The organism is Brachybacterium paraconglomeratum (genome assembly GCF_003994255.1).
GTDB classification, from domain to species: Bacteria; Actinomycetota; Actinomycetes; order Actinomycetales; family Dermabacteraceae; genus Brachybacterium; species Brachybacterium conglomeratum.
On record NZ_ML133857.1, the window covers coordinates 115,344 to 171,098 of the forward strand.

53 protein-coding genes and 1 tRNA gene (2 of these 54 running past the window's edge) are annotated in these 55,755 nt (G+C 73.7%); 27 read left to right on the top strand and 27 right to left on the bottom strand.

All coding sequences use genetic code 11. The features are described from left to right. On the top strand, positions 1-143 hold the 3' portion of the coding sequence (locus tag DS079_RS11870; protein ID WP_010550786.1) for an SDR family NAD(P)-dependent oxidoreductase. 634 nt of this gene lie to the left of the window's left edge; the window shows 143 of its 777 coding nt (coding positions 635-777); its start codon lies beyond the left edge, outside the window; it ends in the stop codon at positions 141-143. An 18-nt stretch (positions 144-161) separates the two neighbouring features. Here DS079_RS11870 and DS079_RS11875 read toward each other — a convergent pair whose 3' ends face one another. Together DS079_RS11875 and DS079_RS11880 are read right to left on the bottom strand one after the other, a co-directional pair. Beyond that, complete coding sequence (locus tag DS079_RS11875; protein ID WP_126987991.1) at positions 162-2,273, bottom strand: S9 family peptidase; 2,112 nt, start codon at positions 2,271-2,273, stop codon at positions 162-164. A 16-nt stretch (positions 2,274-2,289) separates the two neighbouring features. Continuing rightward, entirely contained in the window at positions 2,290-4,413 is a 2,124-nt protein-coding gene (locus DS079_RS11880; RefSeq protein WP_126987993.1) for a prolyl oligopeptidase family serine peptidase, read from the bottom strand. A 429-nt stretch (positions 4,414-4,842) separates the two neighbouring features. Between DS079_RS11880 and DS079_RS11885 the strand changes: the two genes are divergently transcribed. The 3 genes from DS079_RS11885 to DS079_RS11895 all read left to right on the top strand — a co-directional run bounded on the left by DS079_RS11885 (position 4,843) and on the right by DS079_RS11895 (position 6,863). Further along, positions 4,843-5,772: a helix-turn-helix domain-containing protein gene (locus DS079_RS11885; RefSeq protein ID WP_126987995.1), complete on the top strand. Its 930-nt coding sequence runs from the start codon at positions 4,843-4,845 to the stop codon at positions 5,770-5,772. Between the two features lie 58 nt (positions 5,773-5,830). Then, positions 5,831-6,718, top strand: a complete 888-nt coding sequence (locus DS079_RS11890) for a universal stress protein (RefSeq protein WP_126987997.1) — start codon at positions 5,831-5,833, stop codon at positions 6,716-6,718. A gap of 59 nt (positions 6,719-6,777) precedes the next feature. Beyond that, a tRNA-Ser gene (locus DS079_RS11895) sits at positions 6,778-6,863 on the top strand. Positions 6,864-6,948: 85 nt separating this feature from the next. On the opposite strand, the gene DS079_RS11900 is transcribed toward DS079_RS11895, so the two are convergent. After that, the gene (locus DS079_RS11900; RefSeq protein ID WP_029360494.1) at positions 6,949-7,230 is read right to left on the bottom strand and encodes an HPr family phosphocarrier protein; all 282 of its coding nucleotides are present in this window, start codon (positions 7,228-7,230) and stop codon (positions 6,949-6,951) included. A gap of 228 nt (positions 7,231-7,458) precedes the next feature. Next, positions 7,459-8,346 (bottom strand): hypothetical protein, encoded by an 888-nt coding sequence (locus DS079_RS11905; protein ID WP_126987999.1) that lies wholly within the window; start codon positions 8,344-8,346, stop codon positions 7,459-7,461. Between the two features lie 76 nt (positions 8,347-8,422). On the opposite strand from DS079_RS11905, the gene DS079_RS11910 reads away from it, so the two are divergent. Continuing rightward, positions 8,423-9,115, top strand: coding sequence for a TetR/AcrR family transcriptional regulator (locus DS079_RS11910; RefSeq protein WP_126988001.1), 693 nt, complete (start codon positions 8,423-8,425; stop codon positions 9,113-9,115). A gap of 19 nt (positions 9,116-9,134) precedes the next feature. On the opposite strand, the gene DS079_RS11915 is transcribed toward DS079_RS11910, so the two are convergent. Next, positions 9,135-10,493 carry a M20/M25/M40 family metallo-hydrolase gene (locus tag DS079_RS11915; protein WP_126988003.1) on the bottom strand — a complete coding sequence of 453 codons (1,359 nt, stop codon included), beginning with the start codon at positions 10,491-10,493 and terminating at the stop codon, positions 9,135-9,137. Positions 10,494-10,550: 57 nt separating this feature from the next. Beyond that, positions 10,551-11,042 carry a DNA starvation/stationary phase protection protein Dps gene (dps, locus tag DS079_RS11920; RefSeq protein WP_010550777.1) on the bottom strand — a complete coding sequence of 164 codons (492 nt, stop codon included), beginning with the start codon at positions 11,040-11,042 and terminating at the stop codon, positions 10,551-10,553. A 161-nt stretch (positions 11,043-11,203) separates the two neighbouring features. Between dps and DS079_RS11925 the strand changes: the two genes are divergently transcribed. Further along, a complete protein-coding gene (locus DS079_RS11925) occupies positions 11,204-12,157 on the top strand; it encodes a hypothetical protein (protein ID WP_126988005.1) in 954 nt (317 codons plus the stop codon). A gap of 132 nt (positions 12,158-12,289) precedes the next feature. Here the strand turns inward: DS079_RS11925 and DS079_RS11930 are convergent, their stop codons facing one another. Both DS079_RS11930 and DS079_RS11935 read right to left on the bottom strand, forming a co-directional pair. Next, on the bottom strand, positions 12,290-12,763 hold the full coding sequence (locus DS079_RS11930) for a SufE family protein (protein ID WP_010550775.1): 474 nt from the start codon (positions 12,761-12,763) through the stop codon (positions 12,290-12,292). Continuing rightward, a complete protein-coding gene (locus DS079_RS11935; protein WP_126988007.1) occupies positions 12,760-13,674 on the bottom strand; it encodes a sulfurtransferase in 915 nt (304 codons plus the stop codon). Before DS079_RS11935 ends, DS079_RS11930 begins: the two co-directional genes overlap by 4 nt. 172 nt (positions 13,675-13,846) lie before the next feature. On the opposite strand from DS079_RS11935, the gene DS079_RS11940 reads away from it, so the two are divergent. From DS079_RS11940 to DS079_RS11950, 3 genes are all read left to right on the top strand, one after another. Next, entirely contained in the window at positions 13,847-14,269 is a 423-nt protein-coding gene (locus tag DS079_RS11940) for a VOC family protein (protein WP_126988113.1), read from the top strand. 704 nt (positions 14,270-14,973) lie between these two features. Continuing rightward, on the top strand, positions 14,974-16,788 hold the full coding sequence (locus DS079_RS11945; RefSeq protein ID WP_241237635.1) for an HNH endonuclease signature motif containing protein: 1,815 nt from the start codon (positions 14,974-14,976) through the stop codon (positions 16,786-16,788). Between the two features lie 159 nt (positions 16,789-16,947). Beyond that, a complete protein-coding gene (locus tag DS079_RS11950) occupies positions 16,948-18,300 on the top strand; it encodes an alkaline phosphatase family protein (protein ID WP_126988009.1) in 1,353 nt (450 codons plus the stop codon). Here the strand turns inward: DS079_RS11950 and DS079_RS11955 are convergent. The 3 genes from DS079_RS11955 to rlmC are packed head-to-tail and all read right to left on the bottom strand — an operon-like array spanning position 18,288 to position 21,120. Next, entirely contained in the window at positions 18,288-19,277 is a 990-nt protein-coding gene (locus DS079_RS11955; protein ID WP_126988011.1) for an asparaginase, read from the bottom strand. The genes DS079_RS11950 and DS079_RS11955 overlap by 13 nt on opposite strands. Then, positions 19,274-19,927, bottom strand: a complete 654-nt coding sequence (locus DS079_RS11960; RefSeq protein ID WP_126988013.1) for an SRPBCC domain-containing protein — start codon at positions 19,925-19,927, stop codon at positions 19,274-19,276. The genes DS079_RS11955 and DS079_RS11960 overlap by 4 nt, the downstream gene beginning before the upstream one ends. Continuing rightward, entirely contained in the window at positions 19,924-21,120 is a 1,197-nt protein-coding gene (gene rlmC / locus DS079_RS11965; protein ID WP_126988015.1) for a 23S rRNA (uracil(747)-C(5))-methyltransferase RlmC, read from the bottom strand. The genes DS079_RS11960 and rlmC overlap by 4 nt, the downstream gene beginning before the upstream one ends. A 211-nt stretch (positions 21,121-21,331) precedes the next feature. Here rlmC and DS079_RS11970 point away from each other — a divergent pair, with 211 nt between their 5' ends. Beyond that, a complete protein-coding gene (locus DS079_RS11970) occupies positions 21,332-22,330 on the top strand; it encodes a hypothetical protein (RefSeq protein WP_126988017.1) in 999 nt (332 codons plus the stop codon). A gap of 18 nt (positions 22,331-22,348) precedes the next feature. On the opposite strand, the gene DS079_RS11975 is transcribed toward DS079_RS11970, so the two are convergent. After that, positions 22,349-22,816, bottom strand: coding sequence for a DUF3817 domain-containing protein (locus DS079_RS11975; RefSeq protein WP_126988019.1), 468 nt, complete (start codon positions 22,814-22,816; stop codon positions 22,349-22,351). A gap of 103 nt (positions 22,817-22,919) precedes the next feature. On the opposite strand from DS079_RS11975, the gene DS079_RS11980 reads away from it, so the two are divergent. Next, positions 22,920-23,573, top strand: coding sequence for a GOLPH3/VPS74 family protein (locus DS079_RS11980; protein ID WP_126988021.1), 654 nt, complete (start codon positions 22,920-22,922; stop codon positions 23,571-23,573). On the opposite strand, the gene hrpB is transcribed toward DS079_RS11980, so the two are convergent. Beyond that, a complete protein-coding gene (hrpB, locus tag DS079_RS11985) occupies positions 23,560-26,058 on the bottom strand; it encodes an ATP-dependent helicase HrpB (RefSeq protein WP_126988023.1) in 2,499 nt (832 codons plus the stop codon). The genes DS079_RS11980 and hrpB overlap by 14 nt on opposite strands. A gap of 32 nt (positions 26,059-26,090) precedes the next feature. Beyond that, positions 26,091-26,651 (bottom strand): hypothetical protein, encoded by a 561-nt coding sequence (locus tag DS079_RS11990; protein ID WP_241237636.1) that lies wholly within the window; start codon positions 26,649-26,651, stop codon positions 26,091-26,093. Between the two features lie 108 nt (positions 26,652-26,759). Here DS079_RS11990 and DS079_RS11995 point away from each other — a divergent pair, with 108 nt between their 5' ends. After that, positions 26,760-27,524, top strand: coding sequence for a hypothetical protein (locus DS079_RS11995; protein WP_126988025.1), 765 nt, complete (start codon positions 26,760-26,762; stop codon positions 27,522-27,524). A gap of 203 nt (positions 27,525-27,727) precedes the next feature. Here DS079_RS11995 and DS079_RS12000 read toward each other — a convergent pair whose 3' ends face one another. After that, positions 27,728-28,468: a MerR family transcriptional regulator gene (locus DS079_RS12000; protein ID WP_126988027.1), complete on the bottom strand. Its 741-nt coding sequence runs from the start codon at positions 28,466-28,468 to the stop codon at positions 27,728-27,730. An 83-nt stretch (positions 28,469-28,551) separates the two neighbouring features. On the opposite strand from DS079_RS12000, the gene DS079_RS12005 reads away from it, so the two are divergent. Continuing rightward, a complete protein-coding gene (locus DS079_RS12005) occupies positions 28,552-29,052 on the top strand; it encodes a DUF2306 domain-containing protein (protein WP_241237637.1) in 501 nt (166 codons plus the stop codon). On the opposite strand, the gene DS079_RS12010 is transcribed toward DS079_RS12005, so the two are convergent. Next, positions 28,995-29,705, bottom strand: coding sequence for a DUF4352 domain-containing protein (locus DS079_RS12010; RefSeq protein WP_126988029.1), 711 nt, complete (start codon positions 29,703-29,705; stop codon positions 28,995-28,997). The two genes, DS079_RS12005 and DS079_RS12010, sit on opposite strands and share 58 nt — an antisense overlap. Before the next feature lie 235 nt (positions 29,706-29,940). On the opposite strand from DS079_RS12010, the gene DS079_RS12015 reads away from it, so the two are divergent. Beyond that, positions 29,941-31,740 (top strand): BCCT family transporter, encoded by a 1,800-nt coding sequence (locus DS079_RS12015; protein WP_126988121.1) that lies wholly within the window; start codon positions 29,941-29,943, stop codon positions 31,738-31,740. A gap of 21 nt (positions 31,741-31,761) precedes the next feature. On the opposite strand, the gene DS079_RS12020 is transcribed toward DS079_RS12015, so the two are convergent. After that, a complete protein-coding gene (locus DS079_RS12020; protein ID WP_010550757.1) occupies positions 31,762-32,751 on the bottom strand; it encodes a bile acid:sodium symporter family protein in 990 nt (329 codons plus the stop codon). Positions 32,752-32,817: 66 nt separating this feature from the next. Beyond that, positions 32,818-34,314, bottom strand: coding sequence for a glutamate-cysteine ligase family protein (locus DS079_RS12025; protein WP_126988031.1), 1,497 nt, complete (start codon positions 34,312-34,314; stop codon positions 32,818-32,820). 169 nt (positions 34,315-34,483) lie between these two features. Between DS079_RS12025 and DS079_RS12030 the strand changes: the two genes are divergently transcribed. The 6 genes from DS079_RS12030 (at position 34,484) to DS079_RS12055 (ending at position 40,605) form a co-directional block, all read left to right on the top strand. Further along, positions 34,484-35,707 carry an NAD(P)/FAD-dependent oxidoreductase gene (locus tag DS079_RS12030; RefSeq protein WP_126988033.1) on the top strand — a complete coding sequence of 408 codons (1,224 nt, stop codon included), beginning with the start codon at positions 34,484-34,486 and terminating at the stop codon, positions 35,705-35,707. A gap of 12 nt (positions 35,708-35,719) precedes the next feature. Beyond that, positions 35,720-36,496: a hypothetical protein gene (locus DS079_RS12035; protein ID WP_241237638.1), complete on the top strand. Its 777-nt coding sequence runs from the start codon at positions 35,720-35,722 to the stop codon at positions 36,494-36,496. 156 nt (positions 36,497-36,652) lie between these two features. Further along, on the top strand, positions 36,653-37,873 hold the full coding sequence (locus tag DS079_RS12040) for a DNA/RNA non-specific endonuclease (protein WP_126988035.1): 1,221 nt from the start codon (positions 36,653-36,655) through the stop codon (positions 37,871-37,873). 29 nt (positions 37,874-37,902) lie between these two features. Then, complete coding sequence (locus DS079_RS12045; protein ID WP_126988037.1) at positions 37,903-38,412, top strand: hypothetical protein; 510 nt, start codon at positions 37,903-37,905, stop codon at positions 38,410-38,412. A 147-nt stretch (positions 38,413-38,559) separates the two neighbouring features. Next, positions 38,560-39,633, top strand: a complete 1,074-nt coding sequence (locus DS079_RS12050; protein ID WP_126988039.1) for a hypothetical protein — start codon at positions 38,560-38,562, stop codon at positions 39,631-39,633. Positions 39,634-39,705: 72 nt separating this feature from the next. After that, positions 39,706-40,605 carry an aminodeoxychorismate lyase gene (locus DS079_RS12055; protein WP_126988041.1) on the top strand — a complete coding sequence of 300 codons (900 nt, stop codon included), beginning with the start codon at positions 39,706-39,708 and terminating at the stop codon, positions 40,603-40,605. Here the strand turns inward: DS079_RS12055 and DS079_RS12060 are convergent, their stop codons facing one another. Continuing rightward, entirely contained in the window at positions 40,606-41,571 is a 966-nt protein-coding gene (locus DS079_RS12060; RefSeq protein ID WP_126988043.1) for a sugar-binding transcriptional regulator, read from the bottom strand. A 111-nt stretch (positions 41,572-41,682) separates the two neighbouring features. Here DS079_RS12060 and DS079_RS12065 point away from each other — a divergent pair, with 111 nt between their 5' ends. The 6 genes from DS079_RS12065 to DS079_RS12090 all read left to right on the top strand — a co-directional run bounded on the left by DS079_RS12065 (position 41,683) and on the right by DS079_RS12090 (position 46,154). Next, a complete protein-coding gene (locus DS079_RS12065) occupies positions 41,683-42,186 on the top strand; it encodes a PTS sugar transporter subunit IIA (RefSeq protein ID WP_126988045.1) in 504 nt (167 codons plus the stop codon). After that, positions 42,183-42,650: an NUDIX domain-containing protein gene (locus DS079_RS12070; RefSeq protein WP_126988047.1), complete on the top strand. Its 468-nt coding sequence runs from the start codon at positions 42,183-42,185 to the stop codon at positions 42,648-42,650. The genes DS079_RS12065 and DS079_RS12070 overlap by 4 nt, the downstream gene beginning before the upstream one ends. A gap of 69 nt (positions 42,651-42,719) precedes the next feature. Then, the gene (locus DS079_RS12075; RefSeq protein ID WP_126988049.1) at positions 42,720-43,568 is read left to right on the top strand and encodes an aldo/keto reductase; all 849 of its coding nucleotides are present in this window, start codon (positions 42,720-42,722) and stop codon (positions 43,566-43,568) included. Between the two features lie 354 nt (positions 43,569-43,922). Further along, positions 43,923-44,504, top strand: coding sequence for an RNA polymerase sigma factor (locus DS079_RS12080; RefSeq protein ID WP_126988051.1), 582 nt, complete (start codon positions 43,923-43,925; stop codon positions 44,502-44,504). Further along, a complete protein-coding gene (locus tag DS079_RS12085; protein WP_126988053.1) occupies positions 44,501-45,337 on the top strand; it encodes a hypothetical protein in 837 nt (278 codons plus the stop codon). The genes DS079_RS12080 and DS079_RS12085 overlap by 4 nt, the downstream gene beginning before the upstream one ends. A gap of 25 nt (positions 45,338-45,362) precedes the next feature. After that, positions 45,363-46,154, top strand: coding sequence for a serine hydrolase (locus DS079_RS12090; protein ID WP_126988055.1), 792 nt, complete (start codon positions 45,363-45,365; stop codon positions 46,152-46,154). Positions 46,155-46,164: 10 nt separating this feature from the next. On the opposite strand, the gene DS079_RS12095 is transcribed toward DS079_RS12090, so the two are convergent. The 8 genes from DS079_RS12095 to DS079_RS12130 form a co-directional block, all read right to left on the bottom strand. Beyond that, positions 46,165-46,629: an SRPBCC family protein gene (locus tag DS079_RS12095; RefSeq protein ID WP_126988057.1), complete on the bottom strand. Its 465-nt coding sequence runs from the start codon at positions 46,627-46,629 to the stop codon at positions 46,165-46,167. A 70-nt stretch (positions 46,630-46,699) separates the two neighbouring features. Beyond that, positions 46,700-47,788 (bottom strand): C40 family peptidase, encoded by a 1,089-nt coding sequence (locus tag DS079_RS12100; protein ID WP_126988059.1) that lies wholly within the window; start codon positions 47,786-47,788, stop codon positions 46,700-46,702. Between the two features lie 82 nt (positions 47,789-47,870). Continuing rightward, positions 47,871-48,998 (bottom strand): dipeptide epimerase, encoded by a 1,128-nt coding sequence (locus tag DS079_RS12105; RefSeq protein WP_126988061.1) that lies wholly within the window; start codon positions 48,996-48,998, stop codon positions 47,871-47,873. An 11-nt stretch (positions 48,999-49,009) separates the two neighbouring features. Beyond that, positions 49,010-50,161 carry a DUF819 family protein gene (locus DS079_RS12110; RefSeq protein ID WP_126988063.1) on the bottom strand — a complete coding sequence of 384 codons (1,152 nt, stop codon included), beginning with the start codon at positions 50,159-50,161 and terminating at the stop codon, positions 49,010-49,012. Between the two features lie 166 nt (positions 50,162-50,327). Next, a complete protein-coding gene (locus DS079_RS12115) occupies positions 50,328-50,654 on the bottom strand; it encodes a DUF3870 domain-containing protein (RefSeq protein ID WP_010550739.1) in 327 nt (108 codons plus the stop codon). 108 nt (positions 50,655-50,762) lie between these two features. Beyond that, a complete protein-coding gene (locus DS079_RS12120; protein ID WP_126988065.1) occupies positions 50,763-51,746 on the bottom strand; it encodes a hypothetical protein in 984 nt (327 codons plus the stop codon). A 185-nt stretch (positions 51,747-51,931) separates the two neighbouring features. Next, the gene (locus DS079_RS12125) at positions 51,932-53,410 is read right to left on the bottom strand and encodes an NAD-dependent succinate-semialdehyde dehydrogenase (protein ID WP_206516167.1); all 1,479 of its coding nucleotides are present in this window, start codon (positions 53,408-53,410) and stop codon (positions 51,932-51,934) included. 85 nt (positions 53,411-53,495) lie between these two features. After that, positions 53,496-55,331, bottom strand: a complete 1,836-nt coding sequence (locus DS079_RS12130; RefSeq protein WP_126988067.1) for a glycoside hydrolase family 15 protein — start codon at positions 55,329-55,331, stop codon at positions 53,496-53,498. Between the two features lie 92 nt (positions 55,332-55,423). Between DS079_RS12130 and DS079_RS12135 the strand changes: the two genes are divergently transcribed. Continuing rightward, on the top strand, positions 55,424-55,755 hold the start of the coding sequence (locus DS079_RS12135) for a dihydrolipoyl dehydrogenase family protein (protein ID WP_206516168.1). It continues 1,060 nt past the right edge of the window; the window shows 332 of its 1,392 coding nt (coding positions 1-332); it begins with the start codon at positions 55,424-55,426; its stop codon lies beyond the right edge, outside the window.

Sequence of the window (55,755 nt, forward strand, 5' to 3'; positions counted from 1 at the left end):
CGCCGATGCTCGCGCGGATCCCGCAGTCCCGCTTCGCCCAGCCGCGCGAGGTCTCCGACGTCGCGGTCTGGCTCGCCTCGGACGCCGCCTCGATGATCAACGGCGCTGAGATCCCGGTCGACGGCGGGTACCTGGTCAGCTGAGCGCCCGACCGCGGCCCGTCAGAGCAGCTCGATCGCCCCCAGCTGGTCCAGCAGCCAGGCCAGCTCGTCGGCCCGCTGCTCCCACTTGCGGTACCGGCCTGAGCGGCCGCCGTGCCCGGCGACCATCTCGCAGCGGAACACGATCGGGCGCTCGGCCTGGTCGGAGGTGACCGTCTCGCGCAGGCGCGCGACCCACTTGGCGGGCTCGACGAAGAACACGCGCGTGTCGTTCAGCGAGGTCGAGGCGAAGATCGCCGGGTACTCCACCGCCTGCACGTTCTCGTAGGGCGTGTACTCCTTCATGTACTCGTACACGGACGGGTCGTGCAGCGGGTCGCCCCACTCCTCCCACTCACCGACGGTCAGCGGCAGCGAGGGATCCAGGATCGTGGTCAGCGCGTCCACGAAGGGCACCCCGGCGATGATCGCCCGGAACCGCTCCGGGGCGAGGTTCGCGACCGCGCCCATCAGCAGCCCGCCCGCGCTGCGGCCCTCGGCCCCGAGCCGGGCCGGGTCCACGAGGCCGCTCGCGCCGAGATGCTCCGCCGCGGCGTCGAAGTCGCTGAAGGAGTTCTTCTTCTCCTGCAGCTTGCCGTGGTCGTACCAGTCGCGGCCCATCTCGCCGCCGCCGCGCACGTGCGCGATCGCGATGACCACCCCGCGGTCCAGGAGCGAGAGCCGTGTCGGCACGAAGGACGGGTCGATCGAGACCTCGTAGGAGCCGTAGCCGTACAGGTAGCCCGGCGCGGTCCCATCGGCCGCGACCTCCTTCCGCGCGACGACGGAGAGCGGGATCGCGGTCCCGTCGGCCGCCGTCGCCCACTCCCGACGCTCCACGTACAGCGAGGGGTCGTAGCGCGGCACCGGGGTGACGCGCAGGATCTCGGTCGCACCGGTGGCGACCTCCCGCTCGGCGACGGTGGGCGGGGTGAGCAGGCTGGTGAGCTCGTAGCGCACCGCCTGCTGGTCCCAGTTCGGGTTCGCGTCGAGCTCGACGGTGTCCAGCTCCCCGCCGTGGGTGAGGTCCTCGGCCTGATCGAGCCGCAGCGACCCGTCGGCCGCCCGCGGGATGATCCGCACCGAGGCGAGCCCGCCGGCGCGCAGCTCGAGCGCGACGAAGCCCGCGAACGACTCCACCGCCAGCAGCCGCTCGCCCTCGCCGGCGACCAGCAGCTCCTCCCACTGGTCCGGGGCCTCGAGCGGCGCCTGCGCGAGCGCGAAGCCGGTGTGCCCGTCGTTGTGCACCACCAGCAGGCGGTCCCCGGCGTGCTCGACCGCGTAGTCCACGCCGTCACGCCGCCCGCCCGCGGGCACCGGCGCGGACTCGGGCGCGGCGAGGTCCAGCAGCCACGCCTCCGCCGTCGTGGTGGAGGCGGACTGGATGACGAGGGTCGTCTCGTCGCGGGAGCGCTCGAAGCCGATCATGAACCGCTCGTCGCCCTCCTCGAGCACGAGCACGTCCTCGGCCGGATCGGCGCCGATCCGATGGCGCCAGACCTGGTGCTGCCGCCAGGCGTCGTCGACCCGCGCGTAGAACAGCCACTGCTGATCGGTGGAGAACGCGATGCCGTAGCCGGTGCCGGCCACGGACTCGTCGAGCACCTCGCCGGCGGAGAGGTCCAGGACCCGCAGCGTGAACCGCTCGTCCCCGGCGGTGTCCACCGCATAGGCGAGCAGGTTGTGGTCGGGGGAGAGAGTCAGCCCGCCGAGGGAGTAGAACTCGTGCCCCGCGGCCTCGGCCTGGGCGTCCAGCAGCACCTGCTCGCTCTCGAGCATCACCCCGGGCTCGACCTGCGGCATCGAGCCTGCGTCGGCGACGCGCGTGAACTTCGGGTAGTCGTCTCCGGCGGTGGTGCGGGTGATGTACCACCAGTCCCCGCGACGCACCGGCACCGACAGGTCCGTCTCCTGCGTGTGGCCGACGAACTCCTCCACCAGGCGCGCCCGGAGCGCGCCGAGGTGCGCGGTGCGGGCGTCGGCATAGGCGTTCTCCGCCTCGAGGTGCGCGATGACCTCGGGATCGGTCTTGTCGCGCATCCACTCGTACGGATCCACCACGACATCGCCGTGGTGGATCCGCTCGGTGGGACGGTGCTCGGGGGAGGGGGCGTCCGGGTGCTGGCTCGTCATCCCTCGAGACTAGTCATCATGCGAGGTCCGCGACGCCCAGCTGCTCCAGGAGCCAGGCGCCTCCTTCGACGCGGAGGTCATCGCCGTCCTCCAGGGAGTCCGCGACGCGCAGCAGGATCGGACGCTCGGCCGGATCGGAGGTGACCCGCTCCCGCAGCCGCGCCACCCAGATCGCCGCGCCGGACGGCGGGTAGTCCGTGCCCTCGAGCGCGGTGAGCGCGAAGACGGCCGGGTACTCGGTCTCGCGGATGTTCTCCGCCGGGCTGCAGGCGCGGAGCGTCCGGTAGGCGGTCTCGTCCTCGGCCGGGTCCCCGAACTCGGTCCACTCCTCGAGGGTGAGCATCACCTCCGCGGCCAGCATCGTCTCCAGCGGGTCCACCAGCGGCGTCTCCGCGAGCACGGCCCGGAACAGCTCCGGCGCCCGGTTCACGGCCGCGCCGACGACCAGCGCGCCCGCCCCGGAGCCGACGGCGCCGATCCGGTCCGGCGCGGCCCAGCCGCTGGCGACCAGGTGATCCGCGCAGGCGACGAAATCGTCCACCGAGTGCGTCCGGCGCTGCCGACGGCCGTCGCGGTGCCACTGCGGCCCGAGCTCGCCGCCGCCGCGCACGTGCGCGACGGCCACGACGACGCCGCGGTCCGCGAGCGCGAGCACCTCGGGCTGCAGCAGCGGGTCGAGGGACTGGCCGAACACGCCGTGGCCGTGCAGCAGCACCGGGGCGGTGCCGTCGGCGACCACGTCGGCCCGGGCGATCAGCGAGATCGGGACGCGGGTGCGGTCGGGCGAGGTCGCCCACAGCCGCTTCTCGACGTACCGCGAGGCGTCGAGGCCGGGGACCTCGACGCGCTGCAGCACGTGCTGAGCGCCGCCGTCGAGCTCCACCCCGATCATGGTCGGCGGGGTGAGGAAGCTGTCCACCCGGCAGCGGACGGTGCGCTGATCCCAGTCGGGGGTGTGCTCCAGCCGCACCGCGTCCAGCGGGCCGTCGGTGACGATCTGTCGCACGGCGCCGACGTCGAGAGAGCCGTCGGCCCGGCGCGGGATCACCCGCACCGCCGGCAGGGCGCCGACGCGCAGCTGCAGCGCGACGAAGCCGGCGAAGGCCTCCACGGACTCGAAGCTCTCGCCCTCCTGCGCGTGCAGCAGGGGGGTCGCGCCCTCGGGCAGCGTCCCCGGCCCGAGCGGCGCCTCGGCGAGCACGCAGCGATGGGTGACGGGGTCCGCGTGCAGCAGCAGCAGCCGGTCGCCGGCATGCTCCACGACCGTGGAGCTGCCGGCCAGGCGGTCGGTGACCTGGACGGGCGTCGCCGTCGGTGCGGCGAGGTCCAGCGTCCACACCTCGGCGGCGACCGGCGAGGTCGAGCGGATCATCAGGGCGGACCCGTCCCGGGAGCGGCTCAGGGTGAGCTCGGACCAGTGGTCGGGCTCCTCGAGCAGCACCGGGTCCGTGGAGGGGTCGCTGCCCAGCACGTGGCGGCGCACCTCGGCGCGGCGCCCGAGATCGTCCAGACGGGTGTGGAGCAGCGCGGTCGAGTCCGCCGAGAACACGGCATCCGGCCCCGCGCCGTGCACGGAGTCGTCCACGACCACGCCGGTCTCGGTGTCGGTGACCACGAGGCGGCAGCCGGCCGCGGCGGCCTCGGCCCGGGCGAGCAGGCGGTGGTCGGGGGAGAGGGCGATGCCCAGCACCCTCCGGCAGTCCTCCACGAGCACGCTTTCGCCGGGCAGCAGCTGCCCGGGGACGGGGACGGGGACGCCGGCCGGGCCGCGCACGGCCTCGCAGTCGCGGACGCGGGAGAAGGTGACGCCGTCCAGCGGGTGGGTGCGGTCGATGTACCACCAGCCGTCCAGCAGCACCGGCACCGACAGCTCCTGCGGGACCTCGTCCGCGAGGGTCTCCGCGAGGCGGGCACGCAGCGGCGCGAGCGCGGAGGTGGCGCGGTCGGTGTGCGCGTTCTCGGCGGCGAGGTGCTGGCGCACCTCGGCGGTGCGGATGCTGCGCAGCCAGCGGAAGGGCAGCTCGGCGGCGTCGCCGAAGAGGATGCGCTGGACGGGGCGGGGTTCGGGGCGGGGGGCGAGGAGGGTCTCCGCGGCGTGCAGCGGGGGGTGCGGGGCGGCGGGGACGAGGTGATCGGTCATCGGAGCGGTGTTCCTCTCGGGGTGGCCGGTGGGGGAGGATCCCGGTTCCGTGGCGTCTCGGCCGGACGGGCCACGGCGGGGCACTGCGGGTGATCAGCTCTCCGGAGTCGGGACCCGATCGAGGAGGTCGGCGGAGACGGCGCCGCCGTGATCGGGACGCCCGCGCGCACGGACTCGACCGCGGCGAGGGGGAACGTGGTGGAGAGCGGAGAGCGCCCGGTGCGCCGGCGTGCCGTTCATGGTGGGGACCCTCCCCTTTCTCGGAGCTGGTGCGACGGCCGCAGGGCCGTGCTGAAACGTCGTTCTGTGACATGCGCCATGGACGCTACCCTCAGTGTTTTACAGGTATGTGAAAAGTCCTGAAAACGAGTGCGCGCACCCTCGGCGGGGGATGATCGACGGAGTGCGGCTGGAGGAGGGCCAGACGAGATGGCGACGGATGACCACGGGAGGTTCGCTCCCGAGCTGCGCGCGGCGATCAAGCGCAGCGGGCTGACCCTCACCGTGATCTCCCAGCGTCTGCGCGCGCGCAACCGTCCCGTGAGCGTCGCGACGCTCAGCAACTGGCAGTCGGGCCGGAGCCTGCCCGGCGGTGACCAGTCCCTCGGTGTCGTCGCCGCCCTGGAGGAGCTGCTCGGGCGGCCCCCGGACTCGCTCGCGGAACTCGTCGGCGGGCCGCGACTGCAGGGGCGTGCGGTGCAGGAGATGAGCTTCGTCGGGCGTCCGTCCAGCCGTGAGGTCTTCCAGGAGGCGCTCGAGGAGCTCGGCTTCGCGAGCGCGCAGCAGTACGCGCACGAGCGCGTCATCCAACAGCTCGCGATCATCGACTCGACCCAGTCGGTGCAGCGCTTCGAGCACCGCATGACCGTGCGTGCGCTGGAGTCGGGGACCTGCCGGCTCCCGGCGGTGCACGTGCTGGGGCAGAACGAGCCCAACATCGCTCCCCGCTACATCGCGACCGAGGGCTGCACCATCAGGAGGCGCGTGGCCTGGCCCCGCCGCCGCGCCTACGGGGTCGAGTTCCTGCTCGACGGGCGCCTCGACGCGGGCCAGGTCGCCACCTTCGCCTACCGGGTCGAGATGCACGCCAGCGCCACCGACGTCACGGGCAGCATGTACTCCGTCCCCCGACCCGCGAACGACGTGCTGCTCGAGGTCGAGTTCCGCGGCCCGCGCCGCCCCCTGGACTGCGAGCGCTACCGGCGCACGGACGCCGGTGAGACGGTCTCCTCCCTGCGGCTCGACCACCGCGACCGCCTCCAGATCAGCGAGGCGCGCTTCGGGCCCGGCACCTTCGGCCTGCGCTGGTCCTGGGGCGCCGATGACGGCTTCGACGACGACTTCGACGACCTGTACTGATCGGGTGACCACGGCGTATCCTGAGGCGACAGCACGGTCGCACGGGGAGGTGCGGGACATGGAGCCGTCCGCTCGGAGCATCCTGGTGGGATATGACGACACCAGCGCCGCGATGGCCGCCGTGCGCTGGGCCGCCGAGCTCGCCCATGACACCGGCGCCGGGATCCGCCTCCTGCACGCCTGGACCTGGCCGCTGCTCGGACAGGGCCTGGCCGGCATCCCCGTGCTCGACCCCGCCGGTCCCCGCAACCAGGCCAGCCGCCTGCTGGACGACGCGGTCGAGCGTATCGCCGCCCGCCATCCCGACGTCCCGGTCACCGCCGAGCTCGTCGCCGGCATGCCGCGCGAGGTGCTCGAGGAGGCCTCCGCCGGTGCCGACCTGCTCGTCGTCGGTACCCGGGGGCTCGGCGCGGTGCTCGGGACGCTGCTGGGCTCCGTGAGCCGCGGGCTGCTCCACGACGCCGGCTGCCCCGTCGCGATCATCCGCTCGGACCAGCACCGAGCGGGCCCGGTGCTGGTCGCCTACGACGGCTCCGACACCGCCGGGGAGGCGGTCGACGTCGCCGCCGACCTCGCCGCGGCCTGGGGGTCGACGCTGCGCGTGGTGCACGTGCGCACCGTCCCCCACGCTCCCTACGGCAGCGGCGGGGAGGCCTGGGAGGCGGGGAAGGGCACCCGTGTCCTGCTCGACGAGGGCGTGGCCCGGGCGCGCGCCCGTCAGGCGAGGGTCGAGGTGCAGTCGCGTATGCTCGACGCCCGCACCGCTGCGGAGGGGCTGCTGGACGCGGCGGCCGGTGCGCGGATGCTGGTCCTCGGCCACCGCGGGCTGAGTCGGGGCCGCTTCGGCTCGACCGCCCATGCGACGGTGCTGCACGCCACCGGCAACGTCACCGTGGTCCGCCACGCCTCCGAGGGCTGGGCGGCGGCGAACGAGGACGTGACGTGACTCGCGTCCGACGCTCACCGGTTTGAACGCAGGGTGTCCATGCGGTTATTCTGCTCGACGGTAGCGTGTCCGAGCGGCCGAAGGTGCATCACTCGAAATGATGTGTGGTTCATAGCCACCGCGGGTTCAAATCCCGCCGCTACCGCCCCTGACCTGGAGTTTCCTCCCGGTCGACGAAGGCCCCCGCCGATCCGGCGGGGGCCTTCGTGCATGCGGCGGGCGGGGGGCGATCAGCTCTCCTGGAACTCCTCGTCGAGGTTCGTCTCGAGCAGCGCCGCGAGGGCGTCCAGCGACTCCTCGGCGCCCTCGCCCTCGGCGCGCAGCGTGACCTCGTCGTCGAAGGCGACGTCGAGGGTGAGGAGCATGAGGATGCTCGAGGCCTTCACAGGGCCGGCGTCCGCGGTCTCGATGGTGACGGCGGCAGGCTGCTCGGACGCGGCCTGCGAGAAGAGTGCCGCCGGGCGGGCATGGAGGCCGCTCGCGCTCGCGACCTTCACGGTTCGTGCTGACATCTGGCAGGCCTTTCTCGACATGGTCGCCCCAGGGTAGCGCCGCGGAGTGCCCTCGCGGGCGTTCATCCGGTGTTGCCGCGCCGTTCACCGAGGTTTCCGACAGGTGGAGATCCCCCTTACATCCGTCCGAGAAGTGCGTTCGGGGGCGTCGGCGGGCGCTACGGTGGTGCGGGCCGTCAGGGGTGACGGAGCGGCGACGCGCTCGGGGGAGCCGCGTCCCGGGCCGTCTCAGCGGAACGGCCCCACGACCCCGGGGGAGTCATAGCCCGACATCCCCGGGGGCAGGGCCTCTGCACCGGAGGGTCCGAGCGCCGCCCGGCCCGCCTCCGTCAGCGCGAACCAGCCGATCATGTCCGGGCCGGGCGTGCGTCCGCCGATCGCCTGCCAGGTGGTTCCCACGTGCTCCACCACCTCTGCGACCGGCATCGTCCACGGCCGGAAGCGGCCCTCCACCACGAAGCCCGCGGCCAGCTCGCCGCGCACCAGCATCCTCGCCAGCAGCACCGGTCCGCGCCGTGCGAACTCCTCGTCCTCGAGCGCGCCGGAGGCGGAGATCTCCTCGACCACGTCCCCGGGATGCAGGACCCGCCGCCGGGCCAGGCCCAGCAGGCGGCGCTCGATGCCCGAGGGGGAGGAGGCCGCATGTGCGGCGAGCGCCGCCTCGGTCGCGTGGACGGGTGCCCCGGCCGGCTCCGCGCGGATCCCGCCCTCCTCGTCCGCGACGACGAGCGCGCCCCGCGGGCCCTCGAGCCGCCACGGCGCCGCGGTGCGGAGCGCTGTGGGGCCTTGCGTGCTCCGGAGGGCCAGGCGCACCGCGCCGTCCTCCTGCAGCTGCGCGTCGAGGACCTGCGCGCCGACGACGCGCGGATCCCGCAGGCCGACGGCCGGGTCGGTCCCGGGGGCGACGCCGCGTTCGAGGTCGTGCGCTCCCTCGAGCAGCTGGGCCCGGGAGGAGAGCACGCTGCCGCGGGCGGTCACGGTCCAGGTGCCGCGGGCGGCGACCCGGGTGTGCACGATCGTCTGCCCGATCAGGTCCGCGAGAGGGGCGGGGAGCCCGTGGGCCCGTCGGCCGTCGGGGCCGGGAGATCCGGCCAGGCCGGACAGGAAGGCGCGCATGCACCCATCCTGCCGCACGCTCCGGCCGCCGCGCGGCTCGCCGGTCGGTGCCCGGGTGCTGGACTACGATGACGCAATGACCTCATCGACGCCGTCCGGCGAACGCGCCCCGGATCCCCGTCCCGCCCGCACCCGCGCCGCGATCTTCGCCGCCGCCCGCGAGCTGAGCGCGGGCGACGGCGAGGTCACCGTCAACGCCCTGGCCAAGCGCGCCGGCGTCAGCCGCGCGGCGTTCTACAGCCACTTCACCGGGCTCGACGACCTGATGGGCGCGATGCTCCAGGAGATGTTCGATGCCGCCTGGGAGCGGGGACGCACCAACGGCGCCGCCGGCTACACGATCGTGCAGCACGTGCAGCACGGCTACGCGATGATGGCCGCCTACATCGAGCGGCACCATGCCTTCCTCCGTGGCGCGCTGGACTGGAAGTCCAGCCACCGTACCTACATGATCCTCACCGGGACGATGGCCGCGCTGCACGTCGAGGCGCTCAAGCGCATGCCCGACAGGCTCCCGCCCCGTCCCGGCATCGAGGCCCTCGCCCGCAGCCTCACCGGCGGGGAGCTCGTCCACGCCGACCACTGGCTCGTCGCCACCGAGGAGGCGGCGAGGGCCGGGGAGGAGCTGGACGCGACCGAGCTGCTCGAGGTCATGCTCGCCACCGCGCCGTCCTGGTACGTCGGCCTCGGGCCCGACGAGCCGATCCCGGCCGCGGAGCTGCTGGCCTCGGCCCGCACCTACGGCGAGGACGCGGCCGACCAGTACTGAGCGCCACCCAGGGGCGGGCTCAGCAGGTCGCGACGAGACGCAGCAGCACCCGCGCGCCGAAGCGCACCGCGTCCACCGGCACCCGCTCGTCCACGCCGTGGAACAGCGGGGCGAAGTCGAGGTCCGCGGGCAGCTGCAGCGGCGCGAAGCCGTAGCCGGCGATGCCGAGCAGGCTGAGCGGCTTGTTGTCGGTGCCGGCGCTGAGGCAGTAGGGCAGCACCTTCGAGCCCGGGTCCTCCGCCTGCACCGCCGCGGTCATCGCGTCCACCAGCGGGGACTCGCGCGGGGAGTCGACGGAGACGCCGATGTGGTCCACGACCACCTCGACGTGCTCACCGGCCAGCTCGTCCAGCAGGGCCAGCAGCTCCTCCTGGTGCCCGGGCAGGAAGCGGCAGTCGAAGCCGGCCTCCGCGGTCTGGGGGATGACGTTGACCTTGTACCCGCTCTCGAGCATCGTCAGGTTCGCCGAGTCGCGCAGGGTCCCGGCGACGAAGTGGCGGGCCCCGCCGGTCAGGGGCAGGAAGCGGTCGATGTCCTGCTCGTCCCAGCCCTGCCCGGTGATCTCGGTGATCCCGTCGAACAGCGCGCGGACGCTGGCGATGTACTCGATCGGGAACTCGTGCTCGTCGATCGCGGTGATCGCGTGGGCCAGGCGCACGATGGCGTTCTCGTCGTTGGGGACCGAGCCGTGCCCGGCGCGGCCGGTGGCGCGCAGCCGCCCCCAGGCCAGGCCCTTCTCGGCGGTCTGGACGAGATAGGCGCGCACGTCCTCGCCGGTGGACTCCTCGGGCAGGGTGATCGAGTAGCCGCCCACCTCGCTGATCGCCTCGGTCATGCCGTCGAACAGCTCGGGGTGGTTCTCCACCAGCCACTGGGCGCCCCAGACGCTCGCATTCTCCTCATCGGCGAAGAAGGCGAACATGAGGTCGCGCGGCGGGGCCTGCCCGCTGCGGGCCAGGTGACGGGCGACGGCCAGGATCATCCCGACCATGTCCTTCATGTCCACGGCGCCGCGGCCGTAGATCATCCCGTCGATGATCTCGGCGCCGAAGGGGTCCACCGACCAGTCCTCGGCGCGAGCCGGGACCACGTCGAGGTGGCCGTGGAGGATCAGGCCGCCGCGCTCGCGGTCCTCGCCCGGCACGGTCACCAGCACGCTGGGACGGCCGGGGTGCGACTCGACCACCTGCGGCTCGAGGCCCACCTCGCACAGCCGCTCGACGACGTACTCCGCCGCCTCGGTCTCGCCCTTCCCCCAGGTCTCGGGGTCGTTCCCGCCGAAGTTCGTGGTGTCGATCCGGATGAGCTCGCGGGTGAAGCGCACGGCCTCGTCCTGCAGCAGGGCGAGCTCGTCGGCGGTGGGGGCGGCGATCGGCATGCCGGGTCCTCCTCGGGGTCGGGTCCGTTCACCGTACCCGGCCCCGACGGGAGAGGTTCAGGACTGTGAACGCTCGAGATGCGCGCGCACGAACCACTGGAACTTCTCCAGCTCGGCGGACTGCCCGATCAGGATGTCCTCGGTGATCGGGTCGAGCTCGCCGGCGAGGGTGATCGCCTTGCGGTGGGAGGCGATGACGCCGTCGTAGACCTGGTCGATCGCGGCGAGGTGCTCCTGGGTGCCGGCCCTGCCGAGCTCGTAGTCGCTCCAGCCGCGCTCGGCGACGAGGCGACCCGGGGTGCCGACGGGGGAGGCGCCCAGCTGTGCGATCCGCTCGGCGACCTCGTCGGCGTAGCCGCGCACGAGCTCCACCTGCGGGTCGAGCATCTCGTGCACCGCGATGAACTGCGGGCCCACCACGTTCCAGTGGGCATGCTTGAGGGTGAGGTGCAGGTCGTTCAGGGCGTGGAGGCGGTCCTGCAGTGCTTCCACGAGTCGGCGGGAGTCGTCGGTGCCGAGGCCGGGGACGGTGTAGCTGAGGTCGGTCATGAGTGCTCCTTGTCGTGGTCGGGTCCCGGCGGCCGGGCGGCGGTGCCGGGGACGTACGGATCCTTCCCCTCCATCCTGTCATCGACCCCCTGCCGCCGACAGGGACCTCCCTCCTGCCCCGTACGATGGTCCCGTCAACGTCCCGTGCGGAAGGAGCGCCCATGAGACCCGTCGACGAGCTGCGCGACCGGCTCCACGCCGCGCGCCGACGCGCTGAGATCGCGGGTGCCCGCGCCGACGTCCTCGCCCAGGCGCGCGCCGTGGTCCCCGAGCTGCCGCGCGACGCCGATGCGGGCCACCTCGAGCGGGCCGCCCGACGCCTGGTGCGGCGCGCCGCGCAGGACGAGTTCGCCCGCGAGGGGATCACGCGGATCCCCGTCCCCGAGGCGACCGGACGGGCCGAGCTGCGCCGCGCCGACCTCGCCTCCGACGCGGCCTTCCACGCGGTCGTCGAGGACGTGCTCAGCGCCGTCGAGATCGTGCCGAGCCCGCTGGAGAGTGACGACGCGGTCGCGCTGCGCGACGCCCGTGCCTCGTCCGACGCCTACGGCCTCTCGCCCGAGGTCGCCTCCGATCTCGCGTCCTACCTGCTGGGCCGCGCCTTCCTGCTGCGCGACGAGGAGCGCGACCTCGACGCCTATCTCGACCGGCACGAGAGGCAGATCCGCGAGGACATGCGCAGCGCGCTGGTGCGCCTGGTGCGGGTGCCGCTCGAGCTGCGCAGCGCCCGTGAGCGCCACAACCGGATCGCGAGCGGCCTCGCCCCCGAACGCGCGGGCACCGCGCACGGAGCCGGGACGGGTGCCGGGACGGCCGGTGGGGCGGGGAGCGGCGCGAGCGGTGTCGGCGCCGCTGCCCGCGAGGCCCTCTCGCAGCGCGCCCGCTCGGCGATGGACCACGCCCGCGCCGAGGCCGGTCGTGCCGCCCTCGGCGCCCTGCGCAGCGGTGCCGGCCGCGCCTTCGAGCGCTACGGCCGAGGGGACGACGGCGGGGACGTGCGGGGCGGGGAGGCGCGGAGCGCCGCGGACCGGGCCCGGGACCAGCGGTCGGGCGGGCAGCAGACCGGCGGGCACCGCGCTGCCGAGCAGACCGTGCACGACCCGCGATCGGACTGATCGGGCGTCGGTCGGGCCCATCGGCCGGACCCATCGGTCGAGCCCGTCGGCAAGCCGGCGCGCCGTCCCCCTCGACGCACTGCGGCGCCGCCCCCTCGGGGACGGCGCCGCAGTGCAGTGGGAGGGACCGGCTCAGACCCCGGCCTTCTCGGAGAGCTGGCGCTTGATCCGCGCGAGCATCCCCGACATGCCGTTCAGTCGCAGCGGGCTGACCACCTCGGCCAGGCCCAGCTCCCCGGTGACCGTGTCCGGGGTGTCCAGCACCTCGCCCACGGAGCGACCGTCGAGGGCCTCGGCGAGGATCGCGGCGAAGCCGCGCGTCGTCGGCGCCTCCGGCGGGGCGGAGAAGAACAGGTGCGCGGTCGCTTCACGACCCTGCCCCTCCACCTCCGTGGCCAGGAAGATCGGGGACTGGCACTCGGGCACCGGCTCGAGCAGCTCCGGGTGCTCGGAGTAGCGCTCGGGCAGCTCGGGCAGGCCCTGCGAGAACTCCAGCAGCAGCTGCAGGCGATCCTTCCCGCCGAGCGCGTGGAAGTCGTCGGCGATCTCCGCGAAGCCCTCGGGCAGCGCGGAGGTCGCGGCGTCGGCGCTGTGCGTCGGGCTCATCGGGCGGGGACCCCGCCGGGCTCGGTGCCCTGGGCGATCGGCAGGCGCACGCCGTTGCCCCACTCGGTCCAGGAGCCGTCGTAGTTGCGCACCGAGTCGAAGCCGAGCAGGTGGGTGAGCACGAACCAGGTGTGCGCGGAGCGCTCGCCGATGCGGCAGTACACGACCGTCGGCGTCCCGGTCTCGAAGCCGAGCTCGCCCTGGTAGATCGCCTCGAGCTCCGCGCGGGACTTGAAGCGGCCGTCCTCCGCGGCGGCGCGGGCCCACGGCACCGAGCGCGCGGTGGGGATGTGGCCGCCGCGCACGGTGCCCTCCTGCGGGTAGTCGGGCATGTGGGTGCGCTCACCGGAGTACTCCTGCGGGGAGCGCACGTCGATCAGCGGCCCGCCGAGGAAGTCCAGCACATCCTCACGGTAGGCGCGGATCGGGGCGTCCTCGCGCTCGATGACGGGGTAGCCGCTGGTCGGCGCGGGGCGGCCCTCGGTCGAGGTCGTCATCTCGCGACCCTCGGCCTCCCAGGCGGCGCGGCCGCCGTCGAGCAGGCGCACGTCCTCGTGGCCGAACAGGCTGAACACCCACAGTGCGTAGGCGGCCCACCAGTTCGACTTGTCGCCGTAGATCACCACGGTGGTCTCGCGGGTGATGCCGGAGGCGTCCATGAGCTTCGCGAAGCTCTCGCCGTCGACGTAGTCGCGGGTGACCGGGTCGTTGAGGTCGAGGTGCCAGTCGATCTTCACCGCGCCGGGGATGTGCCCCGTCTCGTACAGCAGCACGTCCTCGTCGGACTCGACGACCACGAGGCCCTCGGTCTCGCCCGCGGCGAGCCGGTCCGCGAGCCACTGCGTGGTCACGAGCCGCTCGGGGTGGGCGTAGTCCTGCAGAGAAGGAGCCGGATCGGCGGGAATGGTCATCAGTTCACCTTTCGACGGTCGATATCGCACGACGTATGCCCCCAGTCTGTCACCGTCGTGCGCGCAGTGGCGATCCGGCGATGACGCTGTGCGCGGACACGCGGGAGGAGACCGCGCGGACACGCGCGATGTGCTTCCCCTGCGGGGCCCGTGCTCCTACGGTGGCCCCATGATGGAAGACCTGGACACAGAGCCCGTCATCCCCAGCCTCGACCTCACCGTCCTCGACTGCCCCGACGCCCTCCAGCTGGCCACCTTCTACGCGAAGCTGCTCGGCTGGCGGGTCGAGGAGGGCAGCGACTCCGACTGGGCGGAGCTGATCCCGCCCCGCGGCCGCCGCAGCGAGGACGACCCCGAAGGCGAGGCCTCCCTCGCCTTCCAGAAGGTGGCGGACTTCCGCCGCCCCACCTGGCCCGACGGCGACCACCCCCAGCAGTTCCACCTCGATCTCTCCGTCACCGACATCGACCGCGCCGAGCCCCGGGCACTCGCCCTCGGCGCGACCGTCCACGAGCACCAGCCCTCCGCCTCCGGCAGCTTCCGCGTCTACCTCGATCCTGCGGGACACCCCTTCTGCCTGTGCCTGACGGCCTGAGGGCTGGGTCCGTGTGACGTCCGCCTGACGAGCCGGCGCCGCCGGGCCCCGTCCCTGCGCCCCTCCGTGTGTGCACGGAGGGGCGCTCTGCGTCGTGGAGAGGCTCGGCGCGGTGAGGCGGCGGGGATGTGCGGCCGACGACGATCCCCTGATGCCGGGAGCGGTCGACGCCGTGCTGCGCCGGCATGGGCGAGGGCCCTGTGTGCGTCGTCGGGAGTCGCCTTTCGTCACGACGTCAGGTGGAGGTTGAGGGGAATTCGAAAATGCTGGTTCTCTGGATCGTTCGATATTTCGGTGTATTCGGTGAGAGTGTCGTCCATTCCTTCCGCCCGCCGCCTCTCGTGGCCTGTCGCCTGGCCTTCCGTGGTCGTGGCGCGTGGCGTCCAGTGCGTCTCGAGGGTCCGCCCTCGGCGCCGGATGCGTCGACGTGGAGTCGGGGGAGAGTGCAGGTCGAGCGCCTAGCAGGAGGGTGCGACAAACAAGCATCGTCGTCCACAGCGGGGTGTGTTCCGGTGGATGACTCCGCGCTCGATCCTCGCGCGGAGGGCTCGTCCACAGTGACTTCTCCTCCCCACGGGGTGGTTATCCACAAAACGATCCCCATTTCGCTCTGGGGGTTCTGACATGGGCGTGTGGTCGGTAGTGTCTAGGTATTCGAAGAAGGGCTCATCGGTGAGTGCCCGGACAGCAGGGAGGTGGCGGCAGTGGGGGAGTTCGACGACATCGAGGACGAGAACGCGCGCCGCGACGCTTCATCGTCCGAGACCGCGCGACAGTCCTCGTCGAGCGATGCCTCCTCGGTGCCGGGTCCGTCGAGCCCCGGCTCCGCCGCTGACCCCGTCGCTGGACCCACCGCAGGTCCCGCAGCCGACCCGGACAACGGTCCCGCAGTCGACCCGGACAACGGCCCCGCTTCGGACCCCGCCGTCGGCCCCGCCGCTCCCGACCGACCCGAGCGCGAATGGCGCGTGCGCGCCCGGCGGGAGCTCACCGAGGAGCTGATCCTCGAGGAGGTCGGCGGTATCGAGGGGAAGAACGCCGGCCGCGTGCTCGCGCTCCACTCCCTCATGCGAGAGGAGACGCAGCTCCACGCCCGCCGCCTCCGCCATCTCGCGGACTTCTTCGCCGTCGACCCGGACAACGCGGGCTCGCTGATCGACGCGGACATGACCGCGATGAAGGTCGCCGTGGGACTGCGCTGCTCCATCACGCAGGCCACCTCACAGATCCGCGACGCCCACCACGCCGTCGTCGACCTGCCCCGGATGTTCGCGCACCTCGAGGCCGGCGACCTGCCGGAGGACTACCACCGCTTCCTGCTGCGCCAGGTGCGACGGCTCGACGCCGACCAGATCCGCCTGGTCGACGAGCACCTGGCCGGCGTGGAGATCCCCTCGATCCCCCGCAGCACCTTCGAGGCCCAGGTGCGACTGGCCGTGGCCTCCGTCGGGAACGAGCTGAAGCCGCCCCGCGAGGCACGCGAGGTACGGATCGACGGTGTCGACTCCGAGCAGGGCGTCGCCTGGATCACGATCACCGGCCCGATCCCCGAGATCCGCAGCCTCGGCCTGCGGCTCGACGCGAGCGCCCGCGCCGTCCAGCGCGCCCAGCGCGTCGCGCTCGAGGCAGGGGAGGAGGAGCCGTTCCCCTTCGACCTCGACGGCGACGTCCGCGACCGGGAGCGCCCCCTCAGCCTGTCGGCCCTGCGCTACGCGATCCTCACCCGCACCATGCTCGACCTCGACCCGGTCGAGGAGACCGCGCAGCCGTTCAAGATCCTCGTCACCGTGCCCGTGACGACCCTGCTCGGGATGGACGACTCCCCGGCGATGCTCGACGGGCTCACCCCCATCCCGGCCGACCTCGCCCGGGACCTCGCCGCGACCTCCTCCGTCTGGTACCGGATCCTCACCGACCCGGTCTGCGGGACCCACCTCCCCGCCCGGATCGACACCTACCGGCCCGACGCGCAGCAGCGCATGCAGCTGCGGCTGCGCCACCCCGTCTGTGCGGCGCCCGGATGCACCCGCCCCACCGCGCTCGCCGCGGAGGACGACCACATCATCGAGTACGACCACCACGATCCCGCCCGAGGCGGCCCGACCTCCCTCTGGAACCTCCACCGGCTGTGCCGGCGCCACCACCAGCTCAAGACCGCCGGGCTGATCGACCCCGCCAGGGATCCCCAGGACGACCCCGACCGCGGGGACCGCAGCACCAGCGCCGAACCGCTGGTCACGACCTGGCAGCTCGAGCAGGACCTCCGGGTGCGCACCGCAGAGAACACCGATCTGCTCACCCCGCGCATGACCCGCCGCCTCGCCCAGGCCGAGCGGACGCACCGCCGCGCCCGGGAGGCCAGGCAGCGCGGACGCGACGAGCCCCGCTGCCGAGCCCTCGACGAGGCCGAGGACCATCTCGCCGAGATCCAGCTCGAGGACGAGTTCACCAGAGTGCGGACGAAGCGCCGCATCATCCCGCCCGGGCCGCCGCTCGACGTGGACCACCCGCCGTTCTGACTGCCGTGTACTGATCCGGACGCCCCGCCGCGGCGCCAGGTCGACCATGAACGGCGCCGACCGTGCTGTTCGCCCGCGGTTCACCGCCGCGACCGGAGGCGGAGACGCGCGACTCCTAGCGTGAGGGCACCGCGATCACTTGCCCGGAGGAGCCCCGCCATGACCGAGACCGCCCGCCCCCGACGACGCCTCCTGGTCATCTCCGTCGACGCGATGAGCGTCGTGGACGTGCCCTTCGCCCGCACCCTCCCGCACTTCGCCCGGATCCTCGAGGGAAGCTGGGGCAGCGCCGAGGCGATCTACCCGTCCGTCACCTACCCGAACCACACCTCGCAGACCACCGGCCGCACCGCCGACGGCCACGGCATCTACGCCAACGAGAAGGTCACCCCCGGGGAGCGGGTCCCCGACTGGTTCTGGGACGCCCGCGACATCGCCTGCCCCACCCTCTTCGACCTCGCGAAGGAGCAGGGCCTGAGCACCGCCGCCGTCGGCTGGCCCGCCACCGGCTGGTCACCCTCGCTCGACATCGCCGTCCCCGAGATCTGGGACCGCGCCGGGCTCGAGCCCACCCTCGCCGTGCTGCGCGAGGCCGCCACCCCGCGTGGCCGCGAGTACGTCGACCGCCATGCGCACGAGATCGGCTGGGACCGCAAGCACCGCTTCGGCCGCTTCAACACCGCCGTCGCCGCCGACATCCTCCGCACCGACGCGCCCGACGTGCTCTTCCTCCACCTCGTCGACGTCGACTCCGCCCGCCACGCCACCGGCCGCTTCACCACCGAGGTCAAGGAGGCGTTCGAGCGGGTCGACGGCTGGCTCGGCGAGCTCCTCGCCGCCCTCGAGGACGCCGGCACCGCCGCCGAGACCGACATCGCGATCGTCTCCGACCACGGCCACGTCGAGGTGGGGCGCGTGCTGCGCGCCAACGCGCTCCTGGCCCGGCAGGGCTTCGTGCGCCTCGACGCTGACGGCGAGGTCAGCAGCTGGGACGCCTGGGTGCACGGCTGCGGCCTCACCGGCCAGCTCCACCTGCACCCCGAGGCCGACGAGACCACGCGCGAGAAGGTGCTCGCCCTGGTCGAGGACTGGGTCGCCGACCCCGAGGTGCCCGTCCAGGCCTTCCACCCGCTGACCGACATGCACGAGGACTACGGCTGGTCAGGCCCCTTCCTCGGCATCCTCGAAGGGGTCAGCGGCACCGCCTTCCAGAACCTCTGGGACGGCCGCTGGCTGATCGACCGCTTCGATGCCGAGTACGAGTTCCTGCTCTCCCAGCACGGACACCTCCCCGAGCAGGACATCCAGGCCGTGTTCGCGATGACCGGGCCCAGCATCGAGACCGGGCGCCGCATCACCCGCTGCACCGTCACCGACGAGGCCGTCACCTTCGCGCACCTGCTCGGCCTCGAGATCCCGGACGCCGACGGACGCGTGGTCGAGGAGATCCTGCGGCCGGCGCCCGTCCATCAGGACGCGGTGGGTCAGGAGGCGGTGAGTCAGGACGCGTAGGCCTCGAAGGCCGCGCGGATCCCGTCGGCCGACGCCCCGGAGGCCAGCAGCACCTGCAGCAGCAGGCGGGCCTTCGGGGCGGGCAGCAGCCCGGCCATCACGGCGCCCGCGTCCAGCAGGTCCACCTCGGAGCCGGGATAGCCGTAGTGGTGCGTGGAGGTGCCGCCGCCGAAGGGCCGCGCCGCGACCACGACAGGCACCCCCTCGCCCAGCAGGCGGCGCAGACGCGGCATCGCGGCGGGAGAGACGTGCCCCATCCCGACCCCGTCGACCACCAGTCCCGCCAGCGCCTCGGCGGGGAGATGGTCCAGCAGCGCGAGGTCCTCGTCGAGGCCCGCGGTGAGCAGCGGCACCGCCGGGAAGCGGTCCGGCGGGAGTCCGCCGGAACGGGCCGGACGCGGCAGCGGGAGATGGAGGAGGCGCAGGTCCTCCCCGCCGACGATCGCGAGCGGCCCCGAGGGCTCCGAGGCGAAGGCCGAGACCCCGCGGGACGAGGCCTTCACGACCCGGTCCGCGAGATGCGCGTGGGCGTCGAACACGACCAGCACGCCCAGGCCGCGGGCCGACGGGGCGGTCGCCGCGCGGACCGCGTCGCGGAGGTTCGCGGGCCCGTCGGCGCCGGGCGCGCTCGCCGGACGCATCGCCCCGGTCACCACCAGCGGCGCCTCCCGGTCCCAGAACCGGTCGAGCAGGAACGCCGTCTCCTCGAGGGTGTCGGTGCCGTGGGTGAGCACCACGCCGGCCGCGCCGGAATCGACCGCGGCTCGCGCACTCTCCAGCACGGCGCGCAGGTGGTGGGGGCGCACATCGGAGGAGGAGATGTTCGCGAGCGCTCGGGGTCGCAGCTCGACGTCCCCGCCGACGGCGGCGAGCAGCCGCGCCCCCGCGTCGTCGTCCGGGCGGGCGCTCTCGCCGCGGGCGTCCTCGGTCATGAAGATGGTGCCGCCGAGGGAGAGCACCTCCACGAAGGCGCTCACTCGGTCTCGATCTCCTCGCCGAGATAGGCGGCGGCGGTGCGCACCGAGGCCTTGCGGGCGGGCTTGCGGTCCGCGCCCCCGGCGACGTGCGCCTCGTACCAGGCATCCGCCGTGGCGCGCGTGAACTCCGCGCCCTCGGGGGAGCCGGCGAAGCTGCCCAGGCGACGCATCAGGTCCTTGCCCGGATCCTCGAGGTGCTGGGCCAGCGCGTACAGCGCCGCGTCCCAGCCGCAGCCGGTCGCGGCGGGTCCGAAGGTCGCCCAGTGCGCGTCGGCGGGGACGGTGTGGCGCAGGGTGAGGATGCTGCCCCCGCCGTCGCCGTCCGCGCCTTCTCCCGCAGCGGTGATCAGCAGTTCCAGGTCGCTCGAGCTCTTCCCGAACTCCCAGGTCAGCAGCAGACGATGCGGCGGCTCGACCTCGACCAGGCGGCCGCTGGTCTCCATCTCGGGCAGCTCGTAGCGCCCGCCGGGGACCACGTCGCCGCTGGCGGTGCCGAACCAGCGGGCGAGCCGCTCGGCCGTGGTCAGCGCCTCCCACAGCTGCTCCGGGGCGGCGTCGAAGGTCTGGGAGAGCGCGACCGTGTTCCCGTTCTTGGCAGGGGTGACCGTGCGGGTCACGGCGGTCAGCTGGGCGGTGGGGGTGGGAGTCATGAGAGGCCTTCCTCGCCGGGGGCGATGCGTCGCAGACGCACGATCACCTCGGCGTGCTCGGTGTGGGGGAACATGTCGACGTAGCGGCCGGCGACGATGCGCAGCGAGGGCATCGCGGCGAGGTCGTCGGCCAGGCTCGCCGGATTGCAGCTGGAGTAGAGGACGTCGCGGACCCCGGAGCGCTCGAGCCAGCCGGCGAGCTCCGGCCCGAGGCCGCGGCGCGGCGGGTTCACCACGACGATATCGGGCGGGCCTGCGGGACCGGTGGCCTCCTCGATCGCCCACGCGGTCGCGTCGGCCGCGAGGAAGCGGACGTCGGCGCCCGCGGCCTCCGCCCCCTCGCGCGCCCCGTCGATCGCCTGGGCGGAGACCTCCACCCCGGTGACCCGCGCGGCGGGGAGGGCGCGGGCGAGATGCAGGGCGAAGCCGCCGAGGCCGCAGTACAGGTCCCAGATCCGCAGGCCGGGGCCCGTCTCCTGGTCTTCCTGCGTCCCCGCGATCTCGCGCGCCCACTCCGCGCCCTGGCGGTACAGGGCGCCGGCGACCTCGGTGTGGGTCTGCAGGAAGGACTGCGGGCGGGAGTACAGCGTGACGTCCCCGGTGCGCACGGCGAGACGACCGGCCCCGGCCAGCGGGATCTCCTCCTCGCCCTCGACGCGCGTGGTGTGCTCGGGGTGGATGTTCGCGCTGACCGACACGACCGAGGGATGCGCCTCGAGCAGCCGCGGCAGGTGCTCGCGCAGCCGCTCCAGCGCCGCGGTGCTGCGCAGCACGAAGCGGAGCAGGTGCTCCCCGTCCGGAGAGCTGGTGACCAGCACGTTCTTGATCTCGCCGCGGCGGCGGGCGACGTCATAGGGCGGGATCTGCGCCCGACGGATCAGGGCCTTCGCCCCCTCGAGCACCTCCTCGACCCCGTCCGGGTAGAGGGGGCAGTCGCACAGGTCGGTGCCCGCGGACTGCCCGGGCAGGGTCAGCAGAGGTGCCTGGGCGGTGCCGCCGACGGCCATCTTCCCGCGGGCGCGGAAGCCCTGCTCCGCGCCGACGATCGGCTCCGACCAGATCGTGCCCGACGCGAGATGCGGGGCGAGCAGCTGCTCGACGCGCTCACGGCCGCGGGCGAGCTGCCGCGGGCGGGGGAGGTCCAGCAGCGTGCAGGACCTGCACGCGCCGGAGTCGAAGTGGTGGCACCGCACCCCAGGAGTCTACGAGCCCGGCCGTCGGCTGTCGCACCCCCGCGCTACCGTCGCCGACGGGTCACGAGACGCGGCCGGACTCCCTCGACAGAGGCCGCGCGGCAACCGGAACCGAACCCGGTGCCCGTCGAGGAAGACCCGGCCGGGGGCGTCCGCCCATCCGGTCAGACGGCTCGGGTCCTCTGCGGGCCCTTCTCGGAAGGTGATTCGCATGCATCTCGACGACCACGCGGCGAGCTGGCGCGACCAGCTCATCGAGCTGTCCCTGCCCGGGGTCGGGGCGGTGACGGCACGGGTGGACGACGGGTCGCCCGCGGTGGAGGCCTCGGAGGACGAGCCCGGCTTCCGGCGGAGGGAGCCGACGGTGCCGCCGGCGCGGGAGACGGTGCGCCGCACGCTCGCCGCGCGTCCGCCGCTCGAGCTCGAGCACACCTGGCTCGTCGTACCGGCGCTCGGACCCGTGCTGCCGGTGGAGGAGGGCGTGAGGCTGGTCGGCGACCTGTCCGGCCTGCGGCCGCCCGTGGAGGTGCGGGGAGAGAGCGCCCTGCCGGCCCGTCCCAGTCGCGAGGGTGCGGAGGTCGGGGCTCCGATCGGGGCTCCTCGGCGGCGTCCGCTCTCCCCGCGCTGGGGCTGGTTCCGCGTCCCCGCCGTGGCGGCGGCGCTGCGGGCGAGGGGAGGAATCGTAGGTCGCGGAGCGCTCGTCGGCCCTCGCCGGGAGTGGTTCGAGCCGGCCGTCGCGACGCGCGAGGACCTGCTGGGCGCCCATCCCGACCAGGCGCTCGAGAGCGCGCTGGCGGTCGCGCGGGAGCTCGGACAGGTGGCGGTGCTGCGGATCGGGCCGGACGGGCTCGACGTCCACCCCACCGGCGCGGACCCGCGGGTCCCCGTGCTGGAGGGGCTCCCGCTGCAGGTCACGGCCCGGCCCGCGCAGTGCCCGCTGCAGGGCGAGGACGGCTGCGGGCCCTGCCGGCCCGTCGGCGGCCCCTGGATCCGCGCCTCGCAGGAGGCGCAACTCGACTGGGAGGCACGGCGTGCGCAGGCCGTCGGAATGCTGGGCTGCGGGGTGTGCTTCGGGGAGGCGCTGCCGCCGGAGCCGGATCAGCCGCAGGTGCCGCGCCTGGCGGAGGCGACGCCCGTCACGCACCTGGGCCGGCTGCACCTCCGCGGCGGCGGGAGCGTGCAGATCGACCCGCTGATCAGGCCGCGCTGACCCCGTTCGCCGCGCCGATCAGGCGAACCACTCCGTGGGCGGGCCCAGCTGCAGCAGCACCGAGAACACCACCGCGACCGCGATGATCGCGATCAGGCCCGCGAGCAGCGGCCGGCGCAGCGCGAGGGCGACCACCTTCTCCGGGAACGAGCGCGGGGAGTCCTCGCGCAGCCGCCAGCTGTCCCCGAGCATGCCCTTCCGGTGCGCCCAGCGCTCGAAGGGGACGGTGAGATAGGGGACCAGGGCGGAGCCCAGCCCCATCGCCAGGCGCCCGAGGCTCCAGCGCTGATCGACCGCGACCAGCACCGTCACCACCACATAGGACAGGAACACGAAGCCGTGCAGGCTCCCGCCGATCCGCACCCCCACCTCGGTGACCTGCAGCGCGTACTTCAGCAGCATGCCGAGCAGCAGCAGGGTCCAGGTGACCATCTCGGCCAGGGCCAGCAGACGGTACAGGCGGGACGGGGTCCGGATCAGACGCATGGTCCTCATGGTGCCAGAGGCCCGCTGGATCCCACCCGGGAGCAGGGGCGGGGTGCGACGATCGTCGGATCCGGTGCGGCGGCGCGCCTGGAAGGGTGGGGTCATGACGACGCACACGATCCCCGGAGAGCTGTTCCTGCTGCTGACCAACGACGCCGGTCGGCAGGACTCGACCTCGTACCGCACCCAGGCCCTCGCCGCCGCCGCGATCGCCGAGCTCGCCCTGCGCGAGCGGATCGCGCTGACCGAGGAGCGCAGTCCGAAGGTGCAGGTGCTCTCCACCGAGCCCACCGACCTGCCCGTCCTCGACCAGGCCCTGGGCGCGCTCGCCGAGCTCGAGGGGAAGTCGCTGAAGTCCGCGATCGGCCACCGCACGATGAACCTCACCGAGGTGATCGGCGAGGGCTACGCCGCCGTCGGCGCCGTGCAGCGCAAGGACGGCTGGTTCACCACCACCTGGCCCACGCACGACGACGAGCTCGAGACCGCGCTGCGCGCCCGTCTCGCCGCCGCCGTCGAGGACCCCTCCCGCGCCTCCCTGCAGGACGGGCTGCTGCTGGAGATCCTGCGCGCCCTCGGGATCGCCCACCGGATCCTCAAGGACGACCTGCCCGGCCTCTCCCGTCGTGAGCTCGATCAGCGGATCGAGGCCCTCGAGATCGACAGCCCCGCCGCGACGGCCGTGAAGCGGGTCGTGGACGACATGACCGCGGCGCTCGCCGCGGCCACCGTGGTCACGACGGTCAGCTCGACCTGAGCCGCGCCGTGGTCCGCGCGGTGGCCGGCGCCGTCCACGGATCCTCCGGCCAGGGATGCTTCGGATAGCGGCCCCGCATCTCCTTGCGCACCTCCCGGTACGGTCCGTCCCAGAAGGAGCGCAGGTCGTCCGTGACGGCGAGCGGCCGACGGGCCGGGGAGAGCAGGTGGAAGAGCACCGGCACCCTGCCCCGCACCAGCCGCGGCGTCTCGGCGAGGCCGAACAGCTCCTGCAGCTTCACCGCGAGGACTGGTCGGCCGCCCTCCTCATCCGGCGCGGGATAGTCGATCCGGGCGGTGGATCCCGAGGGGACGGGGAGCCGTTCGGGGGCGAGGGCGTCGAGCTCGGACGCCTCCGGCCAGGGCAGCAGGGTGCGCAGCGCCGAGACCAGGTCGATGCCGTCCAGGCGGGTCCTCACGTGCGGGGCGAGCCAGGTCTCGAGGGTGGCCAGGAGTGCGTCCTCGTCCATCGCCGGCCACGGGTCGCCGAGCTCGCGGTGGATCAGGGCGAGCCGGTGGCGGAGGTTGCGGGCGGTGTCGGACCAGTTCAGGGCGTCGAGGCCGCGCTCGCGGACCGCAGCGAGGACGGCCGGGGCGGTGTCGTCGGCGGTCGCGGCGACGGGAGTGGAGGACAGCTCGATCGCGCCGAGCGCGCGTCGGCGGCGGGCACGGACGGTGCCGTTCTCGAGCCTCGCCGTGCGCTCCTCGACGAGCAGACCGGCGCCGAGGTCGAGGGCCTCGTCCTCCGTGAGCGGAGCGGCGGCACGGATCACCGCGCCCGTGCCGTCGGCGGCCCGCCCCTCCGCGCGCTGCACCTCCCAGACCGCGAGCCACGGCGCGCCGAGCAGGCCGCTGCCCTCGGGCAGGGCCGCTCGCGTGCCGGAGGCGAGGAGATAGGAGCGGGAGCCGTCGCCCACCCGGCGAGCGATCCGCTCCGGGCGGGCGAGGGCGAGGACCGCGCCGGGGGAGGCGCTCCCGTCCGAGGAGCCGGCGAGGCGCGTCAGGCGGTCGCGCTCTCGGCGCCAGCGCTCGGCGCCGGGGGCTCGGCCGGCGCGGAGATCGGCGAGGAGGCGGGGGAGATCGGCGCCCGTGGGGCGGTGGTCGTCGGAGACCGCGGCGACGATCTCCGCGGCCGACGGCCCGCCTGCGAGCAGGGCCCGCGCCTCGCGCACCCCGACCGGGAGCTTCGCGGTGCGACGACCGGCCGGGGTGGGGCGGCCCTCTTCGTCGACCAGGCCCAGCGCCCGCAGGGTGTCCTCGGCGGCGCGGATCTCCGCGGCCGGCGGCGGGGTCAGCAGCGGCAGACCCTCCCCGCGCGGCGTCCCCCAGCAGGCGAGCCAGAGCGCCGCATCGGTGAGGTCCGCGGCGGTGATCTCCGGCGGGGACTGGGCCGGCATCCCCGCGAGCTCCGCCTCGGAGAACACCCGCACCGCCCGGCCCGGGCCCTGTCGGGCGGCACGGCCGGCGCGCTGCTCGATCGCGGCCCGCGATGCGCTGACCGTGACCAGGCCCGACATGTCGCGGCCGCGATCCCGCCGCACCTCGCGGGACAGTCCCGCATCGACCACCAGATGCACCCCGGGCACCGTGAGGGAGGATTCCGCGAGCGCCGTGGAGACCACGATCCGGGGCGGCTCACCGGGGCGACGCCCGCCGGTCGCGCGGTCCTGCTGGGCGGCGGGCAGACGGCCGTGGAGGGGGAGGACCTCGACGCCGTCCACCAGGCCCTGCAGGCGGGCGACCGTCTGGTCGACCTCCCGAGCGCCGGGCACGAAGACCAGGGCGTCGCGGCCCTCCTCACGCTGGGCGCGGGCCGCGGTGCGGGCGAGATGGTCCAGGAACTCGCGGGTGACGCCGCGGGCGTCCAGGCGTGGGGACGGGGAGGGGGCGTGCTCGGTGCGCAGAGGGTGCAGGGCGCTCGGCACCTCCACGATCGCCGCACCGTCCAGCACCTCCGCGACAGCCCGCGCATCGAGCGTCGCCGACATCGCCCCGACCAGCAGGTCCTCCCGCAGCTGCCGCGTCTCGGCCAGCATTCCCAGCAGCAGGTCCGTCTCCAGGGACCGCTCGTGGACCTCGTCGAGCACCACCGCCGAGACGCCCGGCAGCTCCGGATCGGCCAGCAGGCGCCGAAGCAGCACGCCCGGGGTGAGCATCTCGACGGCCGTGCCCTTCCCGACCGTCCGCTCGCCGCGGACCGTGAAGCCGACGGGGCCGCCGAGCGGGCTGCCGTCGAGGGAGGCGAGACGGCGGGCGGCCGCGCGCACCGCCACCCGGCGCGGCTGGGTGACCAGGGTCAGTCCGCCGACGAGGTTCGCGACCAGAGGCGGCACCAGTGTCGTCTTGCCCGTGCCGGGCGGGGCAGTGACCACCATCGCGCCCGTCCGCGCCGCGGCCCCGAGCTCCTCCCGTGCTGCGGCGACGGGCAGCCCCGCCCCGACGACGTCCAGGTCGAAGCGGTGCAGGGCAGGGGAGCGGTCCGTCATGCCCCCATCATCCCCGGTGCGGAGGTCGCGCCTCAGTCGATGAGGTCGAACTCGACCTGCTCGGTGTCGGCGCACACGCTCGTCACCGAGAGGGTCCACAGGTCCACGGCGACGGTCTCGCCCAGGGTGATCGGTCCGATCTCCCGGGCGGGGCTGTCGCCGACCTGCGCCATGAGCTGCGCGCTGTCGCCCTCGATGCTCTCGAGGGAGACGGTGAGGGGCTCCCCGCCGCGCTGGGGCAGGCCGGGGTTCGCCTCCCCTCCCAGCTCCGCGTAGAAGGCGCCCTCGCCCGTGCAGGGCTCCGGCGGGACGAAGCCCTCCGGTGCGGGCGTGACCTCATAGGACTCCTGCGGCACGACGGCCGCGGTCTTCCCGCCCTCGTCGGAGGCGCCCCCGGCGGAGTCGTCCCCGGCGGAGTCGTCCCAGTCCGAGGCGGCGGGCTCCTCGGCGGTCGTGCCCTGGGCGGCGGGGGAGGAGGTCTCCTCCCCGGGGGAGCCGCTGCACCCGGCGGCGAGGAGCACGGCGGCCAGCACGGCGGCGAAGCGTGCGGAGCGGGAACGGCGGGCGACGGTGACGGCCACGGGGATCCTCACGGCAGGACGGGACGAGACGGGCGACACGCTAGCGGACCGGCGCCCTCGTGGCACCATCGGGGGAGCCCGGCAGTCGGGCGGTCACGAGCGCGCAGGGGAGGGGACGAGATGGCGAGCAGGCCCGAGCGACCCGTCCCGAGCCCGAAGGCGCTCGCCGGACGCAGGGACCCCGCCCGCTCCGTGCGGCCCGTGGACTGGACCGCCGTACCGGGGCGCCGACCCGAGCCGGGCGCCCGGCCCGAGCGGGCCGACCTGCCCTCCGCCCCGCTGCCGCGCCGACGGGCCCGGACGGTCGAGCTGCCGCGGGCCGCGTCGGCCGCTCCGAGCGACGCCGTGCACACGCTCGACGCGGACGATCCGCGACCGCTGCCCCGGCCCCTGCGGATCCGCGACGAGGACATCCGCGCCGTCGGCGTGACCGGGGCCGACGGCGAGCGGATCGTGCAGGCCGTCGCCGACCCCGAGGACGCCTGGACCGCCGACGCCGGGACCAGCGACCACTTCCTCCGCGGCGACCTCGTCGTGCAGGTGCGCCGCGCGGACAACGCCGTGATCGGCCTGTTCTCCGCCCGCTACGCGCTCAGCGTGCGCCCCGACGAGTACGAGCCCGCGCTCGACATCGCCGAGGACGCCGCCGGCCCCTCCACCCGCGGCGGGCAGGGCACGCGCCACCCCACCTCGCGCCGCGAGCTGCTGGGCCGCATGCAGCAGGCAGGGTTCGTCATCACCCCCGGGGCGACGCACGGCCGCGTCACGCATCCCGACCATCCCGGCCTCGTGCTGCCCTTCGCCTCGACCCCCTCGGACCGCCGCTTCACCCGGCACGCCGTCGCGCAGATCCGACGCGTCTTCGGCATCGACCTGCGGCGCTGAGAGCGCTCACGGCGAGGGCGGCGCCGGAGCGGAATACCCCCGGACAGGAAAGTGCCCCGGCTCGTCCCCACGAGCCGGGGCCATCCCTTTCCCCCGCGTCCCGGATCAGCGGATCCCGCCTCCTCCTCAGTCAGCGGGTCCTCCGGTGACGCGTTGAGAACAGTGAACACGCGCTGCCGGGAAAAGCACTGTGCCGAGGCTGTTCATTCCCTGGTAATCGGGGCTCCGGGCGGCCCGGAGTCCTCGCTGACCTGCATCGCATCGAGGATCGAGAAGCTCGCGTGCCCCAGCAGACGCAGCAGTCGGACCAGTCGGTCGAAGGCGATCGCGCCCGCCACCGCGCGCATCACCGCCACGTCCTGCGAGACGGACGGCCCGGCCCCCGCCGGCCCTGCCTCGACAGGCCCTGCCCCGGTGCTCATCCAGTCCACGTCCGAACGGGCGATCTGCGCCATCGGCTCCGCATAGCGCAGCAGCATCCCGAGATCCGTCGGCGCCTCCCACTCCTCCAGGGAGCGCAGCAGCCGGTCCAGCGCACGGCGCGGGGCGGAGTCGACGTCCGGCCAGCCGAGGTGGGCGAGCAGCGGGGCGATCGAGGGATGCTCGCCTCCCGCCGCCTTCGCCCCGTCCGCCTCGACCGCTGCGCTCTCCTCGTCGGTCGGATCCTCGAGGCCCAGGGCGAGGGTCTGCGACTCGGCGAGCACCTCGATCAGCGGGACGTCGGGATCGTCGAGCAGGGCCGTCACCCGTGCGATCCGCGCGATCGGGGCGCCGGCGACCTCGCGCAGCACCTGGATCAGCTCGAGGCGCTCGACATGGGCGCGGCCGTAGTCCTGCCGGGTCGTCGTGATCCTCTCGCCCGGCGGCAGCAGCCCCTCGCGCCGGTAGTACTTGATCGAGGCGGAGGAGACCCCCGTCGCCTCCGCGAGCTCGTGCAGGAGCATGACCCGTCCTCCCCTCGGATAGTGCGCCGACCAGCGACTATCTTGATGGCGCCGGTGTGGATAGCGGCACTATCGTCTCGTGCATGGACGCTCTCACGCCAGTGATCACCCTCCACGCCGTCTCCGCCCTCGTCGTCCTGCTGCTCGGGCCCTTCCAGATCCTCCGTCGGCGCCGCGACCGCGCCCACCGGATCCTCGGCGGCGTGTGGGCGGCGGCGATGGTGGTCACGTGCGTCTCGAGCTTCTGGATCCGCGACGGAGGGTTCAGCTGGCTGCACGGGCTGTCCATCTGGACCCTCGTCTGCCTCGTCGCGGCGATCGTCGGCATCCGCAGCGGGAGCGTCGAGATGCACCGCGGCTTCATGGTCGGCTCCTATCTCGGAACCCTCATCGCCTTCGCCTTCGCTGCGCTGGTGCCGGTGCGGCTCATCCCGCAGCTGCTGCGCAGCGAGCCGCTGATCGTGGCGGTGACGGTGCTCGCCGTCGCCGCGGCGCTCACGGTGCTGGTGGTGACGGTGGTGCGCTCTCAGCCGCCGACGGGGACGCGGAACTCCTGCCCGCCGGTGCCGACCTCGTCGGTGTAGCTGATCTCCGCGAGCACCGTGTCCTCGGGGACGTCGGCGTACAGCTGCGCCTCGGCCTCCTCGCCGGCAGGGATCTCCGGGCCGGAGGTCGAGAAGGCGCCGTAGCGGATGTTGATCTCCGTGCCGGAGTCGTCGTAGAGGCGGAAGCGGTCGGTGTCGAGCCCGATGGACGTGGAGCTGCTGTTCTCGATCGTCACCGCCACGCCGATGAACTTGTCGTTCTCCGGTGTCTTCGTCTCGCCGCCCAGCTCGAGGGTGGTCCCCTCCTCGGGCTTCGAGACCGTCAGCGTGAAGATCTCGTCGCTCGGCGAGGTGGCATCGGCCGACGGGCCCTCGGTGGGCTTGTCCACCGGCTGGTCGGTCTCGATCTCGGTGGGCGCCTCCGAGGTGGGCGAGCTCGGGTCGTCGGTCGGATCGTCGGAGGGGTCCTCGCTCGGGGGAGGGTCCACGATCGAGCTCGGGGGCGACGTCGGCTCCTCGCCGCCGTCCTTTCCGACGAGATAGAGGCCGACGCCGATGCCGGCGACGACCAGCAGCAGCACGAGCACGCAGCCGCAGGCCAGCGCGATGTACAGCGGGGTCCGGCTCTTCGCCGGCGGGAGCGGGGGCGCTCCGGTCGGCGGGGTCGGCGGCATGCCGTACGGGGTGCTCATGAAAGTCCTCCACCTGTGCCGGGAGCGTCGTGGACCACGCTATCCCGGGGTCGGGCAGGGCGCGATGGGGAGGACTCCCCGTCGGACCTGAGGCCGAGGATCCTGCGGGAGCGCGCCCCCGAGGGCCGAGGCTCCGCCATACTGGTGAGCGTTCCGACGACCAGCCCACCCTGCGGCGGCACGGCCGATGAGCGAGACCCGCGCGACGGTGCCGTCCGACGAGGAGACGAGCACCGTGCTGACGAGACTCCACGACGCGCTTCGACTGCGCACTTCCCCCACGATCTTCTTCGGCTCGGCGGCGATCATCCTCGCCTTCGTGATCGCCACGATCGCCTTCACCGAGCCGATGGGAGCGGCGACCGCCAGCGCCTCGCAATGGCTGATGACCAACCTCGGATGGTTCTACATCCTCGGCGTCACCGTGTTCCTGGCGTTCCTGATCTTCATCGCCGCCGGTCGCTTCGGCCGCGTCAAGCTCGGCCCCGACGACGAGCCGCCCGAGCACTCCGGCACGGCCTGGTTCGCGATGCTCTTCGCCGCCGGGATCGGCTCGATCCTGATGTTCTGGGGCGTCGCCGAGCCGATCAGCCACTTCGGCGACCCGCCGCGCGCCACCGAGCTCGGCCTCGAGGCCGGCACCTGGGCCGCCGCCCGGGACGCCATGAACTTCACGTACTACCACTTCACGCTGCACACCTGGGCGATCTTCACCCTGCCCGCCCTGTGCTTCGCCTACTTCATCCACAAGCGGAACCTGCCCCCGCGCGTGAGCTCGATCTTCCAGCCGCTGCTCGGCGAGGGCATCCACGGGCCGATCGGCAAGATCATCGACATCATCGCGATCATCGGCACCGTCTTCGGCGTCGCGGTCTCGGTGGGGCTGGGCACCCTGCAGATCAACGGCGGCCTCAACCAGCTGTTCGGGGTCCCGGAGAACGCGGTCTGGAACCTCGTCATCATCGGCGTGGTCAGCGGGCTGGCGCTGATATCCGTGTCCCTCGGCCTGGAGAAGGGGATCAAGGTCCTCTCCAACCTCAACATCGTCATGGCCGTGCTGCTGCTGCTGTTCGTGCTGGTCGCCGGCGGCTCGACCCTGTTCATCCTGAAGGGGACCCTGGAGTCCTTCGGCAACTACCTCGTCGCTCTGCCCGAGCTCGCGCTGTGGAACGACACCCAGGCCGACTCCGGCTGGCAGAACACCTGGACCGTCTTCTACTGGGCCTGGACCATCACCTGGTCGCCCTTCGTGGGCATCTTCATCGCCCGCATCTCCAAGGGCCGCACCATCCGCCAGTTCGTCTCCGGCGTGCTCGCGGTGCCGGCCGGCTTCTCCGTGATCTGGTTCGGGGTCTTCGGCTACGCGAGCTTCGACATCGAGCTGCGCGGCGAGGGCGGGCTCGTAGACCGCGTCGTGGGCGACGGGGACATCCCCGGCGCGCTGTTCGCATTCCTGGACAACTTCCCGGCTGCGTTCTTCGTCTCGGTGATCGCGATCATCGTGGTGGTGATCTTCTTCGTCACCTCCGTGGACTCCGCGGCCCTGGTCACCGACTCGATGGCCAACGGCCACGAGGACTACAACCCGCTGGGCCAGCGCATCTTCTGGGGCGTCGCGATCGGGCTGATCACCGCGACGCTGCTGGTGTTCTCCGGCGAGGACGGGCTGACCGCCCTGCAGTCCACGATCATCCTCGTGGGCCTGCCGTTCTTCGTCATGGGCTGGTTCCAGATGTACGCCCTGCTGCGCGCGCTGAAGGAGGATGCCGGTGAGCTGCCGCAGATCCGCACCCGTGAATGGGCGCAGGTGCTGCCGCCCGAGGAGTACGAGCGGCGCGAGGAGGACGAGGAGTACGACACCGATGACTACGTCGTCGAGCCGACCTTTACCACCGAGGTGCCGGTCATGAGCGACATCTACGAGGACGTCGAGGAGGTCGAGCCCGACACGGCGCCCGATGCCGGGACGCTGCCGGCCCGCACCGGCAGCGCACGGGCGACGCTGCCGAAGGACCTGCGGGACGAGTCGCGCTGAGACGCTCGACCCGCCCGTGGATCAGGCCGGGTCGACCTGGTGGCGATCGGCGCTGCGGCGGTAGTACATCGCCAGCACCGCGCCGGAGAGGTTGTGCCAGATCGAGAAGATCGCGGCCGGCAGCGCGGCGGCGGGGCTGAACGATGCCGCGGCGAGCGTCGCGGCGAGGCCCGAGTTCTGCATCCCGACCTCGACGGAGGTGGTGCGGGCGGCGCGCTCGCCCTGGCGCAGCAGGCGGGCGCCCCAGTAGCCCAGCAGGTAGCCGAGGCCGTTGTGCAGCACCACGGCCAGCAGCACGATCGCGCCGGCGGAGACGATCGCCTCGGTCGAGCCTGAGACCACCGAGACGACGACCAGCGAGATGCCGGCGACGGAGACCCACGGCAGGGCCGGCAGGACCCGGTCCACGAGCCTCCCGGCGATCAGGCGCACCACCAGGCCGCCGATCACCGGGATCAGCACCATCTGCACGATCGACAGCGCCATCGACCCCGCGTCCACGGGGAGGTACGAGCCGGCGATCCACAGGGTCAGCAGCGGGGTGAACAGCGGGGCGAGCAGGGTCGAGATCGAGGTCATCGTCACCGACAGGGCGGTGTCCGCCTTCGCGAGGTAGCAGATCACGTTCGAGCTGGTGCCGCCGGGGGCGCAGCCCACGAGGATCACGCCGACGGCCAGCTCGGGGGGCAGCTGCAGCAGCAGCGAGACCCCGAGCCCGATCAGCGGCATGATCACGTACTGGGCCACGACGCCGATGAGCACCGGGAGCGGGCGGCGCACGACGAGTGCGAAGTCCGGGAGCGTGAGGGTGAGCCCCATCGCGAACATGATCACGCCCAGGTAGATGCTCGTGAACGGCGCGAGGGCCTGGCCCACGGGCGGGGCGAAGAAGCCGATCGCCGCGGCGACGAGGATCAGGGCGGGGAAGATCGTCACCGCGATGCGCGCGGAGCGGTCCTCCGAGGCGCGCGCGGTGCTCGCGGGCGCGGGGGACGGGGTCTGGGTGCTCATGGGAGCACTGTACTGCCCTGTGAGACGGCTGTCCGAGATGTGGACGCCTGGTGGTCGTGCCGGCCGTCAGCCCCGCTGGCGCGCCGGGACCTGCCAGGCGTGCACCGGCTCGCCCGAGTCGACGGCGGCGCGATAGAGGCGGGTCATCTCCGCGAGCGCCTGCTCGCGGGTGCCGCCGCGCAGCTCGAGCGAGGTGACGGTGTCGATCTGCCAGCGGGCGCCGTTGCGGCCCGTGCGGGCGCGCTCGGTGAGGATCTCCTGGTAGCGGGCGATCCCCTGCGCGTCGGCGCCGAGCTCGCGCAGCCCCTGCATCGCCTGCGGGATCAGGTGCTCCTGAAGCAGGTCCGCGACCCGCACCCGGCCCACCTTCGGCCAGCGCACCCGCGCCTCCAGGCCCCAGCGGGCGCACTGCTGGAAGGACTCGTCGGCCTGCTCGAAGCTCATCCGCGACCACAGCGGCCGCCGCTCGTGCACCAGCGAGCGGACGATGCCGTAGAAGAACGCGGCGTTCGCGGCCATGTCCGCGGCGGTCGGGCCGGCCGGGAGCAGACGGTTCTCCAGCCGCAGGTGGGGCACGTCGGTGCCGGGATCGTAGATCGGTCGGTTCCAGCGCCACACGGTGCCGTTGTGGAGCATCAGCTCGTGCAGGCGGGGGGAGTGGCCCTCGGTCAGCAGCGGCTCCTCCGCCATCTCCCGCGACTCGGGGATCAGCGCCGGGAACAGGCGCACGTTCTCCTCGAAGAGGTCGAACATCGAGGTGATCCAGCGCTCCCCGAACCACACCCGCGGCCGCACTCCCTGCGCCGCATACTCGGGCGGGCGCGTGTCCAGGGCCTGCACGAAGGTGGGGATGCGGGTCTCGTGCCACAGCCGCCTGCCCAGCAGGAACGGGGAGTTCGCGGCGAGCGCGACCTGCGGTCCGGCGATCGCCTGCGCCGCGTTCCAGGCGGCTGCGAACTGCTCCGGCGGCACCTGCAGGTGCAGCTGCATCGAGGTGCACGCGCTCTCCGGCGCGATCGAGTCGAAGGTGGTGTCCACACCCCGGCCCTCGCCCTCGATCCGCAGGGTGATCTCCTCGCCGCGGGCCTCCATCACGCTGGACTCCAGCGCCTCGTAGCGGGCACCCGGGGCGCGCCACGCCTCGTCGGCGAAGAGATCCTCGGAGATCGTGGGCAGATGGCCGACGGGCACCACGCGCGCCCCGCGGGCCTGCGCCGCCGCGTCGGCCCGGTCGACGGCGGCGCCGAGCGCCGTCTCCAGCTCGCGCAGCCCGGTCCCCTCCGGATGGGTCACCGGGAGGTTCGCCTCGAGGTTGAACCGCCCGATCTCGTGGACGTACTGCTCGTCGTCGAGGTCCTCCAGCAGAGTGTCCGCGATCAGCGCCGGGGCCATCGAGTCGCGGTCGGCGAGGTTCATCTCCAGCTCGACGCCCACCGTCCCCTCGTCCACGAACTCGGCCGTGTCCAGGAAGGTCTCGAAGAGGTCGAGATTCCGGCGCAGCTCCCGCCGATAGCGGGTGCGCTGGGAACGGGTGTACTCGGTGCTGCCGATCTCGCGTCCCATGGGGTGACCTCCGGTCCTGACGGGTGTGCCCGCTCATCCAAGCACGTGCGGGCGCGGTGCGGCAGGGCCCATCCGCCCCGCGGGAGATGGCGCACATCCGGGGACGGGCTTACCGTGGTGGACAGCGAGACCAGCGCTCATCGAGGAGCGCCCGCCGAAGGAGGCTCCGATGTCGGACCTGAAGGACAGCTACGACCACCTGATCATCGGCGGGGGCATCGCCGCGGACGCCGCCGCCCGGGCGATCCGGGAGGCTGACGAGGACGCGAGCATCGCGATCCTCTCCGCGGATCCGCACGCCCCCGTGTATCGGCCGGCGCTCTCCAAGGACCTGTGGACCGGCGAGGACCCCGACCCGGACAGCCAGGACCTCGGCACCGCGGCGGCGACCGGGGCGGAGCTGTTCACCTCGACCCTCGTCACCGAGCTGCTGCCCGCCTCGCACACCGCGGTCACCGCGCGCGGCCAGCGGGTCCACTACCGCAAGGCGCTGCTGGCCACCGGCTCCTCGCACCGCCACCTGCCCGGCGTGCACGACTCCCGCGTGCTGAGCCTGCGCACCGTCGGCGACTACCGCCACCTGCGCACCCTCGCGACCGACGGCGCCCGCGTGGTCGTCGTCGGCGGCGGGTTCCTCGGCACCGAGATCGCCGCGGCGCTCACCCGCACCGGCGCCGAGGTCACCCTCGCCCACGGTGGGACCAGGATCCTCGAGCACATGCTCCCGGACTCCCTCACCTCCCACCTCGAGCAGGTCTTCACCGAGCACGGCATCGAGCTGGTCGGCGGCTTCCGCCTCGCCGGGATCTCCGCCGACGCGACCCTCACCCTGCACGCCGCGAACCGCGAGACCCTCACGGCCGACGCGGTCGTGCTCGGCCTCGGCGCGCAGCCCGCGACCACCCTCGCCGAGCACGCCGGGATCTTCACCGACCGCGGGTACGTGGTCGTCGACCCGCACCTGCGCACGAGCTCCCCGGACGTCTTCGCGGCCGGGGACGTGGTGCTCTACGACGACGCGCTGCTGGGACGGCGCCACGTCGAGCACGTCGACCACGCCGAGGCCTCCGGCGCGGTCGCGGGCGCGAACATGACCCGCCCCGAGGAGGAGCGGGAGGAGTACACGCACACCCCGCTGTTCTTCTCCGACCTCTTCGACGACGGCTACGAGGCGGTGGGCCGCCTGGACAGCTCCCTCGAGATGCGCGAGGTGTGGGACGAGGAGCACCGGGCCGCGGTGGTCCACTACCTCGACGAGGGCGTGGTCGAGGGCGTGCTGCTGTGGAACACCTGGGACTCGGTGCCCGCCGCGCGGGAGCTGATCGCCCAGTCCCAGGCCGGTGACCTGTACATCGACGCGCTCGAGAGCAGGATCCGGCCCGGCGGCGCGTGACAGACTGGGCGGGTGAGCACGCCGATGAACACCTCCCTGCCCTGGCCCGACGGCGCCGAGGTGCTGCCGATCGCCCCGCTGCGCCCGGTCCTGGACCGCCTGGCCTCCCTCGTCACCGTCCACGAGCAGGACGTCGCCATGGTGCCCGGCCTCGCCGTCACCGAGGAGGAGGTCGCCGCCGATCCGCCGCCCGCCCTCGAGCAGCTCGTCGACGAGCTCGGCGGGATCACCCTGCGCGACCTGCCTGTGCTGACCCTGCTGGTCGAGAACCGCACCGACGTCGGCCCGTACACGCTGCTGGGCGAGGCGACCAGCTACTACCCCCTCTACGAGACCCCGGACACCGCCGTGGTGCTGACCCTCGACGAGAACGGGACCCCCGGTGCGGTCTACGGCATCGGCGAGGACCTCGCCCTGCAGCTCGCCGCCCCGGACCTGCCCACCTACCTGGGCCTCTTCACCGATGCGCTCGAGGCGACCCTTGCCGAGCTCTCCTCCCGCGGCCCCGCCGAGGACGACACGGAGACCGCGCGCACCGACGCCGCCGAGCAGCTCATGGACGCCCACCTCTTCGCCGCGATCCTCGGCATGGTCGAGGACGTGCCCGAGGCGGAGCTCGTCGCCCCCGCCGCGGGGGAGGCGGACGGTGCGCTCGCGCTCGCCGACCTGCGCGGCGCCGCGCTCGGCACCCGCGTGGACCCGATGGAGGTCGAGACCGACGGGGACCCGCTCGAGATGCACCTGGGCTGGCGCGAGCACGGCCTCGTGCTCGCCGTCCACGGCGGCTGAGCCGGGCGCGCGATGACGCCCAGGTGACCGCCGGGCGAACATCTCGCCTCGCCGCGCACGATGGGGAGAACTCCCCATTCCAGCCCCCGGCCCCCGTCCCTAGCGTGAGGGCGAGCAGGTCATGACCGGGGGAGCACCGGGGGAGCGGGGAACGACATGGCGGGATTCCTGGGGGCCGACACCGAGGCGCTGCGCGCCCTCGGCCGGGCCGTCGGCGGCGGTGCGGAGCGGCTCGAGCAGCTGACCGCGCAGCTCGACGGGATCGTCGGCGGCGCCCGCTGGCAGGGCCCGGACGCCGACGCCTTCCGCGCCGACTGGGTCGGGCGCGTGCGCACCGGGCTGCACGCCCGCATCGGCGCGCTGCGCGGCGAGGCGGCGGAGCTCGCCGGGCAGGCCGAGGAGCAGGACGGGGCGTCGGGCGGCCCGGGCGTCCCGGGCGGCGCAGGGGCGGCTCCGCCGCCGGGCCTGGCCGGGGGCCTCTCCGAGGGACCGCTGCCGGGGGCCGAGGGCGGGATCCGGCTGATGGCGGCGCATGCGCCGCTCGGCGCCGCCGACGCCTCCGCCGCCGTCGGGGAGAGCCCGCTCGCCTTCCCGGAGACGGGCATGGAGCTCGCCCCGCCCGAGACCGCGCACCGCATCGAGGTCGACGCGGACCACGCCCTCGCCCCCGACGGCGCGGACGAGCCCTTCGGCCTCGACGAGGACGGCACGCCGATCACGCTCGAGCCCGACACCCGCTACGACGTCGGCGAGCACGGCACCTACTACACCGACGACGAGGGACGGATCGAGTACGTCGAGGCCGCTGGCGGCGGCGAGACGATGAACCCGAACCTGCGCGAGACCCTGCCGGACGCGACGTACCACGTCAACGAGCAGGCCTACTACCGCACCGACGAGCTGGGCCGCACCGAGCACCTGTACGTGCCCGACGTCGTCGTCGACCGCGAGATGGCCCGCTCCCAGTCGATCCAGTCCACGATCGCCGAGCGCTGGGACATGAGCGGGGACGGCACCTCCGAGCCGGTCGAGTTCAACGCCGGGCACGTCCTGGCCCGGCAGCTCGGCGGGATCCGCGAGGAGATCAACTACACCCGCCAGTGGGACGAGGTGAACCAGGCCCGCAGCGGCCAGGACACCATCTATACCTACGAGAGCCTCATGGCCGACGGGATCTCCGACGAGGACCGCTCCTACTCCTACGAGACCCGCATCGACTGGGGCGAGGAGCAGCCGTCCGGCGTCGGCCCCGAGCACGACAGCGCGCCGTGGGAATACGTGCCCTCCGGCTACGACGTGCGCATCCACGAGGACGGCGAGCAGATCGTCGAGGACCACCTGCCCAACTACCCTGAGGGCGCGACCTTCCCCCGCTGAGCGGGGACGTCGACGCGAGAAGGAGCACCATGAGCCAGCCGCCCACCCCGCAGGACCCGGCCGCGCAGCGCCCGTCGACGCCCTCGCCGATGGAGCGCCAGGGCGCCCTGACCCGGGATCTCGCGACCGTGCTGCTGAGCTCGCTGGACCTCACCGAGCAGTGGCGGCACGTGGGCGCGGCCTTCCTCCCGCACGGCGAGGAGTGGGCCGGGCGCCTCGTGATCACCGACCGCGACGGGACCTCCCGCGGCGGGGACAGCGTCTTCGCCGTCGACTCGCAGGTCACGCTGCTGCTGGATGCGCTCCAGCACTGCACCGCCGAGCAGCGCCAGGCCTTCGTGTCCCTGCGCCTGGACGCCACACGACCGCCCGAGGACCCCGACCGGATCGCGCTCGGCGCCGACCTCGTCTACGACCAGGACCCGGGCGACTTCGACGGGCTCGGCGGCATCGACGCGGACTACGCCCGCGCGCTCGTAGGACGGGTGGGCGCGGACCGGGTCCCGGACTGGGTGCGGGAGCTCGCCGCCGGCGAGTGAGTCCTGGTGGTGCCCCCGCTGATCCCGGCCGGGATGGGGAGTCCTCCCCATGGCGGTGGGAGCCCCGGGACGCATAGGTTCGGGGGCGTGCCCGTAAGGCACGAGGCGGGGACTGCGATACGGGGACTGCGAGGGGGACAGGGAGGCATGAACGGATTCTGGGGGGCGGACGCCGAGGCCCTGCGGACGATGGGCATGGTCTGCGCCCGGCGCGCGGAGCTGCTCGACGAGCTCGAGGGGCGGCTCTCCGCGGTGATCGACACCGTCGAGTGGGTGGGGGAGGACGCCGAGCGGTTCCGCGCCGACTGGTCCGGGAGCGTGCGCCCCGGTCTCCAGGACCGCGGCCTCGAGCTGCGCCAGCAGGCGCGACGCCTCGCCCAGCACGCCGAGGAGCAGGAGGCCGCCTCGAGCCCCGACAGCTTCGGCGGCCCCTGGTCGAGCCCCGGCGAGTTCCTCGCGGACATGGCGCGGATGGCGCAGGGGATGCTGCCGGACCTGCTCGGCGGCGGGAGCGGGCCCGCGGGCCGCTTCGCCGAGATGCTGCGCGAGGCGCTCGCCACCCCCGAGGGTCGGGCCGCGCTGCTCGGCGCCTTCCTCGGGAGCCTGCTCGGCGGGCTGCTCGCCGACCTCGTCCTGCGCGGTCTCGCCCTCGGCATGCTCCTCGAGGAGCTGCTTGCCGGGCTCGGCGCAGGCGGCGGGCTCGGGAACCTGATCGGGGAGGAAGGGCGCCTGGGCGAGGGGTCCGGCGGCGGGGAGGCCGGTGGGGGTGCTGGTGCCGAGTCCGGCTCGGGCACGGGCTCCGAGAGCGCCGGTGGCTCCGACGGGTCCTCGAGCGGTGCGGGGCAGCCCACGTCCGGCGGGGCCGGGGGCGAGTCCGGTGGTGGTTCCGACGGCGGGTCGTCGTCGGGCGGCGGGTCCGGCGGGGGCGGTGCCGAGGGGACCGGTGGATCCGGCGGCGCCGAGGCGGGTGCTGCGGGGACCGGGAGCGAGGCCCCTGCGCAGGGCGGCGCGATGGGCCTGCAGGGACTTGTGGACGGCCCGGCGCAGACCGCCGGAGCGCTGCCCGCGGGTCGGCTCGAGGCGCCCGGCGCGGAGGAGCCGGGCACCCTGTTCGAGCGGCTGGTGGCCATGATCGGGGAGATGCTCGGCGGCGGCACCGGCGGCGGCGCGTCGAGCCCTCGCGGCACCTCGGCGATCGGCGAGGGGATCGGCTGGGACTGAGCCGTCGGCCCGGCAGGTCTACCCTGGTGAGACGGCTCCGCACCCCGGCGGGCCCCGTGAAGGAGCAGTGACATGACCGCGACCAGCCCCCGTACCCCCGCCCCGGTGCTCGTGCTCGTCCCCGGCGCGACCGGGGCCCCGTCGGACGGCGGACCCGGCTACCGCCTCGCCGACCCCACGGTCCCGCAGCTCTCCGTCACCGACCTCGTCGCCACCCGCGGCGACGGCGTCTTCGAGACCATCGGCGCCTTCGACGGCAGCCCCGTCAACGTCGGCCCCCACCTCGCCCGCCTCGCCCGCAGCGCCGAGATGATCGACATGCCCGCCCCCGACCAGGCGCTGCTCGCCGAGGCGGTCGACGCCGCGATCGCCGCCCACGAGAGCGTCGCCGAGCTCAGCGTGCGCGTCATGTACACCCGCGGCGTCGAGGGCACCGGCACGCCCACCTGCTGGATCCACGCCAAGGCCTCCGACGACTGGAGCCCGTACCGGGCCGGGATGAAGGTGGCCGTGCTGGACCGGGGCCTGGCCACCACTGCCGCGGAGACCAGCCCCTGGCTGCTGCAGGGCGCGAAGACCCTCAGCTACGCCGTGAACATGGCCGCGGTGCGCGAGGCGAAGCGACGCGGCGCCGCCGACGTCCTCTTCGTCTCCAGCGACGGCTACGCCCTCGAGGGCCCCACCTCCACCCTGCTCGTGCGCCGCGGCGACACCTTCCTCACCACCCCCGCGAGCGCCGGCGTGCTCGCCGGCACCGCCGTCGCGACCCTCTTCGCATGGCTGCGCGAGCAGCAGGGCCTCGCCACCGGCGAGGAGCTCATGACCATCGAGGACGTGAAGGGCTCCGACGGCGCCTGGCTGCTGTCCTCCACCCGGCTCGCCGCCCCGATCACCCACCTCGACGAGCACGAGCTGCCCGTCGACGCCGAGCTCACCGCCCGCTTCGAGCGCGTGCTCAAGGGCGGGATCTGATCAGGAGCGGGATCTGAGCGCGAGCACTTCGCGGGCGAGGTCGACGTCCACCACCAGGGTGTGGATCGCGCCGCTGCGCAGCACCCCCACCACCCCGGGCGCCTTCTCCTCCCCGGCCGCGACGCCGAGGACCTCCGGGATCCGCAGCAGCTCCGAGAAGGTCACCGCGAGCACCCGCTGATCCGTCGGCGCCCCGAGCGGGACCCCCTCGGCGTCCACGAACCGGCCGCACACATCGCCCACCGGGCGCTGCGCCTCGAAGGCCGCGCGCTCCTCCTCGCCGAGCGCCATCAGGTCCAGCACGTGCGGGGAGGAGTGCACGCCGAGCGAGCCGATGCCCACCACCGCGAGCTCGACCTGCGCGGCCGCCTCCAGCACGGTGCGGATCGAGGACTCCGCCCGCAGCGTCGCGACCGCCGTCGCGGACTCCAGCACCGCCGGGGCGTAGAGCGTCCGCGGCGTCGCCCCGAGCCGGGAGGCGAGCACCCGCAGCACGGACTCGCCGGAGTCGAACTGGTCCAGGGCGCTGTGCCCGCCCACCAGCGGCAGCACCGTCGGCGTCGGCCGGGGGCGGAGGGAGTCCAGGGCGGCGACGGCGCTCTGGACGGTCTGCCCCCAGGAGACTCCGAGGCTGCGCACCCGGCCCGCGCGCTCCGCGATCAGCGCCGCGCCCTGCCGTGCGACGGACTCCATCGCCGAGGCCCGCGGCGCGGAGACCACATGCGCCTCCCGCAGCGAGAACGTCGCCCGCAGCGCCGCCTCGAGCGCCTCGTCGCGGCGCGGCGGGCCGTCGGGGTCGTGGATCGTGATCTCGACGATCCCGCGCTCCCGGGCCTGGGAGAGGATCCGTGAGACGTTCGAGCGGGACAGACCCAGCTCCTTGGCCACCTCCGTCTGCGAGCGGCCCTGCTCGTGATAGAGGCGCGCCGCGCGCACCACGAGGGCGGTGTCTCGAGGGGCGGGCATGGGCTCTCCTGGCGGGCGGCGGCGCGGGACGCGCCGGACGGAACGAGCCCAGCGTACGCAGGCGAGCGCCGACGGGTGCCAGAATCAGGGGGTCGCCGTCCTGGAGGAACCATGAGCACAGATCCGCGCACGCCCCGCGCACCGCTCGCGCTGAGCCTCGTCCTCGCCCGTCTCGAGGCGGCCGACGCGGCCGACGCGCTGCGCACCCTCGCCGGGCACCTGCTGGACGACGGCGCCGTCACCGAGGCCTTCCCCGAGGCGCTGCAGGCGCGCGAGCGGCGCTACCCGACGGGCCTGCCCACCCCGATCCCCACCGCGATCCCGCACGCCGACCCCGAGCACGTGCTCGTCCCGGGCCTGGCGCTCGCGACCCTCGCCCGCCCCGTCGCCTTCGGAGAGATGGGGGCCGGCGGCGGCCAGGTCCCGGTGCAGCTGCTCGCCATGCCGCTGCTGACCGACGCGCGCGAGCACCTCGCCGCCCTGCAGCGCCTGATGGCCCTGCTGCAGGACGAGCAGGCGGTCGCCGCGCTGCTCGAGGCCGAGGACGCCGAGACGCTGAGGGCACGGGCCGAGGCCCTGCTGGGACGGGCCGAGGACGAGGAGGAGATCGCATGAGGAGCCCCAGGCTGGGAGTGAAGGCCCTGATCGTCCGCGAGGGGCAGGTGCTGATGAACCGCTACCTGGAACCGGACGGTCGGGAGGTGTTCGCCCTGCCCGGCGGCGGGCAGGAGCACGGCGAGGACCAGGCCGCGGCGATGGTCCGCGAGTGCCGCGAGGAGATCGGCGCCGAGGTCGAGGTGCACCAGCCCGCCTGCCTGTTCGAGATCATGATGGACCGCCGCATGGTCGACGACTCCCCGATCCCGCCGTTCCACCAGGTCAACGTCGCCTACTGGTGCGGACTGGCCGAGGGGGAGGAGCCCGGGGAGGGCACCGAGCCGGACCCCGGCCAGGCCGGCACCGCCTGGCTGGCGCTGGACCGGCTCGGCGAGCACGTCGTCCACCCGCCCGAGCTCGCCCGCTGGCTCGAGCAGGACCCCGGCTCCCGACCGTTCAGCCTCGGGGTGTGCCGCGGCTGAGCGGGCGATAGCCTGGTGGGAGTGTCCAGCGGCGGTCGAGTCCGCCGCGACCCGAGAGCTAGGAGCCCCATGACCACCTCGCCCCGCATCGACTTCCACGACGGCCGCTCCATCCCGCAGCTCGGCTACGGCGTGTGGCAGGTCGAGAACGAGGTCGCCGCCGACGTCGTCGTCAAGGCCCTCGAGGCCGGCTACCGCCACGTCGACACCGCCCGCGGCTACAACAACGAGGCCGGCGTGGGCCAGGCTCTGAAGGCCGCCGGCCTCCCGCGCGACGAGGTCTTCGTGACCTCGAAGGTCCCCAACCAGGACCAGGGCCGCGACGCGACCCTGCGCTCCTTCGACGCGTCCATGGAGGACCTGGGCCTGGACGAGCTCGACCTCTACCTCATCCACTGGCCCGCCCCGTCCAAGGGCCTGGCCCTGGAGACCTGGAAGACCCTCGTGGAGCTCAAGGAGCAGGGTCGGATCCGCTCCATCGGCGTCTCGAACTTCCGCCGCGAGGACCTCGAGACGATCGAGGCCGAGACCGGCGTGCTGCCCGTCCTGAACCAGATCGAGGTCCACCCGTACCTCGGCAACGCCGAGCTGCGCGCCTTCCACGCCGAGAAGGGCATCGTCACCGAGGCCTGGTCGCCGCTGGGCCAGGGCGGCGGCGAGCTCGAGGACCCCGTGGTCACCGCCGTCGCCGAGGCGCACGGCGTGAGCGCCGCCCAGGTGCTGCTCGCCTGGAACCTCGCGCTCGGTAACGTGGTGATCTCGAAGTCCGTCACCCCCGAGCGGATCGCCGCGAACCTCGCCTCCCTCGAGGTCACGCTCACCGACGACGAGCTCGCGAAGATCGCCGCGCTCGACAAGGGCGCCGCCGGCCGCCAGGGCCCGGACCCCGACACCTTCGCCGGTCACCAGGGCGCCTGAGCCCCGGACCCACCTCCGCGGCCCCGCCGCACACCACGACGCGCCGCGTCTCCCATCAGGGAGGCGCGGCGCGTCGTCGTGCGGGGAGGGCCCCGGCGAGGGCGGCTCCGCCGCCGGGGTGACGCCGTCCGTCGGCCGACCGTCGCCCTCGCCGTCAGGTCGATGCCCTCGCCTCGACGCCAGGCCGACGCCCTCGCCGCCCGGCCGCCTCCACGAGCCCGACCGCGGAGCTTTTGCTGCCGTGAGGACTCTTGTGCGCCCCGACATGGGTCGTGGCGTCACAAAAGCTGAGGGCAGCGCAGTCGTAGGGTCGGGCTCTGACACACCGGCGCCGGTGCCGGACAGGAGGGGGATGTGAGCACACCGCAGAGTCCCGATCCCGAGCAGCGATTCACCGCCCTGTTCGACGGCACGTACGGCGACGTCCTCCGCTTCGTCCGCCGCCGACACGGGGACGAGGGTGCGGAGGACGTCGTCGCTGACGCCTTCCTGGTGGCCTGGCGCCGCTTCGAGGACCTGCCCGAGGATCCCGGCGACGCCCGGGCCTGGCTGTTCGGCATCGCCCGAGGGACGCTCGCCAACTCGCGGCGCGGAGTGCGTCGCCGCGATGCGCTCGGTGTGCGGCTCGCGGACCATGGCGCCCGAGCCGGGCAGGTGAACGACGATGCGGCGACGCTGCGGCTCGATGTCGGCCGCTCCTGGACGCACCTCACCGAGACGGAGCAGGAGGTCATCGCCCTCACCGTCCTCGACGGACTCACCTCGGCGCAATCCGCCCGGGTTCTCGGCGTCACGCCCGTCGCCTACAGGCTGCGGCTGTCCCGCGCCCGACGGCGGCTGCGTCGTCTGGTGGAGGACGGCCCGCCGCCCATCCCTCGCCCCGCCGCCGACCGCACCGCACGCTCTGTCGAAACCACCTGGGAGGCGACCTCATGAGGACCACGACGCTCGAGAACACCCTGCGGGACCTGGACCCCGCTCCGCCGACAGGTGAGGGGCGCCCGGCACGGGCCGATGCAGATCTCCACCGGATCCTCGCCACCCCGCGCGACGGCGGCGACCGCTCCGATCACCTGTCTGTCAGCGACCGTCCTGCCGTCGGCGCCCGCCCGCTCGTCGGCCGTCCTCGACGTGCGCGATGGCGCGCCGGGCTGGTCGCCGTCGCCGCGGCGACGCTGATCGTGACGACGGGCGTGGTCGGAGTCGACATCCTGCGGCCCACCACGGCTTCCGCGACATGGACACCGGTCGGGGATGCCGTCCCCGCCGATGCCCCCGGAGCGCGGCAGTGCGTGCAGTGGTGGCAGGTCGAGTCCTCCGCGCTCCGACCGGTCCTGCAGGAGCGGCGCGGGGACACCACCCTGGTCCTCGGCGTCGACGACCAGGGCCGCGAGCTGCTGTGCACCGCGACCCTGACCGACGGGCAGGAGCCGACCGGAGGGATGACCTCGCTGACAGAGCCGGGTGCTGCGCCCCCGGCGGCCGGAGACGTCGCCGTGACCGTCGTGATGACCACGTTTCAGGAGGCCATGCTGCAGAACGGGTGGCAGGCCGAAGGATCCACGGCTGTCGCCGGCGACGTCGGGGAGGACGTGACACGGGTGGTGCTCGAGACCGGCGCAGGGCCGGTCGAGGCGAGTCTCGCCGAGGGCCGCTTCGCTGCCTGGTGGCCGATCGAGGACGACTCCGACCCCCACCCCGAGGTGCGTGCGCAGATCACCACCGCCGACGGGGAGACCCGGACCGTGACGCTGCGCGAGCGGGGCTGACCCGGCGGGGCCGTAGAGTCGGGGCATGCCGCTGCCCACCGCCGCCGCCCCGACCGAGGTGCGTCTCGCGCACTGCCTGCTCGACGCCGACGGCGCCGTGCTCTCCGCCTCCCGTGCCGACGAGCCGTTCTACGCCGCGAGCACCATCAAGCTGCACGTGCTCCTGGCCGTGCTGCGCGCCGCCGAGCAGGGCGAGCTCGACCTCGAGACGGAGCTGGCCGCGACGTGCACCTTCACCGGCGCCGATGGGGAGGAGTTCATCCTGTCCGGCGACCACCTCGATCCCACCCACCCCGAGCCCGGCACCCCGATCGCGCTCCGGGCTCTCGCGACGAGGATGATCGACCGCTCCAGCAACGAGGCGACCGACCAGCTGCTCGAGCTCGTCGGCCTCGATGCCATCGCGGCGATCGTCGGTGAGCTGGGGCTCGGGGCGACCCGGGTCGAGAGGCTGATCGGGGACGCCGCGGCACTCGAGCGCGGCCTGACCAACGAGACCTCCGCCGCGGACCTCGCCCGCACCATGCACCACCTCGTCGCCGGCCCCGGCCTCGCAGGCGACTCCCACGAGCTCGCCCTCGCGGCGCTGCACGCGCAGACGATCCCGATCATCGCCACGGTGCTGCGCGACGGCGTCCGATGGGGGTCGAAGTCCGGGTGGGTCGACGGGTACCGGCACGACGTCGCCTACGTCGAGGATCCCGCCGGGGCCGGGCGCCGGATCCTCGCGGTGATGACCGCGGGACTCGCGGAGGACGAGGCCGATGCGCGGATCACCGCACTCGCCGCGGAGCTCCTGCCCGGGCTCACCGCCTGAGCGAGGAGCCTCAGCGCGCGCGACGGGCCGCGGCGATGTCCGCGAGATCCTGCGCCATCGTCGGCTTCGAGGCGGCGAGCCCGAAGCGGGCCGAGGCGCCGTCGACCAGGGCTCGCGGCCCGCGCCGCAGCGGCAGCTCGGCGACGCTCTCGAGGCGCAGCTCGGTGTCCCCGTCCACGAGCTCCCGCAGCGTGAACACGGTGCGATAGCCGATCTCGCCCACCCCGGAGCGGATCACCGTGCGCTGCAGCGGCTCGGCCTCGACGACCTCGAGCTCCATCGTCCCGGTCATCCCCAGCATCGAGCGCGTCTCCCGCCAGCGGGTGCCCTCGGCGTAGGGACCGCCCGTGAGGATCTCGACCTCCTCCACCCCGGTGAGCACCTGCGGGGTCCCGGCGATGTCGGTGAGCACCTCCCAGACGGCCGCGGGCGGGGCGTCGACGGTGTGGACGAGCAGGAAACGAGGGGCGGTCATGGCCCCGAGGGCAGGCCGCGCGCCGCCCGACGGGACGGAGCGTCCGACGGGCGGCGCGGCCGCACGCGGCTCAGGCGTCGATCACGCGACGCGCCCCGGCGTACTCCCCGGTCGGGTCGTACTCGGTCAGCGACATGATCTCCACGCTGCGCGCCGCGTTCGGGGCCTGCATGATCAGGTCGTCCCCGAGGTACAGGGCGACGTGGCGGATCGAGTCGCCGCCCGGCTCCGTCGCGAAGAACACCAGGTCGCCGCGGCGCAGGTCCTCCCGCGCCACCTCCGCGAGACCGGAGTGGTTCATCTGGTCGCCGGCATCGCGGGCGATCCGGAGGCCGTGGTGATGGAAGAGCGTGTACGTGTACCCGGAGCAGTCGAAGCCCCAGGCGCTCACGCCCGCCCACAGATAGCGCAGGCCCAGGAAGCGCTCGCCGGTGGCGATCACGTCCTCGACCGTCGGGGTCGGCGGCTGCTCGCCCCGCGCCCGCACCGCCACGTCGCCGGAGGGCAGATAGGCCGGACCGGCACCGGGCACGGCGACCTTCACGGCCTTCGCGGTGCGGCCCAGAACAGGCAGGATCGTGTCGAAGGAGACGTCGATCCCGGGGTGGTTCCCGGACGGCGTCCCGGTGAGGGTGCTGGTCAGCGCGGTGACGGTCGCGGTCTGGGAGGTCTCGGCGCGGCGGGCGAAGCCCTCGTCGACCACGAGATGGGAGAGCGGCACCCAGCCGGGGTAGCCGCGCGGATCGCGCGGGGTGGACTGCGCGGTGACGACCACGTGCGCCCAGTCGCCGTCGATCTCGTCGACGATCACCTCGCTGCCGAGCACGGCCTGGCTCTCGAGCTCGCCCGTCAGCCAGCGCCGGGTCTCGGTGTCCTCCATGTTCGCGTTCCAGGCGTCGAGGTCGACGGGGGCCGACACCGCCGGGTCGTCGATCCCGGGCCGGTTCGTGCGCGGGTCGACCCACAGCGTCGTCGCGGAGACGGCGACGTGGGCGCGATCGCCCGGGGCGGGCGCCCTGCCGGCGGCGGGGCGCGGCGCGGGGGCGGCGGAGGCGGGACCGAGCGCGGCGAGGGAGGCGACGGCGAGGCCGGCGGTGCCGGTCGCGGCCAGGCGCAGCCCGTCGCGTCGCGTGAGGTCGGGGAATCGGCGGATGGTCATGGCATCTCCTTCAGGGGGTCGGCGCCGGGGCGCCGACGGGGGAGGGGCGTGAGGGATCGGGGGCGGTCGGACAGCTGGCTGCTCACCGACCACCTCCCTCGGCATCCACGTCGGGGCGGAGCAGCTCGAGCCCGAGGCCGGGCCCGCCGGAAAGGCGCAGCACGCCGCGCTCCTGGACGATCCCGCCGCGGGGCAGCGCGGAGGCGAACCAGGCCGGCGGGTCCAGGTCGATCATCGTGATCGCCGGGTGCGCGAGCGCGAGGTGCGCGGCGGCCGTGATCGAGATGCGCGGCTCCATCATGGCCCCCAGCATGCAGTCGATCCCGGCCCGACGTGCCGCCTCGGCGACCTCGATCGCGCCGCGCAGCCCGCCGGTCTTGGCGAGCTTGATGTTCAGCAGGTCGCAGGCCCGCGCCTCGATGAGCCGGTGCGCATCGACCGCCGACCACACGGCCTCGTCGGCCATGATCGGCAGGGACACGGCGGCGGTGACGCGGGCGAGGCCCTCCACGTCACCGGCCGCGACGGGCTGCTCGACGAGCTCGACGGGCAGGCCGTCCGCCTCGAACCCGGTGATGATCTCGACCGCCTGCTCGGGCAGCCAGCCCTGGTTCGCATCCAACCGCAGCCGCGCCGACGGGGCCGCCTCGACGACCGCGGCGAGCCGCTCCCGGTCCTCGGCGATGTCGTGGCCGAGCTTGATCTTCAGGATCTCGTGCCCGGCCGCGACGGCCTCCCGCGCCCGCTCCGCCATGGTCGCCGGCTCCTCGAGGGAGACGGTCATGTCGTTGCGCATCGTCGACACGGCGCTGCCGCCCAGCAGCTCCACGAGCGGCCGCCCCGCCGCGCGGGCCCAGGCATCGTGGAGGGCCACCTCGAGCGCCGCCTTCGCGCTCGTCGCCCCGGGCATGGCCGCCGCGATCCGGGCGGAGAGCTCGCCGATCGTGCCCCGCGCGCCGCGCAGCGCGGCGCCGAGCGGCCCGTCGAGCGCGGCGAGGATGCTGGCGGCGTCCTCGCCGGTGACCGCGACGGTCTCCGCAGCCGAGCCCTGCCCGACCGCGCCGCCGGCGAGCTCCACCTCGGCGACCACGTACTCGACCGCCTCGGTGCGGCGGGCCGCCGTGACGAAGGGATGGCGCAGCGGCGCGCGGTGGCGGTGGCGGCGCACCGCCGCCACCTCGAGCACCGCCTGCTCAGCGCTCTGCTCCATGATCCCGCCGCTCACAGCGCCGACATGATCTGCGCGGCGGCGAGGCCGAGGAAGGTGCCCAGGAACGAGCCCATCAGCGCCATCAGCACGCCGACCGGCACGAGCTGGCGGTTGAAGGCGCTGGCCACGACCGGCGCAGAGGCGATCCCGCCGATGTTCGCGGTCGAGGAGACCGCGATCGAGAACAGGTCGGTGCGGGTGAGCTTGGCGTAGACGACCATGATCGCCAGGTGCACGAGCACCACCAGGAGACCGATCAGCAGGTACAGCGGCGCCTGCGTGAGCGCGGAGAAGTCGGAGCCCGCGGCGATCTGGCCGATCACGATGAACAGCATCAGCGTCGCGATCTCGGTGGAGCCGCCGATCCGTCCCAGCGGCGTCTGGGCGATCACGAGGCCGAGCACGGAGACGATGACGATGGTCCAGGTGGTCCCGTTGACGACGTCGCCCAGCTCCGGGAGGAGGCCGCCGACCCAGATCGCGAGGGTCGAGACGAAGATCGAGCCGAAGACGACGGTCGCGAGGGACTGGACGGTGATCGGCGCCTCCTCCGTCTCGAAGTCGTCGCCGTGGTCGATCAGATGCGTCGAGCGGGCCTTCGTGAAGCGGTCGAAGCGGCCGGAGATCGCGACGGAGGAGAAGGCGACGGTGAGCCAGATCGAGTAGATGAGCGTGTCGGTGATCAGGGCGTAGCCGAAGATGTTCTCCGGCGCCTGGAGGATGTCCTGCACCGCGACCATGTTCGCGCTGCCGCCGGTCCAGGAGGCCAGCAGTGCGCCGAGCACCTTCCACGCCTCCGGGTGCAGGGCGCTCTGGAAGGCGAGGAACACGCCCACCATCGCCACGAACAGGGAGGCGGCGGAGACGGCGTAGGTCAGCAGCAGCCGCGGGCCGAGCTTGATGATGCGGCGCAGGTCGCAGCCGAACAGGAACAGGAGGATCATCGCCGGCAGGACGACGTCCTTCACGGCGGCGATGGGGGCGCGGGTCGCATCGTCCTGCCCGAACACCCCCGCGGAGTTCAGGGCGGCGCACAGCAGGTACATCAGCACCATGCCGGGCACGTACTTGAACAGCTTCCAGCCGGTGGTGCGCTCGAGCACGATCAGCGCGCACGAGAGCGCCAGCAGGACGCCGAGCATCAGCAGTCCGTCGGTGATCACGGGGTCTCCTCGGTGAGTGGGGAAGGGGTGCGGCCGTGCCCCCGGCGGCTGCGGGGACAAAAAAATCGGAAGCACCGGGAACCGGCGCCTCGGGCGAGGCGCGGTGCGGTGCTTCCGACGGGATCCGGTTCGGTGAGGTTCCGGGCGGACGGCTGCGTGTATGCGGTTATGACTCCTGGTCGGGGAGGGCCGACAGGTCGCGGTACTTCGCGGCGGCGCTGCGCACGGCGGCGGCGAGAGCCTTCTGCGAGGACCCGTGGTACCTGTCGGTGATCGACTCCACCAGGGCGTCCTCCTCGAGCAGGGATCGACCGACCACCAGCTCGCGGACGAAGTCGACCGTGAGCGTCAGCGTGGCGGTGCAGTCGGCTGCCTGGATGACGTGGGTCTCAGTATCGACGACGAGGCCGACGAAGAACAATCCCCACTGCGTCGTGATCGGATTGTTGCTCGGGGACTTCGCCTCGCCCGTGAGGTAGATCGTGCGGGTCATCCGGTGATCCTATGCGGGGTCCAGGAGGGCGGACGAGGTGGTCTCGACGCTGCGGCCCCGGACCGGGCGGTGCCCGGCCCGGGGCCGCAGGTCGTGGGAGGGAGGAGGTCAGCGGAGGTTCGCCGGACCGGCCTGCTCCGCGGCCTTCTCGGCCTCGGCGCGACGCTCGTCGCGCTGGGTGTCGAGGCCCTGGGCGTGGTCCGCCGGGGCGGACTGCGCCATCAGCGCACGCTTCTGGGCGGCGGGCTGGAGATCGACGAACTGGCCGCCGAGCTCGCCGCGGACACGGTTCTCGGAGCCGGTGGGCGCGGGGTCGTTGCCCTCGCCGGTCAGGTCGCCGCGGATGATCGTGTCGGTGACGTCGACGCCGTCGGTGTTGTCCGAGGCGGTGACGTCGCCGCCGAAGTAGGTGGCGCCCTCGCAGGTGATCTTCTGGCCGCCGGAGCCGAGCTGCACGCCGGCGTTGCCGGTCAGCGACGCGTTCCCGTCGAGCTCGCCCGCGCAGAAGGTGGTGCCCTCGGTCGCGCCGGTGACGGTCAGGTCGCCGGCGAGGCTCGAGTCGAGGATGTCGGTGAACTCGGTGTTCTCGCTGGTCACGTTGCCGCCGATGGTGTTGCCGCTGAGGTGCACGAGGCCCTGGGCGACGTTCACGCGGCCGGAGATCGAGGAGTCGTAGGAGTACAGGAAGGGCGAGGCGCCCTCGGCCGCACGGCCGTTGTAGCTGCCCTCCACCGCGGACTCGTCGAGGTAGACGCCGTAGCCGCCGTTGGAGACGACGTTGCCGGCGATCTCGGAGGTGGAGGCGTCGAAGTAGCCGTCGCCCTGGACGACGACGCGGCCGCCGACGGAGGAGTCGGTGATGAGGAGGTCGGCGCCGGCCTGGACGCGCACCTGGCCCTCGACGGTGACGTCGGTGAGGACGCAGGACTTGTCCTTCGCGACGACGAGGTCGCCGGGGACGGTGACCGAGGAGGCCTCGCCGTCGCAGCGGGTGGTCAGGGCGGCGCTCGCGGAGCCGGCGGTCGCGGCGATGCCGGCGGCGGCGAGGGCCGCGGCGGAGAGCAGGGTCACGGAACGGGAGAGGGTGCGCACTGGGGCTCCTTGGGCGCCGCGCCGGGCAGGGCGGGGCTGTGGGGGTTCGATAGGGGTGCGTCACGACCGTAGCGACTCGCATCACACCGGACAATCGATTCGGCCAGATTCGCCGGAGTTCACCAAGATTTCCCCTGCTCGTGCCCCGGGCGACGAGCTCTCGTCCCCCTCGACCCGGCCGCAGGTCAGAGCGGGAGGCGCACGTAGGTCGTCTCGAGGTACTCGGCGAGCCCCTCGTGGGAGCCCTCCCGGCCCAGCCCCGACTCCTTCACCCCGCCGAAGGGGGCCGAGGGGTCGGAGCCCACGCCCAGGTTCACCGCGACCATCCCCGACTCGAGCCGTCCGGTGACGGCCGTGACCTCGCCGAGGTCCTCGCCCATCACGTAGGACATCAGCCCGAACTCGGTGGCGTTGGCCGCCGCGATCATCTCCTCGACGTCGTCCAGCACCGTGATCGGCGCGAGCGGGCCGAAGATCTCCTCGCGCTGCACGCGGGCATCGCGCGGCACGTCGCCGAGCACCGTCGCCTCGTGGAAGAAGCCCCCGCCCTCGCCGGTGCCGCCGCCGGTGAGGACCTTCGCGCCGCGCTCGACCGCGTCGGCCATCAGCTCCTGGACGGAGTCGACGGCGGCCCGGTCGATCAGCGGGCCGAGGGTCGTGGCGGGATCCGCGCCGGGGCCGAGCACGAGCTGCTCGGTGCGCTCGACCAGCCGGTCGGTGAACTCCTGCGCGACGGAGGAGTGGACGTAGAACCGGTTCGCGGCGGTGCAGGCCTCGCCGTTGTTGCGGAACTTCGCGAGCATCGCCGCCTCGACCGCGGTCTCCACGTCGGCCGAGGGGAGGACCAGGAAGGGAGCATTGCCGCCGAGCTCCATCGAGGTGCGCAGCACGTGTTCGGCGGACTGCGCGATGAGGGTGCGGCCCACCGCGGTGGAGCCGGTGAAGGAGACCTTCCGCAGCCGCGGATCGGCCATCAGCGTCGAGGACAGGCCCTTCGAGTCGCTCGTGACCACGCAGTTCACCACCCCGTCGGGCACGCCGGCCTCGGCGAGGATCGCCATCAGCGCCAGCGAGGTCAGGGGCGTCTTCTGCGCGGGCTTGAGCACCACGGTGCAGCCGGCCGCGAGGGCCGGGCCGATCTTCCGCGTCCCCATCGACAGCGGGAAGTTCCACGGCGTGATCAGGAGGGTGGGGCCGACGGGCCGGACCGTGGTGAGCACGGCGTGGTCGGCGGCGGGGGCGTGGCGGAACCGGCCGGGCTCGCGCACCGCCTCCTCGCTGAACCAGCGCAGGAACTCCGCGCCGTAGGAGACCTCGCCGTACGCCTCGGCGAGCGGCTTGCCCATCTCCAGGGTCATCAGCGCCGCGAGGTCGTCGGCCCGCTCGTGGCACAGCTCGTAGGCGCGGCGCAGGATCTCCGAGCGCTCGCGCGGCGTGGTCGCTGCCCAGTCCGCCTGCGCGGCGCAGGCGGCGTCCAGGGCCTTCGCGCCGACGGAGGCGGCGTCGGCGTCGACCACGCGGGTCAGCGCCGCGCCGGTGGCGGGGTCGATCACCTCGAGTGCGGCGGTGCCGCCGAGGAAGCGGCCGCCGACGAAGGAGCTGGTCGGGGTGCGCTCGAGCACCTCCGCGATCCGGGTGGGGGTGAGGGCGGGCTGCTGGGGCATCGGAACCTCCTGCGTCGACGGGTGCTCCCTCCAGTCTGCACCCGCCCCGCCGTGCCCGGTCGTTCTCAGCCGTGCCCGGCCGGGCTCAGCCGGCGGCGGCGAGGGCGTCGACCGCGCCGATCAGGCCCAGGTGGCTGAAGGCCTGGGGGAAGTTCCCGATCATGCGGCGGTGCGTCCCGTCGTACTCCTCGGCGAACAGGTGCAGGTCGTTCCCGCAGGCGAGCAGGGTCTCCATCAGCTGTTCGGCCTCGTCCCGTCGGCCGGTGGCGGCGTACTGCTGGACCAGCCAGAACCCGCAGACGAGGAAGGGGTGCTCGTCGCCGGGCAGGCCGTCCTGGCCGCGGGTGCGGTAGCGCAGCAGGAGGCCGTCCTCGGTGCGCAGGTCCTGCTCGATCCGGTCGACGGTCGCGAGCATCTGCGGGGCGTCGGCCGGGAGGAAGCCGGTGTGCGGGATCTGCAGCAGGGAGGCGTCCACCTCCGTGCTGCCGTAGGTCTGGGTGAAGGCGCCGTCGGGGCCGACGCCCTTCTCGAGGACCTCCGCGCGGACCCGGTCGCGCAGCCGGGTCCACTCCGCGAGCTCCTCCTCGGAGGCGGGCAGGCCGTGCTCGGTGACGGCGCGCACCGCCCGGTCGAAGGTCGCCCACACCATCACCCGGCCGTGGGTGAAGAAGGCCGGCTCCCCGCGCATCTCCCAGATGCCCTGGTCGGGGTCGTCGACGTGCGCGGTCGTGAAGCGCACCAGCGCCTTCTGCAGCGGCCAGGACCAGCGCGACTCCGCGACCCCGGCCTCCCGCATCGCCGACAGCGCGATCATCACCTCCCCGACCACGTCCGCCTGGTACTGGGTGGAGGCGCCGTTGCCGATCCGCACCGGGAGGGAGCTCTCGTAGCCGGGCAGGTGCACGAGCTCCCGCTCGGGGAGGTTCCGGTCCCCGGTGATCGTGTACATGATCTGGAGCCGCGCGGGGTCCCCGGCGATCGCGCGCAGCAGCCACTCCCGCCAGGACACCGCCGCGTCGACGTGCCCGTGCGCGAGCAGTGCCTCCAGCGACAGCGCCGCGTCCCGCAGCCAGCAGAAGCGGTAGTCCCAGTTGCGCACCCCGCCGAGGTCCTCGGGCAGGCTCGTCGTGGGCGCGGCGACGATCCCGCCGCTGCGGCGATGGGTCAGGGCGCGCAGCACCAGCAGGGAGCGGGCGACGGGCTCGGCGTACTCGTCCTCGACGCGGATGCTCCCCAGCCAGGAGGACCACTCCACGCTGGTCGCCGCGAGCGCGGCCTCGACGTCGGGCGCCGCGGGCACCTCCTGCCAGGACGGGAACCAGGTCAGCACCCAGTCGGCGCCCTCCCCGGCGCTCAGGCGGTGCCGGCCGTGGTGGGAGCGGTGCCCGGCGCGGAGGGCCGGGCCGTGCAGCGAGACGGCGTCCCCGCCCGCGACGGCCAGCAGCACCCCCTGGCCGGCGGCGTCCTCGCTGCGACGCACCCACGGCACCGCCTCGCCGTACTCGAAGCGGAGCACGAGCTCCTGGACCACCTCGACCTCTCCCTCGGTGCACGAGACCGAGCGGATCAGGTCGGAGAGGTCCGCGTCGGCGCCGTCTGGGTGGGCGACGGGGTCCGGCGAGGGGATCGCGCGCTCGGCGCCGACCGGGAGGAGCTCGACCACGGTCGCGGCACCGGTGGGGGAGCGCCACTGAGTCTCCAGCACCATCGTGCCCGGCAGGTAGCGGCGGGAGACCACCTCCCCGTCCGCGATCCGCAGCGACCAGTGCCCGTGCCGGTCCTCGCCCAGCAGCGAGGTGAACAGGGCGTCGGAGTCGAAGCGCGGCATGCACAGCCAGTCGACGTCCCCCTCCCGCGTCACGAGCGCGGCGGTGCGCTGGTCGGAGAGCAGGGCGTGGTCCTCGATCGGTGCGGCGGTCATGGGGCCAGTGCATCACGGACGGCGGGCCGACGGGCCGGAGCGGACCGGGAGAGGACGGGGGCGGAGGTGGACCGGCGGACTACGGTGAGCCCATGACGAACTCCGAGATCAGCCTGTCCGTGGACGTGCTCGTGATCGGCTGGGGGAAGGGCGGCAAGACCCTCGCCGCGGCCCTCGCCGGCACCGGCCAGAAGGTCGCGATGATCGAGCAGTTCGAGTCGATGCACGGCGGGACCTGCATCAACATCGGCTGCGTCCCCACCAAGACCCTCGTGCACGACGCCCAGGAGCGCCGCGAGGACGACGACGCCGCCTCCTGCTGGGCACGGGCCGTCCAGCGCCGCGACACCCTCATCGGGACGCTCCGCGACGTCAACCACCACATGCTCGCCGACCTCGGCACGGTCACCCTCGTCGACGGCCG

Bases quoted from the DNA above. Each gene is read 5' to 3' on its own strand.
- DS079_RS11875 (WP_126987991.1), bottom strand. From the start codon at position 2,273: ATGACGAGCCAGCACCCGGACGCCCCCTCCCCCGAGCACCGTCCCACC.
- DS079_RS11880 (WP_126987993.1), bottom strand. From the start codon at position 4,413: ATGACCGATCACCTCGTCCCCGCCGCCCCGCACCCCCCGCTGCACGCC.
- DS079_RS11885 (WP_126987995.1), top strand. From the start codon at position 4,843: ATGGCGACGGATGACCACGGGAGGTTCGCTCCCGAGCTGCGCGCGGCG.
- DS079_RS11890 (WP_126987997.1), top strand. From the start codon at position 5,831: ATGGAGCCGTCCGCTCGGAGCATCCTGGTGGGATATGACGACACCAGC.
- DS079_RS11900 (WP_029360494.1), bottom strand. From the start codon at position 7,230: ATGTCAGCACGAACCGTGAAGGTCGCGAGCGCGAGCGGCCTCCATGCC.
- DS079_RS11905 (WP_126987999.1), bottom strand. From the start codon at position 8,346: ATGCGCGCCTTCCTGTCCGGCCTGGCCGGATCTCCCGGCCCCGACGGC.
- DS079_RS11910 (WP_126988001.1), top strand. From the start codon at position 8,423: ATGACCTCATCGACGCCGTCCGGCGAACGCGCCCCGGATCCCCGTCCC.
- DS079_RS11915 (WP_126988003.1), bottom strand. From the start codon at position 10,493: ATGCCGATCGCCGCCCCCACCGCCGACGAGCTCGCCCTGCTGCAGGAC.
- dps (WP_010550777.1), bottom strand. From the start codon at position 11,042: ATGACCGACCTCAGCTACACCGTCCCCGGCCTCGGCACCGACGACTCC.
- DS079_RS11925 (WP_126988005.1), top strand. From the start codon at position 11,204: ATGAGACCCGTCGACGAGCTGCGCGACCGGCTCCACGCCGCGCGCCGA.
- DS079_RS11930 (WP_010550775.1), bottom strand. From the start codon at position 12,763: ATGAGCCCGACGCACAGCGCCGACGCCGCGACCTCCGCGCTGCCCGAG.
- DS079_RS11935 (WP_126988007.1), bottom strand. From the start codon at position 13,674: ATGACCATTCCCGCCGATCCGGCTCCTTCTCTGCAGGACTACGCCCAC.
- DS079_RS11940 (WP_126988113.1), top strand. From the start codon at position 13,847: ATGGAAGACCTGGACACAGAGCCCGTCATCCCCAGCCTCGACCTCACC.
- DS079_RS11950 (WP_126988009.1), top strand. From the start codon at position 16,948: ATGACCGAGACCGCCCGCCCCCGACGACGCCTCCTGGTCATCTCCGTC.
- DS079_RS11960 (WP_126988013.1), bottom strand. From the start codon at position 19,927: ATGACTCCCACCCCCACCGCCCAGCTGACCGCCGTGACCCGCACGGTC.
- DS079_RS11970 (WP_126988017.1), top strand. From the start codon at position 21,332: ATGCATCTCGACGACCACGCGGCGAGCTGGCGCGACCAGCTCATCGAG.
- DS079_RS11975 (WP_126988019.1), bottom strand. From the start codon at position 22,816: ATGCGTCTGATCCGGACCCCGTCCCGCCTGTACCGTCTGCTGGCCCTG.
- DS079_RS11980 (WP_126988021.1), top strand. From the start codon at position 22,920: ATGACGACGCACACGATCCCCGGAGAGCTGTTCCTGCTGCTGACCAAC.
- hrpB (WP_126988023.1), bottom strand. From the start codon at position 26,058: ATGACGGACCGCTCCCCTGCCCTGCACCGCTTCGACCTGGACGTCGTC.
- DS079_RS11995 (WP_126988025.1), top strand. From the start codon at position 26,760: ATGGCGAGCAGGCCCGAGCGACCCGTCCCGAGCCCGAAGGCGCTCGCC.
- DS079_RS12000 (WP_126988027.1), bottom strand. From the start codon at position 28,468: ATGCTCCTGCACGAGCTCGCGGAGGCGACGGGGGTCTCCTCCGCCTCG.
- DS079_RS12005 (WP_241237637.1), top strand. From the start codon at position 28,552: ATGGACGCTCTCACGCCAGTGATCACCCTCCACGCCGTCTCCGCCCTC.
- DS079_RS12010 (WP_126988029.1), bottom strand. From the start codon at position 29,705: ATGAGCACCCCGTACGGCATGCCGCCGACCCCGCCGACCGGAGCGCCC.
- DS079_RS12020 (WP_010550757.1), bottom strand. From the start codon at position 32,751: ATGAGCACCCAGACCCCGTCCCCCGCGCCCGCGAGCACCGCGCGCGCC.
- DS079_RS12025 (WP_126988031.1), bottom strand. From the start codon at position 34,314: ATGGGACGCGAGATCGGCAGCACCGAGTACACCCGTTCCCAGCGCACC.
- DS079_RS12030 (WP_126988033.1), top strand. From the start codon at position 34,484: ATGTCGGACCTGAAGGACAGCTACGACCACCTGATCATCGGCGGGGGC.
- DS079_RS12040 (WP_126988035.1), top strand. From the start codon at position 36,653: ATGGCGGGATTCCTGGGGGCCGACACCGAGGCGCTGCGCGCCCTCGGC.
- DS079_RS12045 (WP_126988037.1), top strand. From the start codon at position 37,903: ATGAGCCAGCCGCCCACCCCGCAGGACCCGGCCGCGCAGCGCCCGTCG.
- DS079_RS12050 (WP_126988039.1), top strand. From the start codon at position 38,560: ATGAACGGATTCTGGGGGGCGGACGCCGAGGCCCTGCGGACGATGGGC.
- DS079_RS12055 (WP_126988041.1), top strand. From the start codon at position 39,706: ATGACCGCGACCAGCCCCCGTACCCCCGCCCCGGTGCTCGTGCTCGTC.
- DS079_RS12060 (WP_126988043.1), bottom strand. From the start codon at position 41,571: ATGCCCGCCCCTCGAGACACCGCCCTCGTGGTGCGCGCGGCGCGCCTC.
- DS079_RS12065 (WP_126988045.1), top strand. From the start codon at position 41,683: ATGAGCACAGATCCGCGCACGCCCCGCGCACCGCTCGCGCTGAGCCTC.
- DS079_RS12070 (WP_126988047.1), top strand. From the start codon at position 42,183: ATGAGGAGCCCCAGGCTGGGAGTGAAGGCCCTGATCGTCCGCGAGGGG.
- DS079_RS12075 (WP_126988049.1), top strand. From the start codon at position 42,720: ATGACCACCTCGCCCCGCATCGACTTCCACGACGGCCGCTCCATCCCG.
- DS079_RS12085 (WP_126988053.1), top strand. From the start codon at position 44,501: ATGAGGACCACGACGCTCGAGAACACCCTGCGGGACCTGGACCCCGCT.
- DS079_RS12090 (WP_126988055.1), top strand. From the start codon at position 45,363: ATGCCGCTGCCCACCGCCGCCGCCCCGACCGAGGTGCGTCTCGCGCAC.
- DS079_RS12095 (WP_126988057.1), bottom strand. From the start codon at position 46,629: ATGACCGCCCCTCGTTTCCTGCTCGTCCACACCGTCGACGCCCCGCCC.
- DS079_RS12100 (WP_126988059.1), bottom strand. From the start codon at position 47,788: ATGACCATCCGCCGATTCCCCGACCTCACGCGACGCGACGGGCTGCGC.
- DS079_RS12105 (WP_126988061.1), bottom strand. From the start codon at position 48,998: ATGGAGCAGAGCGCTGAGCAGGCGGTGCTCGAGGTGGCGGCGGTGCGC.
- DS079_RS12115 (WP_010550739.1), bottom strand. From the start codon at position 50,654: ATGACCCGCACGATCTACCTCACGGGCGAGGCGAAGTCCCCGAGCAAC.
- DS079_RS12125 (WP_206516167.1), bottom strand. From the start codon at position 53,410: ATGCCCCAGCAGCCCGCCCTCACCCCCACCCGGATCGCGGAGGTGCTC.
- DS079_RS12130 (WP_126988067.1), bottom strand. From the start codon at position 55,331: ATGACCGCCGCACCGATCGAGGACCACGCCCTGCTCTCCGACCAGCGC.